Origin of the sequence: Pseudoalteromonas sp. Ld20, assembly GCF_045064175.1 — a bacterium.
GTDB lineage: Bacteria > Pseudomonadota > Gammaproteobacteria > Enterobacterales > Alteromonadaceae > Pseudoalteromonas > Pseudoalteromonas neustonica.
On the sequence record NZ_JBISHB010000032.1, the window covers coordinates 57,672 to 115,342 of the forward strand.

50 protein-coding genes and 1 tRNA gene are annotated in these 57,671 nt (G+C 39.9%); 30 read left to right on the forward strand and 21 right to left on the reverse strand.

The window, feature by feature from the left end; genetic code table 11:
* The first annotated feature begins 150 nt into the window (after positions 1 to 150).
* From epd to ACJJVX_RS08330, 7 genes are all read left to right on the forward strand, one after another.
* On the forward strand, positions 151 to 1,167 hold the full coding sequence (gene epd / locus ACJJVX_RS08300; RefSeq protein WP_405631014.1) for an erythrose-4-phosphate dehydrogenase: 1,017 nt from the start codon (positions 151 to 153) through the stop codon (positions 1,165 to 1,167).
* Positions 1,168 to 1,222: 55 nt separating this feature from the next.
* Positions 1,223 to 2,398 (forward strand): phosphoglycerate kinase, encoded by a 1,176-nt coding sequence (locus ACJJVX_RS08305; RefSeq protein ID WP_054204258.1) that lies wholly within the window; start codon positions 1,223 to 1,225, stop codon positions 2,396 to 2,398.
* Between the two features lie 213 nt (positions 2,399 to 2,611).
* On the forward strand, positions 2,612 to 3,676 hold the full coding sequence (gene fba / locus ACJJVX_RS08310) for a class II fructose-bisphosphate aldolase (RefSeq protein ID WP_054204257.1): 1,065 nt from the start codon (positions 2,612 to 2,614) through the stop codon (positions 3,674 to 3,676).
* A 393-nt stretch (positions 3,677 to 4,069) separates the two neighbouring features.
* Complete coding sequence (locus ACJJVX_RS08315; RefSeq protein WP_405631017.1) at positions 4,070 to 5,002, forward strand: porin; 933 nt, start codon at positions 4,070 to 4,072, stop codon at positions 5,000 to 5,002.
* A 279-nt stretch (positions 5,003 to 5,281) separates the two neighbouring features.
* Positions 5,282 to 5,971: a phosphate regulon transcriptional regulator PhoB gene (phoB, locus tag ACJJVX_RS08320; protein WP_054204255.1), complete on the forward strand. Its 690-nt coding sequence runs from the start codon at positions 5,282 to 5,284 to the stop codon at positions 5,969 to 5,971.
* A 70-nt stretch (positions 5,972 to 6,041) separates the two neighbouring features.
* Complete coding sequence (gene phoR / locus ACJJVX_RS08325; protein ID WP_054204254.1) at positions 6,042 to 7,361, forward strand: phosphate regulon sensor histidine kinase PhoR; 1,320 nt, start codon at positions 6,042 to 6,044, stop codon at positions 7,359 to 7,361.
* A gap of 91 nt (positions 7,362 to 7,452) precedes the next feature.
* Positions 7,453 to 8,421 carry a PstS family phosphate ABC transporter substrate-binding protein gene (locus tag ACJJVX_RS08330; RefSeq protein WP_054204253.1) on the forward strand — a complete coding sequence of 323 codons (969 nt, stop codon included), beginning with the start codon at positions 7,453 to 7,455 and terminating at the stop codon, positions 8,419 to 8,421.
* Positions 8,422 to 8,664: 243 nt separating this feature from the next.
* On the opposite strand, the gene ACJJVX_RS08335 is transcribed toward ACJJVX_RS08330, so the two are convergent.
* The 8 genes from ACJJVX_RS08335 to sfsA all read right to left on the reverse strand — a co-directional run bounded on the left by ACJJVX_RS08335 (position 8,665) and on the right by sfsA (position 15,292).
* Complete coding sequence (locus tag ACJJVX_RS08335; protein WP_054204252.1) at positions 8,665 to 8,904, reverse strand: hypothetical protein; 240 nt, start codon at positions 8,902 to 8,904, stop codon at positions 8,665 to 8,667.
* 18 nt (positions 8,905 to 8,922) lie between these two features.
* Positions 8,923 to 9,774, reverse strand: a complete 852-nt coding sequence (panC, locus tag ACJJVX_RS08340) for a pantoate--beta-alanine ligase (protein WP_054454896.1) — start codon at positions 9,772 to 9,774, stop codon at positions 8,923 to 8,925.
* Positions 9,774 to 10,568 carry a 3-methyl-2-oxobutanoate hydroxymethyltransferase gene (gene panB / locus ACJJVX_RS08345; protein WP_405631020.1) on the reverse strand — a complete coding sequence of 265 codons (795 nt, stop codon included), beginning with the start codon at positions 10,566 to 10,568 and terminating at the stop codon, positions 9,774 to 9,776. The genes panC and panB overlap by 1 nt, the downstream gene beginning before the upstream one ends.
* Before the next feature lie 31 nt (positions 10,569 to 10,599).
* Positions 10,600 to 11,085: a 2-amino-4-hydroxy-6-hydroxymethyldihydropteridine diphosphokinase gene (folK, locus tag ACJJVX_RS08350; RefSeq protein WP_054204249.1), complete on the reverse strand. Its 486-nt coding sequence runs from the start codon at positions 11,083 to 11,085 to the stop codon at positions 10,600 to 10,602.
* Between the two features lie 4 nt (positions 11,086 to 11,089).
* Positions 11,090 to 12,442 (reverse strand): polynucleotide adenylyltransferase PcnB, encoded by a 1,353-nt coding sequence (gene pcnB, locus ACJJVX_RS08355; protein WP_054204248.1) that lies wholly within the window; start codon positions 12,440 to 12,442, stop codon positions 11,090 to 11,092.
* A 507-nt stretch (positions 12,443 to 12,949) separates the two neighbouring features.
* Entirely contained in the window at positions 12,950 to 13,888 is a 939-nt protein-coding gene (gluQRS, locus tag ACJJVX_RS08360; RefSeq protein WP_054204247.1) for a tRNA glutamyl-Q(34) synthetase GluQRS, read from the reverse strand.
* Between the two features lie 18 nt (positions 13,889 to 13,906).
* Positions 13,907 to 14,350 carry an RNA polymerase-binding protein DksA gene (gene dksA, locus ACJJVX_RS08365; RefSeq protein WP_054204246.1) on the reverse strand — a complete coding sequence of 148 codons (444 nt, stop codon included), beginning with the start codon at positions 14,348 to 14,350 and terminating at the stop codon, positions 13,907 to 13,909.
* 225 nt (positions 14,351 to 14,575) lie between these two features.
* On the reverse strand, positions 14,576 to 15,292 hold the full coding sequence (gene sfsA / locus ACJJVX_RS08370; protein ID WP_054454894.1) for a DNA/RNA nuclease SfsA: 717 nt from the start codon (positions 15,290 to 15,292) through the stop codon (positions 14,576 to 14,578).
* 90 nt (positions 15,293 to 15,382) lie between these two features.
* Here sfsA and pepB point away from each other — a divergent pair, with 90 nt between their 5' ends.
* Together pepB and ACJJVX_RS08380 are read left to right on the forward strand one after the other, a co-directional pair.
* Entirely contained in the window at positions 15,383 to 16,678 is a 1,296-nt protein-coding gene (pepB, locus tag ACJJVX_RS08375) for an aminopeptidase PepB (protein ID WP_054204244.1), read from the forward strand.
* 335 nt (positions 16,679 to 17,013) lie between these two features.
* A complete protein-coding gene (locus ACJJVX_RS08380) occupies positions 17,014 to 17,580 on the forward strand; it encodes a phosphoribosyltransferase (protein WP_054204243.1) in 567 nt (188 codons plus the stop codon).
* Positions 17,581 to 17,955: 375 nt separating this feature from the next.
* Here the strand turns inward: ACJJVX_RS08380 and ACJJVX_RS08385 are convergent, their stop codons facing one another.
* The 3 genes from ACJJVX_RS08385 to ACJJVX_RS08395 all read right to left on the reverse strand — a co-directional run bounded on the left by ACJJVX_RS08385 (position 17,956) and on the right by ACJJVX_RS08395 (position 23,018).
* A complete protein-coding gene (locus ACJJVX_RS08385) occupies positions 17,956 to 20,106 on the reverse strand; it encodes a YjbH domain-containing protein (RefSeq protein WP_405631025.1) in 2,151 nt (716 codons plus the stop codon).
* A 162-nt stretch (positions 20,107 to 20,268) separates the two neighbouring features.
* The gene (locus ACJJVX_RS08390; protein ID WP_054204242.1) at positions 20,269 to 21,882 is read right to left on the reverse strand and encodes a hypothetical protein; all 1,614 of its coding nucleotides are present in this window, start codon (positions 21,880 to 21,882) and stop codon (positions 20,269 to 20,271) included.
* Between the two features lie 479 nt (positions 21,883 to 22,361).
* Positions 22,362 to 23,018 carry a Crp/Fnr family transcriptional regulator gene (locus ACJJVX_RS08395; protein WP_054204241.1) on the reverse strand — a complete coding sequence of 219 codons (657 nt, stop codon included), beginning with the start codon at positions 23,016 to 23,018 and terminating at the stop codon, positions 22,362 to 22,364.
* Positions 23,019 to 23,286: 268 nt separating this feature from the next.
* On the opposite strand from ACJJVX_RS08395, the gene ACJJVX_RS08400 reads away from it, so the two are divergent.
* On the forward strand, positions 23,287 to 23,526 hold the full coding sequence (locus ACJJVX_RS08400; protein ID WP_054204240.1) for a YgjV family protein: 240 nt from the start codon (positions 23,287 to 23,289) through the stop codon (positions 23,524 to 23,526).
* A gap of 6 nt (positions 23,527 to 23,532) precedes the next feature.
* On the opposite strand, the gene ACJJVX_RS08405 is transcribed toward ACJJVX_RS08400, so the two are convergent.
* The 5 genes from ACJJVX_RS08405 to ACJJVX_RS08425 form a co-directional block, all read right to left on the reverse strand.
* On the reverse strand, positions 23,533 to 25,191 hold the full coding sequence (locus ACJJVX_RS08405; protein WP_405631029.1) for an amidohydrolase: 1,659 nt from the start codon (positions 25,189 to 25,191) through the stop codon (positions 23,533 to 23,535).
* Between the two features lie 115 nt (positions 25,192 to 25,306).
* Positions 25,307 to 25,543: a calcium-binding protein gene (locus ACJJVX_RS08410; protein WP_054454883.1), complete on the reverse strand. Its 237-nt coding sequence runs from the start codon at positions 25,541 to 25,543 to the stop codon at positions 25,307 to 25,309.
* 9 nt (positions 25,544 to 25,552) lie between these two features.
* A complete protein-coding gene (locus ACJJVX_RS08415) occupies positions 25,553 to 25,789 on the reverse strand; it encodes a calcium dependent protein (RefSeq protein ID WP_064435250.1) in 237 nt (78 codons plus the stop codon).
* 113 nt (positions 25,790 to 25,902) lie between these two features.
* Positions 25,903 to 26,130 (reverse strand): hypothetical protein, encoded by a 228-nt coding sequence (locus ACJJVX_RS08420; protein ID WP_054204236.1) that lies wholly within the window; start codon positions 26,128 to 26,130, stop codon positions 25,903 to 25,905.
* A gap of 20 nt (positions 26,131 to 26,150) precedes the next feature.
* A complete protein-coding gene (locus ACJJVX_RS08425) occupies positions 26,151 to 26,378 on the reverse strand; it encodes a cag pathogenicity island protein Cag25 (protein ID WP_054204235.1) in 228 nt (75 codons plus the stop codon).
* A gap of 327 nt (positions 26,379 to 26,705) precedes the next feature.
* On the opposite strand from ACJJVX_RS08425, the gene ACJJVX_RS08430 reads away from it, so the two are divergent.
* The 4 genes from ACJJVX_RS08430 to ACJJVX_RS08445 are packed head-to-tail and all read left to right on the forward strand — an operon-like array spanning position 26,706 to position 30,551.
* Entirely contained in the window at positions 26,706 to 28,163 is a 1,458-nt protein-coding gene (locus ACJJVX_RS08430; protein ID WP_054204234.1) for a sensor histidine kinase KdpD, read from the forward strand.
* A 1-nt stretch (position 28,164) separates the two neighbouring features.
* Entirely contained in the window at positions 28,165 to 28,677 is a 513-nt protein-coding gene (locus ACJJVX_RS08435) for a hypothetical protein (protein ID WP_405631033.1), read from the forward strand.
* A gap of 2 nt (positions 28,678 to 28,679) precedes the next feature.
* Positions 28,680 to 30,029 carry a sigma 54-interacting transcriptional regulator gene (locus tag ACJJVX_RS08440; protein ID WP_054204232.1) on the forward strand — a complete coding sequence of 450 codons (1,350 nt, stop codon included), beginning with the start codon at positions 28,680 to 28,682 and terminating at the stop codon, positions 30,027 to 30,029.
* Between the two features lie 21 nt (positions 30,030 to 30,050).
* Positions 30,051 to 30,551 carry a DUF1543 domain-containing protein gene (locus tag ACJJVX_RS08445; protein WP_054204231.1) on the forward strand — a complete coding sequence of 167 codons (501 nt, stop codon included), beginning with the start codon at positions 30,051 to 30,053 and terminating at the stop codon, positions 30,549 to 30,551.
* A 30-nt stretch (positions 30,552 to 30,581) separates the two neighbouring features.
* On the opposite strand, the gene ACJJVX_RS08450 is transcribed toward ACJJVX_RS08445, so the two are convergent.
* Together ACJJVX_RS08450 and ACJJVX_RS08455 are read right to left on the reverse strand one after the other, a co-directional pair.
* Entirely contained in the window at positions 30,582 to 30,815 is a 234-nt protein-coding gene (locus tag ACJJVX_RS08450; RefSeq protein ID WP_054454874.1) for a hypothetical protein, read from the reverse strand.
* Positions 30,816 to 31,081: 266 nt separating this feature from the next.
* Positions 31,082 to 32,038 carry a DMT family transporter gene (locus ACJJVX_RS08455; protein ID WP_405631037.1) on the reverse strand — a complete coding sequence of 319 codons (957 nt, stop codon included), beginning with the start codon at positions 32,036 to 32,038 and terminating at the stop codon, positions 31,082 to 31,084.
* Positions 32,039 to 32,286: 248 nt separating this feature from the next.
* Between ACJJVX_RS08455 and proB the strand changes: the two genes are divergently transcribed.
* The 6 genes from proB (at position 32,287) to ACJJVX_RS08485 (ending at position 39,368) form a co-directional block, all read left to right on the forward strand.
* Complete coding sequence (gene proB, locus ACJJVX_RS08460; RefSeq protein WP_054204228.1) at positions 32,287 to 33,390, forward strand: glutamate 5-kinase; 1,104 nt, start codon at positions 32,287 to 32,289, stop codon at positions 33,388 to 33,390.
* A 465-nt stretch (positions 33,391 to 33,855) separates the two neighbouring features.
* Complete coding sequence (locus tag ACJJVX_RS08465) at positions 33,856 to 34,215, forward strand: glutaredoxin family protein (RefSeq protein WP_405631041.1); 360 nt, start codon at positions 33,856 to 33,858, stop codon at positions 34,213 to 34,215.
* An 82-nt stretch (positions 34,216 to 34,297) separates the two neighbouring features.
* The gene (gltX, locus tag ACJJVX_RS08470; protein WP_054204226.1) at positions 34,298 to 35,782 is read left to right on the forward strand and encodes a glutamate--tRNA ligase; all 1,485 of its coding nucleotides are present in this window, start codon (positions 34,298 to 34,300) and stop codon (positions 35,780 to 35,782) included.
* A 322-nt stretch (positions 35,783 to 36,104) separates the two neighbouring features.
* Complete coding sequence (locus ACJJVX_RS08475; RefSeq protein ID WP_054204225.1) at positions 36,105 to 36,806, forward strand: DUF3581 domain-containing protein; 702 nt, start codon at positions 36,105 to 36,107, stop codon at positions 36,804 to 36,806.
* A gap of 109 nt (positions 36,807 to 36,915) precedes the next feature.
* Positions 36,916 to 38,160 carry a DEAD/DEAH box helicase gene (locus ACJJVX_RS08480; RefSeq protein ID WP_054204224.1) on the forward strand — a complete coding sequence of 415 codons (1,245 nt, stop codon included), beginning with the start codon at positions 36,916 to 36,918 and terminating at the stop codon, positions 38,158 to 38,160.
* A gap of 230 nt (positions 38,161 to 38,390) precedes the next feature.
* Complete coding sequence (locus ACJJVX_RS08485; RefSeq protein ID WP_405631044.1) at positions 38,391 to 39,368, forward strand: diguanylate cyclase; 978 nt, start codon at positions 38,391 to 38,393, stop codon at positions 39,366 to 39,368.
* A 10-nt stretch (positions 39,369 to 39,378) separates the two neighbouring features.
* Here ACJJVX_RS08485 and ACJJVX_RS08490 read toward each other — a convergent pair whose 3' ends face one another.
* Positions 39,379 to 40,335, reverse strand: coding sequence for a methylenetetrahydrofolate reductase (locus tag ACJJVX_RS08490; protein ID WP_054204222.1), 957 nt, complete (start codon positions 40,333 to 40,335; stop codon positions 39,379 to 39,381).
* Between the two features lie 247 nt (positions 40,336 to 40,582).
* Between ACJJVX_RS08490 and ACJJVX_RS08495 the strand changes: the two genes are divergently transcribed.
* From ACJJVX_RS08495 to ACJJVX_RS08505, 3 genes are all read left to right on the forward strand, one after another.
* A complete protein-coding gene (locus ACJJVX_RS08495) occupies positions 40,583 to 43,468 on the forward strand; it encodes a M16 family metallopeptidase (protein ID WP_405631047.1) in 2,886 nt (961 codons plus the stop codon).
* A 558-nt stretch (positions 43,469 to 44,026) separates the two neighbouring features.
* The gene (gene cysE / locus ACJJVX_RS08500; protein WP_054204220.1) at positions 44,027 to 44,845 is read left to right on the forward strand and encodes a serine O-acetyltransferase; all 819 of its coding nucleotides are present in this window, start codon (positions 44,027 to 44,029) and stop codon (positions 44,843 to 44,845) included.
* A 110-nt stretch (positions 44,846 to 44,955) separates the two neighbouring features.
* Positions 44,956 to 45,630 (forward strand): hypothetical protein, encoded by a 675-nt coding sequence (locus ACJJVX_RS08505; RefSeq protein ID WP_054204219.1) that lies wholly within the window; start codon positions 44,956 to 44,958, stop codon positions 45,628 to 45,630.
* A 36-nt stretch (positions 45,631 to 45,666) separates the two neighbouring features.
* On the opposite strand, the gene xseA is transcribed toward ACJJVX_RS08505, so the two are convergent.
* Positions 45,667 to 47,001, reverse strand: a complete 1,335-nt coding sequence (xseA, locus tag ACJJVX_RS08510) for an exodeoxyribonuclease VII large subunit (RefSeq protein WP_170173081.1) — start codon at positions 46,999 to 47,001, stop codon at positions 45,667 to 45,669.
* A gap of 135 nt (positions 47,002 to 47,136) precedes the next feature.
* Here xseA and guaB point away from each other — a divergent pair, with 135 nt between their 5' ends.
* The 5 genes from guaB (at position 47,137) to rimI (ending at position 51,339) form a co-directional block, all read left to right on the forward strand.
* On the forward strand, positions 47,137 to 48,606 hold the full coding sequence (guaB, locus tag ACJJVX_RS08515) for an IMP dehydrogenase (protein ID WP_054204217.1): 1,470 nt from the start codon (positions 47,137 to 47,139) through the stop codon (positions 48,604 to 48,606).
* 102 nt (positions 48,607 to 48,708) lie between these two features.
* Positions 48,709 to 50,286: a glutamine-hydrolyzing GMP synthase gene (guaA, locus tag ACJJVX_RS08520; RefSeq protein ID WP_054204216.1), complete on the forward strand. Its 1,578-nt coding sequence runs from the start codon at positions 48,709 to 48,711 to the stop codon at positions 50,284 to 50,286.
* A 154-nt stretch (positions 50,287 to 50,440) separates the two neighbouring features.
* Positions 50,441 to 50,517 (forward strand) — tRNA-Trp (locus ACJJVX_RS08525).
* Between the two features lie 65 nt (positions 50,518 to 50,582).
* On the forward strand, positions 50,583 to 50,891 hold the full coding sequence (locus ACJJVX_RS08530; protein WP_405631052.1) for a hypothetical protein: 309 nt from the start codon (positions 50,583 to 50,585) through the stop codon (positions 50,889 to 50,891).
* Entirely contained in the window at positions 50,878 to 51,339 is a 462-nt protein-coding gene (gene rimI / locus ACJJVX_RS08535; RefSeq protein WP_054204214.1) for a ribosomal protein S18-alanine N-acetyltransferase, read from the forward strand. The genes ACJJVX_RS08530 and rimI overlap by 14 nt, the downstream gene beginning before the upstream one ends.
* On the opposite strand, the gene ACJJVX_RS08540 is transcribed toward rimI, so the two are convergent.
* Complete coding sequence (locus tag ACJJVX_RS08540; protein ID WP_054204213.1) at positions 51,325 to 54,003, reverse strand: ATP-binding protein; 2,679 nt, start codon at positions 54,001 to 54,003, stop codon at positions 51,325 to 51,327. The genes rimI and ACJJVX_RS08540 overlap by 15 nt on opposite strands.
* 262 nt (positions 54,004 to 54,265) lie before the next feature.
* On the opposite strand from ACJJVX_RS08540, the gene prfC reads away from it, so the two are divergent.
* Complete coding sequence (prfC, locus tag ACJJVX_RS08545) at positions 54,266 to 55,849, forward strand: peptide chain release factor 3 (protein ID WP_054204212.1); 1,584 nt, start codon at positions 54,266 to 54,268, stop codon at positions 55,847 to 55,849.
* Positions 55,850 to 55,903: 54 nt separating this feature from the next.
* The gene (gene argS / locus ACJJVX_RS08550; protein ID WP_054204211.1) at positions 55,904 to 57,646 is read left to right on the forward strand and encodes an arginine--tRNA ligase; all 1,743 of its coding nucleotides are present in this window, start codon (positions 55,904 to 55,906) and stop codon (positions 57,644 to 57,646) included.
* Positions 57,647 to 57,671 lie beyond the last annotated feature (25 nt).

Genomic DNA, 57,671 nt, shown 5'->3' on the forward strand with positions numbered 1-57,671 from the left:
CTTTCCTAGAAAATCGGGCTAGCCATAGCAGGTTAATTTTAAATTTCTGCTGTTAGCCTCTTATATTCAAAGTCTAGGTCGATTACAATACCGCCATCAAAAAGGCAGGTTGCCTTTATCTGCACGCAACTAGAGTGGATTTTCTATCTAATGGCAATCAAACTTGCAATAAATGGTTTTGGTCGGATTGGACGAAATATTGTCCGTGCCCTTTATGAATTAGGGCTTAGCGATGAGATCAAAATTGTTGCAATCAATGAGCTCGCAGATCCCCACGGGATTGCTCATCTTCTTAAATATGATACATCGCACGGGCGTTTTACGTTTCCTGTTATTTTAGGGGAAGATTCGCTGACGGTTGCTGGCGATACCATATCGTTATTTGCTGAGCAAAACCCAAGTGAATTACCTTGGCAATTACTTGATGTTGACGTTGTACTTGAATGTACTGGGGTTTATCACTCTCGAGAGCATGCCCAATTGCACTTAAATGCAGGTGCAAAAAAAGTATTATTTTCACAGCCTGCAGACGCAGACGTTGATGCAACTATTGTTTATGGCATTAATGATGATGAACTTAAAACTGAGCATACAATTGTCTCAAATGGTTCATGTACCACAAATTGTATTGTACCCGTTATTAAGGTACTTGATGATGCGTTTGGTATAGAGTCAGGCGCTATCACGACTATTCATGCATCGATGAACGACCAACAAGTGATTGATGCGTACCATCACGATTTACGCCGTACTCGCGCTGCGAGCCAGTCAATTATTCCAGTTGATACTAAACTTGCTCGTGGTATTGAACGCATATTACCTAAATTTCATGGCCGCTTTGAAGCCATTGCAGTGCGCGTTCCTACAATTAATGTAACGGCGATGGATTTAAGTGTAACGGTCAACGCAGATGTCGACTTACAAGCTGTAAATAAAGCATTAAAAGCAGCGGCAAAGGATCGACTCGAGGGGATTTTAAGTTATACCGAAGAGCCATTGGTATCGGTGGATTTTAATCATGATCCGCATTCTTGTATTATAGATGGCACACAGACACGCGTTAGTCATAAACGCCTGATAAAATTATTAGTCTGGTGTGACAATGAGTGGGGGTTTGCCAATCGTATGCTCGACACTGCGCGTACAATGATGGCAATAAGTAACTAATTTATAATTATAAATCGTATTTTTTCAGCCAGTATCGTTAACTAAGGAGAAGTCCATGTCGGTCATAAATATGGCGGATTTAGATTTACACGGCAAACGTGTGTTAATTCGTGAAGATTTAAATGTACCAGTAAAAGCAGGTAAAGTGACCTCAGATGCGCGTATTCGTGCAGCACTACCGAGCATTAAATTAGCCCTTGAAAAAGGCGCTAAAGTGATGGTTATGTCACACCTAGGCCGCCCTACGGAAGGGGAACATGATGAAGCGTTTTCATTAGCACCAGTTGTTGATTATCTTAATGAAGCACTAGAGCAAAACGTGCGTCTTGAAAAAGATTATTTAAACGGTGTTGAAATTGCTGATAACGAAGTCATCGTTTTTGAAAATGTACGCTTTAATAAAGGCGAAGGCAAAAACGACGAAGTACTTTCTAAAAAGTTAGCGGCGTTATGTGATGTATATGTTATGGATGCATTTGGTACGGCTCACCGTGCTCAAGCGTCTACCCATGGCGTTGGTTTATTCGCAGATGTGGCCTGTGCAGGTCCATTATTAGCGGCTGAATTAGATGCATTAGGCAAAGCGCTTGATAATCCAGCTCGTCCACTTGTAGCAATTGTTGGTGGATCTAAAGTATCAACTAAATTAACGGTACTTGATTCACTGTCCACCATTGTTGACCAATTGGTTACTGGTGGTGGTATTGCTAATACTTTTATTGCAGCAGCAGGTTATCCAGTTGGTAAATCATTATATGAAGCTGACTTAATTGACGAAGCGAATAAATTAAGTGCAGCAGCAAAAAGTAATAATGGTGAAATACCGGTACCTACTGATGTCGTTGTTGGTAATGAATTTTCAGAGTCTGCGGTTGCAACATTAAAAGATGTTAGCGAAGTAACTGACACCGATATGATTTTTGATATTGGCCCTGATACGGCTAATAAACTTGCAAAAATTATTGCTAATGCAGGTACCGTGGTGTGGAATGGCCCAGTTGGTGTATTTGAATTTGATCAATTTGGTAACGGTACACGTGCAATTGCTCAAGCGATTGCTAACTCAAATGCATTTTCTATTGCTGGTGGCGGTGATACGTTAGCGGCGATTGATAAATATGGTATTGGCGATAAAATTTCGTATATTTCAACCGGTGGCGGTGCTTTCCTTGAGTTTTTAGAAGGGAAAAAATTACCAGCAGTTGCTATGCTAGAAGAGCGTGCTAAGTAAAATTAGTCACGGGCCAGTGTATTAACTTAGGTTTGTACACTGGCGATGATCAGATATTAAATACCTCTCACCCTAATTTAATAGCTGATTTGTATAACGGTAATTTTGGCTAAGCCTTGCTTATCGTGATGTATTGATTGCATCAAATTAAACTATCCCGTTCGAACTAGGTAGTAGTGTATGCACTGCTATCGACAATTTGGAGAATACCCAATGGCTTTAATCAGTATGCGACAACTTCTTGACCATGCAGCTGAACACGGTTACGGCGTGCCTGCTTTTAACGTTAATAACCAAGAGCAAATCCGCGCAATTATGATGGCGGCTGATAAAACAAACAGCCCTGTAATTGTTCAAGGTTCAGCAGGCGCACGTGCCTATGCTGGGGCACCTTTTATTCGTCATATGATTTTAGCTGCCATTGAAGAGTGGCCACATATCCCAGTCGTCATGCACCAAGATCACGGTACTTCACCAGGCGTTTGCCAACGTTCAATTCAATTAGGTTTTTCATCAGTAATGATGGATGGCTCATTAATGAGTGATGGCAAAACACCATCATCATATGAGTACAATGTTGATGTAACACGTAAAACAGTTGAACTAGCGCATTCATGTGGTGTGTCAGTTGAAGGCGAGCTAGGTGTATTAGGTTCACTTGAAACAGGTGAAGCGGGCGAAGAAGACGGTGTTGGCGCTGAAGGTAAACTGACCACAGAGCAAATGCTAACAGATCCTGAAGAAGCTGCTGACTTTGTAAGTAAAACGCACGTCGATGCACTTGCAATTGCTTGCGGTACATCGCATGGTGCATACAAATTCACTCGCCCACCAACGGATGATATTTTAGCGATTGATCGTATTAAAGCGATCCACGCACGTATCCCTAATACTCACTTGGTTATGCATGGTTCGTCGTCTGTTCCACAAGAATGGCTTGAGATCATCAACCAGTACGGTGGCGAAATCCCTGAAACATATGGTGTGCCAGTTGAGCAAATCATTGAAGGTATTAAGTTTGGTGTTCGTAAAGTGAATATTGATACCGATTTACGTTTAGCATCAACAGGTGCGATTCGTCGCCACCTTGCACTTAATCCAGCCAATTTTGATCCTCGCAAATATTTAGCTGAAGCGACCAAAGCAATGACAGATATTTGTATTGCACGTTATGAGTCGTTTGGCACTGCAGGGCAAGCTGATAAGATCAAACCAATTTCACTTGATGAAATGCACCTTAAGTATTTAACGGGTGAGTTAGATCCACAAATAAAGTAATGTAATTATTAAGTTAAAATTACATTAGCCAGTGAGGGAAGCCTCACTGGCTTTTTTGTGGCTGATCATTGGGGATCGATTTTTTACTAACTAATAAAGTAGGGATCATTCATTTACTAACTTTAGTTGTTTGGGATCAGATCTTTACTAAGGAGTTAAAGAATAATGGGCGTTTTCGCTTATAAAACAATCTAATTGAAGATGTGTAGTACTAATTATCAACAACTTATGAAATGTCATTGGTAAAAATACGATCTCAGATCGTAATGTGTAGGTAAAATAATGATCCCAACCTATTTATTACAGATCTAGTTGGGTGTAAATGATCCATTCATTTGACCAATAAGCATTTATAGACGACTTTTACATAAGTGAATTTAAAGGGATCCAATTATGGCTCTATGCTTTTTACGACTTTTTTGTATTATTACGGTGATATTTTCATCATGTATATTGGCAGAGCCAATTAAAATCTATGGTCGAGCTCATTTAGGTTTATTAAATAGCGATATAGGGCAAGGTAATGAAACCTCTATAGAAAATTATTCATCCCGACTTGGTGTCAAAGGCTATACACAAATAGGCAAAAATTTAGAGGCCGTTTATAAATTTGAGTTTGCTGTAAATATTGATAATAACGCGGATACCCTAACGTCTCGAAATCAATATGTGGGGCTTAAAGGTAACTTTGGACAAGTTGTAATAGGTCGTCATGATACTGCACTAAAAGTATCACAGGGTAAATTAGATGTAATGAATGATTTTAGCGGTGATCTAAAGTCATTCTTTAATGGCGATAACCGCCTAGGTGATGTGATGCATTATAGTTCACCGAAGTTAGGTGAATTGCAGTTGATTGTTACCTATGTTGCAGATAAAAACGAAAAGCAAAATGATGAGACTGGGATATCAATGGCTGCTGTTTATGGCGACAGTAAGCTCAAGAAAACAGCATATTATGTAAGTGTCGCGCATGACAGTAAAGTCGCAGGATATGATATTAGCAGAGTAACAGTGCAGGGAAAAGTAGGCCCATTAGTGCTTGGTGCTATGTATCAAGAGGCTAAAAATATTGATACAGATATTAGTGCAGAAGGTTACCTAGTCAGTGCCTCTTATAAAATAGATAAATATAAATTATTAGCTCAGTATCAAGATAATGACGGTATATTTGGAAAATTAAAAGATTCGGGTACTGGTGCTTCCGTTGGGATCGAACGTAGTGTGTCTAAGAAAATACGTATGTATATGTGGTATACGCAGTTTTCGTTAGATGGCAAAAATAACCAAGATCACTTAGCGCTAACATTAAGGTATGATTTTTAAATTTATAGTTTTGCTGTGATTTAACAATAAAATTAGACCAATAATGGCCGACTAAAAAGCGATTTTACAGTAGTCGGTCCATATAATAAAAATAAGAATATAGTTACGGGCTTTATAATTTTTTAGGAAATATAAGAATATCCAATTAATTTGGACCTAATATAGGGTAAATAGTATTTTTTTTGCCCCCATTTCGATTTACACGTTACACTTTCATAAAAATGTCATACTTAGTCATAATAATGAAAACTAGTTCGATAACGAAAGAGATAAATTGGAATGTCACGTAAAGTACTTGTCGTCGATGACGAAGCACCCATCAGAGAGATGTTGGTTTTTGTATTAGAACAAAATGGTTTTCAAGCAATTGAAGCAGAAGATTATGATTCGGCTATTGCAGCTATGGTTGAACCTTATCCAGATATGGTATTACTGGATTGGATGTTACCAGGCGGAAGTGGAATTCAAATTGCTAAAAAATTCAAACAAAGCGAATATACCCGCCAAATCCCGATCATTATGCTCACAGCGCGCGGTGAAGAAGAAGACAAAGTACGCGGTCTTGAAGTGGGGGCAGATGATTATGTTACCAAACCATTTTCGCCAAAAGAGTTAATGGCACGTATTAAAGCGGTTATTCGTCGTGTATCGCCTACCTCATTAGAAGAGGCCATAGAAGTGCATGGTTTACGTCTAGACCCTATCTCGCATCGTGTAACCTCAGAAGGTAGTGAACTTGACATGGGACCAACCGAGTTCCGTTTACTACATTTTTTTATGACTCATCCAGAGCGTGTCTATAGCCGAGAGCAATTATTAGATAATGTATGGGGGACTAATGTCTATGTTGAAGATAGAACGGTAGACGTGCATATTCGTCGCCTGCGCAAAGCTATCGCACCGCTTGGACATGATCGTTTAGTACAAACTGTACGTGGTGCAGGTTATCGTTTTTCTAGTAAATTGTAAGTGTCACACAGATGACCTAGCGAATGTTAACATTGGCTTAAATTTACTTACTCTAAGGTAAAGTGAGTGTATGTATCGAGTTGTCAATAAACAGGCGTTAGCTAAACGTCTGTTTATCTATTTTCTACCTTTATTATTAATTGGCGTGCTTATTGGTGCGCCATTTTTGCTTTTATTTTTAGGCTCTTTTTCATTACTGATTTGGCATTATCATCAATTATATCGACTGAGTGATTGGCTATTGAATCAACGTAGTTTTAATCCGCCAGAGGGGGAAGGTGCATGGGAGCAAGTATTTGAAGGGATTTACCATCTTCAACATCGTAATCGTAAAAAACGAAATGAGTTGGCTGATTTAATTCGTCGTTTTCGTGATGGTGCAGAAGCAGTCCCCGATGCTGTAATCGTATTACAACGTGACCTAAGCATTGTGTGGTGTAATCAATTAGCACTTAAAGTACTTGGTTTACAGTGGCCGACAGATCATGGTCAGCGATTAGATAACCTTGTTCGCGATCCTAAGTTTGTAAAATATATGCATGCTGAGTCGTTTGATGAAGCGTTGGAATTAGAAAGTGGTCACAGTGTTGAGCAAGTCTTAGAATTTAGGGTGATGCCTTACGCCAGCTCGCAGTTAATGGTTGTTGTGCGTGACGTTACTCGCTTGAAGCAACTTGAGCAAATGCGCAAAGATTTTGTCGCGAATGTATCCCACGAACTGAGAACGCCTTTAACCGTTGTATCTGGTTATTTAGAAATGTTTGATGGCGATATGATGCCGCCGCCGGCAATGTGGTGTAAAGCACAAAATACCATGCTTGAACAATGTAAGCGCATGGATAGTTTAGTCAATCAGCTATTGTCTTTATCACGAATTGAAGGCGCCAGACGCCAAGATAACGATAAGCCAATTAATGTGCCACAGTTACTCACTTATATCCAAACAGAGGCACAGTCACTTAATCAAGACAAAGGGCATGAATTAATTTTTGATATAGACACTAACCTTGATATTAAAGGTTCAGAAGAAGAGCTTCGCAGCGCGTTCTCAAATTTGGTATTTAATGCTATTCATTACACTAAAGCTGGTGGGAAAGTTACAGTTAGTTGGCAGTACACAGAAAACCAAGCCCATTTTTCTGTAATTGATAACGGTGATGGTATTGCCCCAGAGCATATTAACCGTTTAACCGAGCGTTTTTATCGGGTTGATAAAGCACGTAGCCGCACTACCGGAGGATCTGGTTTAGGTTTAGCGATCACTAAACATGTATTAACACGTCATGATAGCCAATTGAAAATTAAGAGTAAATTAGGCGAGGGGTCGTGCTTTTCATTTTCCTTTAATAAGGATAAAACGGTTTTATTAGCCAATTTAGATAAGTCATAAAATTGTCATTTTAGAGTAATCTAACTGTCATGTGATGTCTTTACAGTAGAGCACAGTTAGAAAATGGGACGAACAAATCGGAGTAACCCCTATGAAATTTAAAAATTTAGTTGCCGCAATGGGTGTGGCTGTAACAACTTTTGTATCTGCACAAGCTATGGCTGTAGATTCAAGTATTCCTGAGTATCAAAAAACCAGTGGTATTTCAGGTAACTTTTCATCTGTGGGCTCTGATACACTTGCCAACATGATGACTTTTTGGGCAGAAGAATACAAACGTATCTACCCAAATGTAAACATTCAGATTCAAGCTGCGGGTTCTTCAACTGCGCCACCAGCCTTGACTGAAGGAACCGCAAACTTTGGCCCAATGAGCCGAAAAATGAAGTCAAAAGAAATCGAAGCGTTTGAAAAACGCTACGGTTATAAACCAACAGAAGTACGCGTTGCTATCGACGCATTGGCAGTCTTTGTTCATAAAGATAATCCAATTGAAGGTTTACGTATTGATCAAGTAGATGCAATCTTCTCTTCAACACGTAAATGTGGCGCAAGTTCACAAGTAAATCGTTGGAGTGACGTGGGTCTTGTTGGTGATTGGGCTGCTAAAGATATCCAACTTTACGGACGTAATTCAGTATCGGGTACTTACGGTTACTTTAAAAAGAAAGCATTGTGTAAAGGCGATTTCCGCAACAATGTAAATGAGCAACCAGGTTCTGCATCTGTTGTACAGTCAATTTCGTCATCAGTAAATGCAATTGGTTACTCAGGTATCGGTTATAAAACATCTGGTGTACGTACTGTACCACTGGCGAAGAAAGGCGATAACTTTGTTGATGCAACACTTGAGAATGTAGCAACAGGTAAGTATCCGCTGTCTCGTTTCTTATATGTTTATGTGAACAAGCATCCGAATAAGCCACTTGCTCCTATTGAAGCTGAGTTCTTAAAAATGGTGTTATCACAAGATGGTCAAAAAATTGTAGAGAAAGATGGTTATGTGCCACTTTCTGGAAAAATGGCGATGAGCGAGCTTAAAAAGCTAGGTCTTCTTTAAGCCCTAAAACATAAAAGTTAATAAAAAACCGCGTAATGTACATTGCGCGGTTTTTTTATATTGAAAAATAGATAATACCAATCGTGTTAAGTTACAGACTACTTATAGCGACAGGTAAATACAGTGATAACAAGGCAGAAATTTTGACATGTAGTTGTTACTACTTGAAAAATTACTAACGCTGTTAGCGCTTTATTTAGCCCGCTAGAATGGTTAAATATTTAAGTCGATTGGTATAATTGGTTATCTAACATTTCCTAACGCTTCTGCGTTTGTCTTGCATTGGTTATACGCTTCAATGCATTTTGTGCTGCAGACTTTATGAACTAAGCCTTCGCCTGTACTTTGTTGCTCACAATTGACTTCGCATTGATAGTTTTGCTGGGCACATTGTTGCATTTCGGGATTCTCAATTTGGTTTTGGCAACCAGAAAAAAGAGTAACGAACACAGCAACGCTTGATAACTTTATTAATGAATTCATTCTTATCCCTAATTATTGTTATGTAATATCAACTTGCAGGTTATCGATTAACCTAACGCTACCTAAATAAGCCGCAGTTAAAATCACTAGATTATTATCGTTAAGTGTAGCTTTTATTAAGGTGTCTCGCTGTGCTATTTCAAAGTAATCTGGTTTTAGTCCGCCATCTTGCAATTGTTGCTTTGCTTGCTCACAAACGCTAATAAAATCACGTTCACCATTGGTAAGCTGTTCTGCACACCAGTTAAGTGTTTTAAATAATATGGTCGCAGTTTCTTTTTGTTCAGCAGACAAATAACCGTTACGCGAGCTCATGGCAAGCCCTGATACTTCACGACTTGTTGCGACACCAATTACTTCAACAGGAATTGATAAATCACGAGTCATGGTCTTAATAACTTGCAATTGTTGGAAGTCTTTTTCACCAAAACAGGCAAAGTCAGGCTGCACTAAGTTAAATAGCTTAGTGACAACCGTTGCCACACCGCGAAAGTGACCCGGGCGAGAACCCCCGCAATAACCCATAGATATGTCAGGTACATCAACAAAGCTTTGTGCGCCTAAGCCGTTTGGATAAATTGCCTCAACACTCGGTGTAAATACGATGTCGGTTCCAAGCTCTGCAAGTCCCTGTTTATCTGCTGTAAGTGTGCGAGGGTAATTATCTAAATCTTCATTTACACCAAACTGCATAGGATTAACAAAAATGCTCACGACCACTTTATCGGCCATATTTTTGGCTTTTTCAACGAGTGAAAAATGACCTTGGTGCAAATTGCCCATCGTTGGCACTAATGCAACGCTTAACCCGGCCTGTCGCCATGCTTTAATTTGACTACGTAGTGATTTTATTTCAGTGATTGCCTGCATTATTTAAACTCGTGTTCTGTACTTGGAAATGCACCGTTTTTAACATCGGCACAATACTTTTTAACGGCATCTGGCATATTGCCAGTTTCGAGTAAAAAGTTTTTAGAAAATTTTGGAATGTAACCCGCTGATATGCCTACTAAGTCATGCATAACTAAAATTTGACCGTCAGTTAATTTACCTGCACCAATACCAATCGTCGGGATAGATAGTGCGTCAGTAATCAATTTTGCAAGTTCAGAAGGGATGCACTCAAGTACAACCATTTGCGCACCAGCTGCTTCAAGCGCTTTAGCATCATGAATCATTTTTTGTGCTTGTTCATCGCTACGGCCTTGAATTTTAAAGCCACCAAAAACATGGACTGATTGTGGTGTTAAACCTAAATGCCCACACACAGGAATACCTTGTTGAGTAAGAGCAACAATTGAGTCGTATAACCACTCACCGCCTTCTAGCTTTACCATATTTGCACCAGCACGCATTAACTCAGCTGCATTTTTACAGCTCTGTTCAGGGTTTGAGTAGGTCATAAATGGCATATCAGCAATAACAAATAAATCTCGGCTACCAGCGCGTACACTGCGAGTATGATAAGCAATATCCTGGTTAGTAACACCTAGCGTATCGTCACCGCCTTGCAAAACCATCCCTAATGAATCACCTACTAGAATAACGTCAACGTCGTTATCGTGAAATAACTTAGCAAAGCTGGCGTCATAGGCTGTTAATGCGGTGATTTTTTGTTGCTCTGCTTTCATTTTATTGAGAGTAGAAACGGTTATTTTAGACATAGTATCCTCGTTGGCGACGGCCTGTAATTAATTACAGAGGTAATTGTTGTAATTCGTTTAATGCCAAAGTAGCAGTAATACTTTTTAGTTTAGTACCATCTGGCAAAATAAGATCAGGGGCAACTTCTAATAGTGGGTAAACCACAAACTCGCGCTCGGTTAAACCATAATGAGGTATGGTTAAACGTTCAGAGTTTATGTGTTGATCACCAAATAATAAAATATCAATATCTAAGGTGCGGGCGCCCCAACGCTGTGCTTTACGTACACGCCCGTGCTCAAGCTCTATCTGTTGGGTTAAATCAAGTAACTGCTCTGGCATCAGCGACGTTTTAATTGTCGCAACAGCATTAACATAGTCAGGTTGATCTTGTGGGCCCATAGGTTTACTGGCGTAATAATGCGACACGTTGATAAAGTTACTCTGTGGCAACACTTTAAGTGCTGCCACTGCGTTATCAAGCTGGCTGCGAGGAGCATTTAAATTAGCCCCTAAACCGAGATAAACAATTTCCATTTAGTTACTCAGCAGGTTTTGGGCTACGACGGCGAGTACGACGACGGCCTTTAGGCGCGCCTTGACTACCAAGTGCTTTGACTAGTTCTTTTTGGCCGTTAATATCTTTAGCTAAATACTCCGTCCACCATTGCACAAGCTCAGTATGTTCTTGCTCACCGGCTTCAACACGTAATAATAAAAAGTCGTACGCAGCTTTAAAGCGAGGCTGTTGAGTTAGACGATATGCTCGTTGGCCAGCGCGTTTGTCCAAACGGTGCTGAATATGCCAAATATCTCTGGCGCCTAAAGTAAAGCGTTTAGGTACGGCAACATGTTGTGCGCTTTCGCTTAAGACTTTATTCATGCCTTGTTGAAAAGCATCGTACTCTGATAATTGTTCTTGCTGCTGTAATTGTTTGGTAATTTTTAAAAGTGGGAACCACAGCAAAGCAGCAAATACAAAAGCAGGTGTCACTTTTTTCTCTGCGTTGATACGTTCATCAGTATTACGGAACATTTGCTTAATAAATGCATGTTCAAAGCCATCTGGATTTTGTTCTAAAATACCATCTAAGGCAGGGAATAATGCATTGAATAACCCATATTTACGTAGCATTAAAAAGTTTGCTTCGGCTTTGCCGTTTAAAAATAGCTTTAATGTTTCTTCGTATAAACGCGCAGATGGGATGTTATCCAGTAAGCTGGCTAATTCGGTTAATGGTTTTTCGGTGTCTGGTGCAATACTCATATCAAGTTTTGTGGCAAAACGTACTGCACGTAACATACGCACAGGATCTTCTCGATAACGAGTTTGCGGATCACCAATAAGCTCTATTTGTTTTGCTTTAATAGCCGCAAGGCCATTGGCATAGTCATGAATTGAAAAATCATTAATAGAGTAATATAAAGCGTTGATTGAAAAATCGCGACGCTCAGCATCTTCTTCAATGTTTCCAAAAACGTTATCACGTAGTAACTGACCTTCGCCACTGGATTGACTGGTTTGATTTTTATCAACAGGCGCTTCGTGGTGACCACGCATAGTGGCGACTTCAATAATTTCACGGCCAAAAACAATGTGTGCTAAACGAAAGCGACGACCAATTAAGCGGCAGTTGCGAAATAGCTTTTTCACTTGTTCTGGGGTCGCGTTAGTGACTACGTCGAAGTCTTTAGGTTGTTGCCCTAACAAAATATCACGAATACAACCACCAACGAGGTAAGCGTCAAAGCCACCGTCTTTTAAACGATATAATACCTTGATTGCATTTGGGCTAAATTGTTTGCGGGAAATGCCATGCTCATTGCGTCCAATAATTAAAGGCTGCGCAGAGACTTGGGGCTGTTCGGTGTTTACTGTGGCTGATGGGCCCATAATTTGCCGACAAAATTGAAAAAGCTTGGAAATAATAGTCTGTCTCCTACAGAATTCGGTTGTTTGATGGGGATAACCATCAAAAATCAGATCAAGTATAGCTGTATTTAGTTATTAACTGCACGAGTAATGTGCATACTTGGCGATAAAACGCATTGGGCTTAAGGATGGCTATATACCCAAGCCATCTCAAAATGCGAGTTTCAGTTGGAATTAAAAGCGATTTAGGCAAGGCATTGATTGCAAGTAATGGTCATTCCTTTGCTAAAATCAATAACGCAGTATAAATCGCTTTTAAACCAACCCATTGGGCATTTCACAGGCACTTACTCTCATCGTTGTTACTTCTTAAAAGGGACGGCCATTATTGCAAAGTAACGCCTTGATATTAAGCCCCTGTGAAACGCTGAATTCTGCATCTTGAGGTGGTTTGGGTATAATATACCAGTACAGCTCAAAAATTAAGTTGAAGGTTTTAAAATTAACGCTTAAAAGTGATTTTTATCGCTATAAATGAGTAAACTGGGGCGCTTTACTCTGTAACTGTTGCGAAATTTGAATCTGCTGGACTTTTGGAATGTTTTGCAGGGTGTAATTGTTGATTGCCCAAGTCATCATTTCATCGATATTTAGTGAGAGTAGCTCAGTGCTAGGCGCTAAACCTAAAAACTCGAATGCATTTAATAGCGCCGGTTTTGGATTTTTTTTATCAATTGCTGGCGCATAGTTTTGCTTTGATAATTTAAAGCCTGGTTTGGCGACAGCTAAAGGTAAATGTGCATAACGAGGAGCGGGTTTATCGAGTTGCTTAAACAGGCTTAATTGGCGTGCTGTGGGCTCAAGTAAATCTGCGCCACGCACCACGTTGGTGATCCCTTGCTCAATATCGTCTACAACCACAACTAATTGATAAGCATATAAGCCATCACTGCGCTTTATTAAATAGTCTTCATGCGCGAGGGCGTGATCAACGTTAATGTCACCTTGAATCAAATCATTATAGTGGCAGGTGGCGTGGCGTTGTATTAATCGTAATGCGCTATTTTGTTGTGAGTGCTGTAAACTTTGGCAATGGCCTTGATAAATACCACCTAAGGCTTTAATTTCTTTACGTGAGCAGTGGCATGCATAAACGCCTTGTTGGCTATTTAAATATTCAATGGTGTGAGCATATAAGTGATGGCGCTTTGTTTGATAGGCAACGTCTTCATCCCACTGTAAACCATAGGCCTCCAGTGTGGTGAGAATATCTGTATCTGCACCCTCTATAACGCGAGTCGTGTCGATATCTTCAATACGCACTAACCAAGCACCTTGGTTACTTTTAGCGTCAAGGTAACTGCCCACAGCCGCCACAAGTGAGCCAAAATGAAGTGGCCCAGAAGGTGACGGTGCAAAACGACCGCGATAATTGCGCATTGGCGCAGTAACGGCTGTGGTAGACATTGATTTAATTACAGGTAATTAACCACGTCCAGATTGTTTTTCTTTGATTTCTGCAAGCGTTTTACAGTCTACGCATAAATCAGCAGTAGGACGTGCTTCTAAACGGCGAATACCAATTTCAATCCCGCATGAATCACAATATCCAAAATCATCTTCTTTGATAAGAATTATTGTTTTTTCAATTTTTTTGATCAGTTTACGTTCACGGTCACGAGTACGAAGCTCTAATGAGAACTCTTCTTCTTGTGCTGCGCGATCAACTGGATCAGGAAAGTTAGCTGCTTCATCTTGCATGTGCGATTTAGTACGGTCTACTTCGTTGCGTAAATCGTTGCGCCATGCTTCCAAAATAGTTTTAAAATGAGCGCGTTGTGCGTCATTCATATACTCTTCGCCCGGCTTTTCCTGGTATGGTTCTAATCCGGCCTGAGCCAACAACCCTAATTTTTTTTGGTCTGGCATAACTTTCTCCTAAATCCTTAATATAATACCCAGCTTTAGCCGGCGGCTATAAATAACAGAATCCTATGGCCTAGGCAAATTTATTTTTAAATTAATTGGCTGTACGTAAATCATATCGGTTGATTAAAAAAGGGTACAAAGAGAGTGTAGGCTACTTTTTAACTTCAAACGTGATTTTTAACTTGCCTATTAATATGGGCAAAAGTACAAATTACAAGGCTTGTTTTAAATAAAAGGGATTTTATGTGTAATGTGGATCTCATTAGGCGAAATGCTCGCTTTATAAGCAAGTACTTCAACTCCTTTACTCATTGCTTCAGTTAATAGCTGCGCATATGTTTCATCAACATGCGCAGCAGCGCTTACTTGCTCTATACCTTGGTGTAAAACAGCAAAGAGTAATACAGCGCGATGGCCTTGCTCGACCATTTCAATTAACTCGCGTAAGTGTTTTTGCCCACGCAGCGTTTGTGCATCAGGGAAATAGCCCTGGCCGCTATTAGGTTCAGATTGACTTAGCAACGTGACCGACTTTACTTCTACATAGCACGGTGGCAATTGTTCATTGCGCAGCAAAAAATCAATGCGGCTATTTTCTTGCCCATATTTTACTTCCGCTTGTATGTTTGTGTAGTTGCACAATTCACCAATGAGTTGGGCTTGCAGCGCTTCTTCAACTACTTTATTCGCTATAGCGGTGTTGACGCATATAAAATGGTCGAATTGATTTTTAGTCAGCTCTAAAGAATGTGGATATTTTCGCTTAAGGTTACTACTGGTAGAATAGAAGGCTGTAAAACCAGGTTCAGCACAGCCTGTCATTTTACCTGTATTTGCACAGTGAGCTGTAAACTCTGTACTATCGTGCAGGCGTAAATCAGCTAAAAAGCGTTTATAGCGTTTAATTAATGTGGCGTGTTGCAGTGGCGTTGAATATTTCATTATTTTGGTTATTTAGTCTCAAGCAGTTGGGAAGTTGTTGTGGCTATAGTAAACTCAAAGTCACTATTATAAGGGCAAGAGTATTCTAACATGACTGAAAAATTTGTTGTTCAATTAAGCGAGCAGGGTGCTGCAGTGCATTGGGGCGAAACCGCTACATTATCTTTTAATGAGCAAGGTGCAAGCGTTCACTTAACAGAGCAAGACACATTAAAAAATGTTCAAAAAGCGGCGCGTAGCATTGCTAATCAAGGCATTAAAAATGTTGTTTTAGCTGGCGATACTTGGTGTACTGAGACGCAATGGGCGTTTTACCAAGGGTTTGTGTCACCTAAAACATTACACGGAGTTGAGTTTGCACAAACAACAAAGACCGACAGTAAAGAGTTAGAGTCGCTAAAACGCTCAGCAACATGGGCACGTGAAATGATCAACGGCACTGCTGATGACATCTTCCCAGAAAGCTTAGCTGGAAAAGCGGCTGAATTTATTCAGTCACTAGCACCAGAGCATGTTAGCTATCAAATTATTAAAGGTGATGCATTGCTTGAGCAGCAGTGGATTGGTATTCATGCTGTTGGTCGTGGAAGTGAGCGTCCTCCGGTTTTATTAGCACTAGATTACAATCCAACAGGCGATGAAAACGCACCTGTTGACGCAGCGTTAGTTGGTAAAGGTATTACATTCGACTCAGGTGGTTATTCTATTAAGTCGAGCGAAGGCATGCTAGGCATGAAATGCGATATGGGCGGTGCAGCAACGGTAACAGCTGGTTTAGCATTGGCAATTAGTCGTGGTATTGAAAAGCGCATTAAGTTGTTTTTATGTTGCGCTGAGAACATGATCTCTGGTCATGCTTATAAACTTGGCGATATTCTTACGTATAAAAATGGCACAACAGTGGAAATTGTTAATACTGATGCTGAAGGTCGCTTAGTGTTAGCTGACGGTTTAATGGCCGCAGGTGAAACAGGTGCACCATTGATCATCGATGCTGCTACGCTAACAGGCGCAGCCTTGGTTGCGGTAGGCCAAGAGTACAATGCGCTGTTTGGTCTAGATAAAGAGTTTGTACGTGAAGTAGAAGGCTTTGCAGAGCAAGAAATGGAAGCAGGCTGGCCACTACCACTTGAAAAGTGGCATCAACAAAACTGCCCATCACCTTATGCTGATACTGCAAATAGTCGAGCACAAAAAGGTGGCGGTTATGGTGGTGCATCAAACGCGGCTGGTTTCTTATCACGTTTTGTGCCAAATGATGGTAAAGGCTGGGTGCATATTGATTTAGCTGCAGCATTTAATATGGGCAGCACGAGTCAATGGGCTGCGGGCGCTACAACTGTTGGTATGCGAACAGTTGCACGTACGTTATTAGAAAAAGCGTAAATTATAGATAGTTGATTGAATCAACCGCATTCAGTCCTGTTAATTAATAAATGGCATTCAGCGAAAGTTGAATGCCATTTTTATAAAGCGTTACAAAAACCTTCAGAAACATTGCACTTATTACCCTATTACAAAAGCTGTTGATCAAGTAGCTGTGTTTCATTCTTTTGATAGCGGGCAGCCTGTTTTAGAGTAAAAACGTTAATGTCGAAAGTGAAACAAGCTTTTTCACGTTATTTACGATAAAATTCACCGCTACTAGCAGTTTAAGTACGCCATTATCTTTTTAAGATCGGCTACACTTAAATGATCTACTCACACTGGGAATTCTAATTATGTCAGATAAGTGCTACATCACAGCGCAACAATTACTTGAAGATTCATTTCGCGTAGCAGCGCAAGTTTACCAGGATGGCTTTCGTCCTGATTTTATTATCGGTATTTGGCGTGGTGGTGCACCTATTGGTATCGCAGTGCAAGAATATTACGATTATAAAGGCATAGAGACAGATCATATTGCGGTACGTACTTCGTCATATTACGGTATTAATAAACAATCGAAAGAAATCAAAGTGCATGGTTTACACTACATCATTGAAAACGCTAATGCGGGTGATTCATTGCTAATTGTTGATGATGTATTTGATTCTGGGCGCAGTATTTTTGCTCTTAAAGAAAAGCTATCAGAGCTAATGCGCTTAAACTTACCGAAAGATATTCGTATTGCCTGTCCGTATTACAAGCCAAAAAACTCAAAAGTAGATATGAAACCAGATTACTACATTCATGAATCAGAAGAGTGGTTGGTATTCCCGCATGAACTATCAGGTTTAACACCGGATGAAATTATTGCAGGGAAAACAGATCTGGTGAAAATTCACGATATATTGCTTGAGAAATAGTACGATAAGTTGTTTAAATTAAAAAAGGCCTTTTAAAAGGCCTTTTTGTTCTAGGGCGTGTTGACCTTTGTGGATTGAAATTTGTTCAATCTAGGGGCGATTTAATCGCGGCGCGAGGTTTGTAACCTAGCGGGCTAAGTAAAAACCGAGCAAAGCTTCCGCGTCCTGCTCACGCCCCTTACCTACATCCGTGTAGGCAACAAAGAGTCAATCGCCCCTAGGAAGAACCCTTTGGGCAGTGCATGTTTGGCATTTATACTGCGTTATTGCCTATTTATGGGGAACAACCACACTGCATAGGCGCTGCCTTGCCTAAATACCAAACATACTGCTGAAAAATCAATCACGAAAGGTCAACACGCCCTAGAGCTCAGGTTATTTATACGTTTCAAAAGCTTCTTTTAATCTTGCTAGATGAGCATAAACATAGCTGCTCGATAAGCGATCTTGATTCAAGAAGTTTTTATCTATATCAATGCTTGAGCGAAGCGTCGTCGCACTACCAAAGTCAAGTTGGTTATGTGAGTCGCCAATTCGGGTTTGAACGCTATGGTTCCAGCTATTGGTACCTTTTACTTGCCAGTTACCAGCATCCATATCTTTACGCGATGTTAATGGGATACTAAACCCGATACCCACTTTTTCTATCGTTGTATTACTGTATGTAAGTGCAACATTGGCATCACCAAACCAGAATTTAGTCTCTAGCTTAAAGCCACTATCTTCGTTCCAAAATTGCCCGCCTGAAACATGGAATGACACATCTTTTTCTGCCCAAAAATAACGGTATGAATACACTGAGTAATCACGTTTATCTGTGTTGTAATCTTTATACTCAAAGTAGCCTAGTTTAGCTTTTAACTTATGGCGGCCTTCAGGGCTTTGCCATACTGTTTCATTGGTAATACCCATGTAATCAAAGTAATCTTGGTAAAGACCAAATTGAGTTTGATTATAAATATTAAATGGTAGCGCGAAAGTCTGATACACGATGGCGCGTTTTATGCCAGTTTCTTGGCGAGAGTTTTGAAAGATTTTACCCTTTTCAAAATGGTCAGTGTCATGGACGTTTACCTGACCTGTCACGTTTATACCTGCCCCGTACCAAAGTGGCATATGCAAATCTGCTTGCAGTGCTAATGAGTAATCATATACGCCCAGCTCAGTTGCATACGTTGTTGCCAATGATGGTGTAAATGAAAGCCTTGGGACAAAATAAGGGCTTGTGCTTGGCGCATTGCCAGCCCATTTTACTGTAGGTAAATCTTGATCAGTAAACTCATTACTAATCAATAAATCTGGTGTGATGTTATCGTTTACAAAACGGCGATAATTATCTAATCGGCCTTTTATTTGTAGTTGAGGGATATCTTGTTTTGATAAACGCACTACAAATTCATTATCACTGTGATTAAAATGCTCTGTAATACGTCCTAGTACTAAACCTAGTGCGTCAATTTCATTGCGGTTAAACACAGAGTTTTCAAATTCGACAATGAGAAGTTGCGCGCTAGAAAGACCAACCCGAATATTTTCAAACCCATCATTTACGAGAGCGCTTTTTAAACTGTGTAATTGCTGATTTGTCGCTGACTCAGTTTGAATGCTCTCTGTCGTTGAGCTGACTGTTGCTGGCTGTTTATTAATATTAGGTTGATTGTCAGAGTAAGCCGTCACACTAGCAGGTTGTGGCTCCTGCGCTTTGTTTCTTAGTGTTTCTGTCGGTTGTACCCTTACTGGCGCTGGTTGTACTGGCGCTGGTTGCACAGGCGTATAGTTCGCTTGCGCTTCATCACTAAGAGGCATGCTAATGTTAACCCCCCAGTAAACATCATCATCGGCCAGTTCAGTGTTTGAATATAAACGGGTGTTAAATGAAACCGTCGCTAAATCGTATAACCATTCTTTTGGAACTGTTACACGTGCACCTACATTAAATGCCTCAGCATCATGCTCAGCAAGTACCGACAACCAAGTGAAAGGTTGATATTCAATGCCGGCAAATGCACCATCAAGCTGACCTGTTAGTGTATCAGAGGTGCCAACACCGGCACTAAAACGAAAATCCCACCACTGTTTAGAAGCAACAGCATAAAATGCTTCATAATTATTTGCTGCACCACCAAAATCTTTAGCGCCTACTGCAAGGCTAAACCAGTCTTTAGGGATAAAAGGAATTTGGTATTTAGCATTAAATGATAAATCGCGAATTTGCCCACGGCTACTCGAGCTAAATAAATTATCATGCATGCTTGATGAGGCGATACGACCACTGACTTCTAGTCCATCAAATAACCCTGCAGAAAAAGTGAAATTGTGGCCATCAGTGTATTTACCACGAATTTCTAGTTGGTTACTGTAACCTATATCAACAACTCCCTTATCCATAACGGACGCGGATGGTGTATGAAAAATACCAGTAAAACCGTTATATGCAATACCGTGATTGATAGGTTGTTCGGCAAAAGCTGAAGTACTTGCACTGAGTGCACAAAATGCTGCGAGGGCTGTTTTATTATAAGTCACGTGATTAACCAAAGTTGATTAAAATTAGGTTTTAAATCCTTAAAACCAGTTTATTCTAGTACTTTAACAATAAATGCTCTAAACAAAAAGTAACTAATTGAGCAGATAAACAAAAGCCGCGCTAATGCGCGGCTTTAAAAAGTTTACTTAAGACTTTAGCTATTAGCTTCCGCCAGTAGTACCAGTACCAGTACCAGTAACTACACGGTCTTCAAGAGTACAGTTATCACGAGCGATATTGAATGCAGAATCAGTACCGTTAGCTGTCACTGTAGTGCTTTGTAAGCCAACATTGATGCCAGTAGGAATTACTTTAACATCGTAAGTAACACCACTTTCAAGGCCTGTTAACGCGTAAGAGCCAGCTGTTTCAACAGCTGTAGAAATAGTTCTCTTAGTTTGAGAATATAAAACTACCGCACCAGTAAGTGGGAATGTTTTATCTTTATCAACTTCAGCGTTAGAACAGGTATATGTAACGTTTAAGTTCTGAGCCACGATAGTAACAGGGCTATCTAAAGCAACTGTAATTGCGCCACATAGGTTTGCATTAGCTACAGTGCCCCATACGTTACCATTTTTATCTTTAACAGATACGTTAGCAACAGCATTATCAGCTACAACACCTGCACCATAAAGGTTGCCTTGAGCTTTCTTAACTAGTTTCTTTTTAGAAACAGTTGAAGAATTAAGGTGTACATACAAGCCAGAAGCTGGAACAGCATCGCCTGTGAAGGTATAAGAAATAGGAGTGCTACATGCTGTTTGAGCTTCGCTTAGTGCAAAACCAGTTAAGTGGTCAGTAGCAAATTTAGCAGGTAAAGTTAATGCACCTGCAGCGCCTACAGTTGCCTGCTCTGCTTCATTAGCCCAAACGCCAGTTTCTTCATTGTATGAAGATACGTCAAATTTGTCACCCGCTTCAACCATTGAACCATCAATAGTTTTAAATGTAGCTGGTAAGTTAGCTGTCAAAGAAATGTTTTCTGAGAAACTTTTAATCTTAGTATCGCCAGCAAGCATTTCAACGCTCATATAAGCAGCTGGAACAACTACTTTAGTTGCGTCTGCATTAGTTAAGCCTTCAGGGATTAAGTCAACAGCAGCAGTTTTACCTGCAGCAGCGTTAATATCAGCAGTTACAACGTTAAGTGTAACTTCAGTACCCGTTACAGCATTACCTTCAGCGTCTTGAAGTTCTACGTCTGTGCCGATTTCAATTGTAGCAGCGCCAGCTGTTTCAGCTAAAGGAGCAGCAAGTTTACCGTCAGCAGCAGTAACTTTCTTATCTTTGATAAGTGTTACTTTATTTTCATCTAATTTAACTAGAGATACAATCGTATCAACTACTTCAGATTTGTCGCTTAAATCAACAACAACACTGTTTGAAGCATAACCTTCAGCTGTCACTAGTGCAGTTAGTTGAGTTAACTCTGCGCCTTCAACAAGGTTGAAAGTGAAAGAACCGTCAGTTGTAGCAACTTCAGTAATTGCGTCGCCATTAAGGGCAACAACATTAGCTGAAGCTACGCCTGCTTCTAAAAACTTTACAGTAGAAGCAACTACTTCACCAGTTTCAGAATCAACAACGTTACCAGCAACATAAAATGTAAGAGCAGCAGGTGTATCAGCAACAGGCGCTTTTACCGTTGGTACCGGTGGCTCTGGTGGTTTAACGTAATCATTATCGTCATTATCGCTAAAACAACCACTTAGAGTAGCTGTAAGACCAATTGCTAGAGCTAGCTTGGTGAGTTTAAATGTATTATTTCCCATAATAGTTACCTTTCTTTCCTTTCTCTTTGTAAAGTAAACAGACTTAATTGCAGTGCTATACATGTAGTAAAGTATCTGTCAATTATGACCTATAGCTCTAATACAATAATAAGTTAGTGAAGGATAAGCGCACATTATATATACGTCAAGTGAACGTTATATATACTTTTACTCATCACAAGAGAAAATCATTACCGCTTATATAGGTGAGTAAATCTTTTTTCTTATAATTGATATTTTGCGTCGATCCTTTAATTGGTGTACATGCTAAGGCAGAGCTGTGCATTTGTAAATGAAAAGCATCTATTTCATGATGACTATTTTACATTCTACAAGATAAATAATCAGTATAGGTACAAATTGCTTTCGCCTTAGCAGGCAATATTGTTTGGTCGTATTCTACATTAATAGATATGACGCTAAAATGAACGTTTGGTACTCATAAGTTCATCTTAGCTATATTTTTTATCCCCGTGTTACTACAATTGTGAAAAGCTATCTACGTAGTCGCTTAACTTTTCTAAATCCACCGCTTTTAGACCATCGCTAGAGCGTTCCACTAACCCTTTTTCTACTAACTCTGAAACAACTCTGCGATAAGCGCGCTCTGTAGTGGCAAACCGCTCAGCTTCAGCATTTACAGTGGGGTAAGCGCGTAGTAGGGTAGGGTTGTTGTTTTTGGCACGTAATAAACAATCTTTCGCTATGTTGTAGCCCAGTGGTAATAGCAGCTTATCTAGATTAATTTTTTGATTTTCTTGGAATTTAGCCGCAATGGTCTGCGCTGTATATAAACTTAACTCAGGTTTATCTAATAGTAATGCGCGCCAATGTTTTAGTTCAATTAAGTTATAACTAACGTCACTAAAACAGGTAACAGTATAAATGCAGGGATTGTTATTCAGTGCTTCTATTTCACCTATCAAAGTATTATTGCAATCGAGCTGCCCTAACAGCAGGCGACGACCATTACCAACATCGTAACTAAACGAAATTGTGCCGCTTCTTACTAACACTAATTTAGTAAGTGGTTGATCTTGGTGGATCAGCACTTCTTTTTTAGACTGCTGGTAGCGACTACCTGCAAAGGTGAGTAACTGGTCGACCAAATAACTAGAAAAATGATATTGAAACATCGATTGTGCTCTTCGGACAATTGTCCTATTTATTACACCTTAATGACGTTAGCATTAAGATTCTAAGAATTTACGCTAACTTACTAGCTGAGTTAACTACGGTTAATTGAGTTGAAACCTGATATCCCGTGTAATGATTATTAAAAGTATGCCCTAGAGCAACTTTTGGTTTTATGTAAGTTAGCTTTTTTATACTGTTGTGGCAATGTGTGGCCACTATAAAAACCACACAGCCTGCAATGCTAACCTAAACGAGTGGAGAGAACAAATGAGTTGGGAATATTTAGGCTATATAGCTTCCGCTTTACTTGTTGCCTCTTTGATGATGAGTGACGTAACCAAATTACGGTGGCTTAATCTAGTCGGTTGCATTGCTTTTACACTTTATGGTGTTGCTATTACTGCATGGCCTGTGGCTATAACAAATGGTTTACTCGCATTTGTAAATATTTATCACCTCATTAAGTTATCTCGCGAGCCAAAAAGCAGTATTACTGTAAAAGACTAATCGATTTTATTCTTCTTTTTGAAGCGGTGTTCTTTGAAAGCGTAGCTTACCGGCAATCCACGTTTGCTCGACATTAATAGTAAAAATTTCTTGCACTGGCACTGTGAAGTAATCTTTATCAATTAAAATAAAATCAGCCCATTTACCTTGCTCTAAACTTCCCAATTTAAACTCTTGATGCGCAGCATAAGCACCGCCAAGCGTAAACGCGTGAAGCGCGTCTTCTCTGTTGAGCGCTTCGTTTACTCGCCAGCCTTGTGCGGGTAATTGATTGTGATCTTGGCGTGTTATGGCTGAATAAAGGCCATCAAAAGGGTTGGCAAGCTCGACCGGATAATCAGAACCAGCTGCAACTACAGATCCTTGTTTTAAAAACGTTTGCCATGCGTATGCGCCTATTAATTGCTGCTCAGATAGGCGTTGCTGCGCCATAGGCATGTCAGAGGTAGCATGAACAGGTTGCATCGACGGAATTATTTTTAATGTTTTAAATCGAGCAATATCCTCTGGGGCAACAATTTGAGCATGCTCTATGCGGTTACGCAGTAAAATCCCCCCCGTTTTTTTAAATACATTTTGATATGCATCTAATACTATCCGGTTTGCCTTATCACCAATTGCATGTGTATTGGCACTAAAGCCACTACGAAAGCTTAATGTTAGTAGTTCTTCTAATCGCTGTTGAGTTTCGAGCATTAACCCTTGATGGTCAGTTCGATCAGCGTAATCAGCTAATAAAGCAGCACCGCGGCTACCTAAAGCGCCATCTGCGTATATTTTAACACTACGAATTGACATAAAATCATTTAGATCTTTGTAGCGGCCAGCTTTGAGCATCGTTTTAAAGTCAGGATCTGCTGCGCTGAGCATAGCAACAATTCGCAGAGGCAAAGTGCCAGCAGCAGCTCTGCTTTTATAAATTAGCCATGTTTGCTTATCAATCCCTGCATCATGGGTTGAGGTGATCCCTAAACTTAATAAATGTTGGCCTGCTTGATCTAAAGCCAAATTAACACTGTGATCTGATGGGGCAGGAATATGTGAAGTGATCAAGCTTTGTGCTTTATCAATAAAAATACCGCTTGGTTGAGCACTATGATCGCGAATTATCTCACCTCCATCGGGAGTGGGGGTTTTAATCGTGATATTAGCAAGTTCAATCGCCTTACTGTTAGCCCAAATGGCATGCCCATCAACCCGAGATAGTACAACTGGGGTATCTTTAATTATTTTATCTAAGTCGCCAGCGGTGGGAAATTGCTTATCGGGCCATAATTCTTGATCCCAACCTCGGCCAATGATCCAACTTTCTTTATTGCTTTTTGCAAATTCAGCAAGCGTGGTTTGTACTTGAACTATTGATTGACTACCTCGTAAATCTAATTGCGTTAAATTATTGCCTAAACCTATGACATGGCCGTGTGCATCAATGAGTCCAGGTAGTAAGGTTTGCTTTTTTGCATCAATACTTTGTGAGCCAGGGAAATTATTTTTGAGTTCATCGTCTCCAATTTTAACTACTTTGCCATCTTTTATTACTAACGTTGAAAACTGCTTTAATTCACCTTTATAAGTAGGAGTGTAACCATTGGCGTTGTATATCACAGTGGTTGATGCGAGGCTGGGAAAGGTAAGTGTTAAAAATAAAGGCAGTAAGCGTTTCATAGATTGTTCTTATTATTGTGTTTATTCAACATTAACAGAGAATCTCATCGCCGCAAGTTATTTTCAAAACACAGAATGCAATTTGGATAAGAAAAAAGGAGCAGAATTTGATCCTTTATTTACTAGCATATAGGGTAAATTCGCTTAGCGATAACTTATTATCTTTATCGGTATCATAACTTTTAAAACGTGACCAAAGAGCGGGATCTTTGGCTGATTCCGATCGCGTAAGCAGACCATCTTTATTTCGGTCTAAATTGTTGAAGATATCTTTGATTTTATCAGTTGTTGCAAAACTGCCACAACTAATGGTCAGTAGGGCTATTAACCCTAATTGTGTCTTGTACTTCATAGGCACTCACTAATAGAGATTGTTAGTTAAAAAATCTTTAAATTCCACAAGTGAAATCCTATTATCCTGATCTTTATCCCAGCGTTGGTAGTTACTAAGTAATTGTGGCTGAGGCTCTAATTCGTCTTGGGTTAAATAACCATCTTTGTTGTAATCTAGGTGATTAAAACGCTGCTTTACATCAAGTGCAGCAACGCCAAAGCTGCTTATTAATAACACCGAGCATATCAATGTTACACTTTTCATTTTTAATATCCTTTAAAAGAAGAAAGAGTAAAGTATTTGCCATAATTTAAATCCCAACAATAAATCCGTTTACACACTCCCTCCGGGATTATGGCAAATACTTTAACGTCTTTTTAAATTTTAAATTTAGAGAATTCTTGCTCAGATAAGTGTTCGTCTTGATTATCATCAAGATCACTAAATTGTTTAAACAGCGCCATGTTTTTTTTCGCTTCAAGCAGTGATATTTGCCCGTCAGAGTCAATATCTAATTTTGCAAATTTAACATTCAGTTGCGCTGCTAAAACGGTGGCGCTTATCATTAAAAAAAGCAGTGAAAATGCGGCGATAAGTTGTTTCATATCAGTTTTCCTCGTTAAAGTTATTGGAGAAATAGTTTAAATTCAGCAAGGGAAATTTGACCATCTTGGTCTTTATCAATTTGCTCAAAGCTTCCATGTAATAAGGCATCCTCAGATGCTTCGGCTGAACTTAAGCTGCCATTACCGTCTTTGTCTAATTCAGAAAACGTAATTTTCGCATCCATTGCAAAAGCGGCGCTACTGAGTAAGGTACTTATGCATACGCACAATACAGTTAATTGTTTCATGTGATGTCCTTATAATCTGAATCCAAACTTCATAATTACAAGTAGTAATACAAAAACGATGCCAACTATTTTTACTGTTTATTATCAGTGGTTTAAGGTTTTTCATTGGTGTGAAACTGAAATAATTACCCAGAACTGTGTCTTTTTTGCAACATAGCGCGAGGGAGAATAATAAATACTATTAAAAACATGCCATTAGCTTGTCTCAATTTTGCGTCAAGAAGCTAAGTGAGAAGAATTGATTTACCTCATTCATTATTTTTATTGATTCAGCTCGTGTATAAGTAGCAGATCAGATAATAAAGCATTTAAATGAAGGGAATAGCTATGCTGGTGCCGTTTGGTAAAAAGTACTCTGCAATACTTGCTTGGCGACCTAACTTAATCGGACAATTTTTATTTAGTACATTGCTATCTTTACTACCATTGTCATTAGTTGTGATTGTATTTTTAAACGCTTTAAATAAACAACTGGCTGTAACTCAGCAAATCGTAAGTGATAACTACCAAGTTACTAAATCGTTTAATAACCTAAAGCAAGAGCTTAACAGTCTTGAGCGTGCAACGCGGCAAAATTGGGTGTTAAAAAGTGACTCGTTAGATAAGTTGATAATAGATAAATGGCAATCATCTTTGGGCAATATCGATGAGCTTATGTTTATAAGTCCCGCATCTGAATATATTAATCAGTGGCAGCAATTGTCGCAGGCATTGCAGCTGGCACATGAGCAGTTAGTTATTCAGCAACGACAAGATGCCCAGTTATTTATTCCAATGAGTGAATTAATTACCAGCCAAGCCTTATGGCTAAAAGATCAAAATGAATTACAAATTACAAAAAACCAATTAGAACTAAAAGCATTACAAAACTCTTTTATTAACTGGCTAATAGCGTTAATTCCTTTGACGCTATTAGTTGGCGGTGGTTTTTTATGGCGTATTAGCGGAAGGTTAAAAGGGCTAACGTCAGTAATTGATAAGCTAGGGCAAGGACATTGGCAACAACAAATATCTGTACAAGGCTCAGCTGAACTAGTTGAGCTGGGAAACAAGTTGCAATGGGTGCAAGAACAGCTACATATTTTAGAGCAACAAAAAGATACTTTTTTACGTCACGTTACTCATGAGTTAAAAACACCGCTGGCATCTATGGTTGAGGGCACTGATTTATTGGCGGATGAAATTGTTGGTCCTATGAATACAGAGCAACAAGCGGTGCTTGAACTAATTACCCAAAGCACAGTGCGTTTGCGAGCAATGATTGACAGCTTGCTTAGCTACAATGCAATCAGAACAAGCAAAGAAAGTATTAATGAGATTGACTTTAAGCATCTCATTAATAAAATAAACAGTCATTTTGAGCATCGTTTATTAGCGCGAAATCAAACGATTAGTTGGCAATCGAGTTTACCTGAGCAGCCCATAGCAGTGGCTGCTGAACTCATTGAAATGATGTTGATTCAACTCATTTCAAATGGCTTGAAGTTCTCACCTACAGGCAGTGTTGTTAATATTACTCTTGGGTTGTCACAAAGTAACTTAACAATGGTTGTGAGCGACACCGGCTGTGGCATTAAAGACCAAGATAAAACACATATATTTAGCGCTTTTTATCAAGGTAAGCACGCTAAAGATATTAGTGCACAAGGCAGTGGTTTGGGACTTACCATAGTGAAAGAGTCCGTTGAGCAGTTAATGGGCAGATTAGAACTTGAAAGCAATGAGCCACACGGTTGTCGTTTTGTGATCCACATACCAATTAATGAAAAGCAGGGAGTTAAGTAGCATGGGCGTGCGCTTTAAAACCATTTTAATGGTTTATATTACAGTCTTAGGGCTTGCAGGATGCGAGTTGATTAAACCATCAGTTAATGACAACGAGCAAGCGATTAAAGTTGTAGAACCCAACCCTAAGCCGCGACCAAAAAGTGAGCCCATGTATCCGCCTGCTGAGGTTGTAATTGGCTGGCATGCAAAAGCGTGTGGTGGTTTTAAGGCCACAGATACTAAGGCTGTTTATATTGGTGCGGCTGCAATTGAGCGTTACTTTGATTTTAGCTGTAAGAATAATTCGTTGGAGCCCACTAAAGTTTTAGCTAAGTTACTGCAGTTGGATCAGGCTTTTTACTGGCCTGATGATATTAAACAGTACCTTTGGCTGCAAAAACAACAAATTAAGCAACAGATCAGTGCTCAAAAAGCACAACAAGCACTGAATGATAAAATGCAAAAAACCATGTCATCACTGGCAACCATTGAGCAACAACTATTACTACGCGAAGAGACAAAGGAGCACTAATTATGTCAACAGAGCAAAACCAAGGTGCGCGCATATTATTGGTTGATGATGATACAAGCTTATTAAAGTTATTAGCTATTCGTATTGAATCCAAAGGCTACCAAGTAACGACCTGTGAAAGTGGCATGGCAGCGTTACAATTATTAAAAAACAACGTGTTTGATGCTGTTGTCACCGATTTAAGAATGGACGAAATGGATGGCATGGCACTTCACCGCCAATTGCAAAGTCGTTATCCCGCATTGCCAGTAATAATGATGACAGCTCACGGCTCGATACCCGATGCAGTGGAAGCAACTAAACAAGGGATTTTTGCTTTTCTTACAAAACCAGTCGATAAGGATGAGTTATTTGATAGCTTAGCAAAAGCTATTGAAATTCATGGTTTAGGTGCAGACGAAAACTCTAAAAGCAGCAATATAGTGACTCGTAGTGGTGCGATGCTACATTTGCTTGAGCAAGTTAAATTACTAGGCCCCACCCATGTAAATGTGCTGATTTCCGGTGCCAGTGGAACAGGTAAAGAGTTACTTGCCAACGCCATTCATCAATATAGCCACGCAAGTGAAGGCCCATTTGTAGCAATTAACTGTGGTGCTGTGCCTGGTGAATTGCTTGAGTCTGAATTATTTGGTCACAAAAAAGGGGCTTTTACGGGAGCTGTTAAAGATCATCAGGGACTGTTTCAGCAGGCGCAAGGTGGCACATTATTTTTAGATGAAATTGGCGACATGCCATTAAACTTACAAGTTAAGCTGCTACGTGTATTACAAGAAAAAACGATTCGCCCCGTGGGCTTTCAAGAAGAAATACCAATTGATGTACGTATTGTCTCTGCAACACATAAAAACCTACCCGATGCCATTGCCAATCAACAGTTTCGCGAGGATTTGTACTACCGCTTAAACGTTGTGAATCTTAAGTTGCCCCCGTTACGCGAGCGCCGAGAAGATGTTAGTTTACTTGCTCAATATTTTAGTGCCTCAATTGCAAAGCGAATGAACCAAAAAGAAAAGCGTTTTACAAACGATGCCATGCATGCCTTAGTGCGCCATGACTGGCCTGGCAATATTCGCCAATTACAAAACGTGGTTGAGCAAGTTGTTGCACTGACTCCCGGTGAGGTAATATCAGTTCAATTAGTTGAAAGTGCGCTCAATAGTAATGAAAGTAATATTGAACCACTATCGCTTAATGATGCTAAAAAAGAGTTTGAGCGCGATTACGTGATCAATACTTTAAAAATGGCGGGTGGTAATGTGGCAGAGGGCGCAAAGCTTGCAAAGCGTAACCGATCAGATTTTTATAAATTAATAAAAAAACACAACATTGATGTTGATAACATTATCTAACATTGAGGTTTAGGGGTGAAAATGCAGTTATTTATGGTGTACTTAGGTGGGCGAATTCAGGGTTGTCATATTGAAATGCACGATGTGCGTTTTGTTGTGGGTGAGTCAATTGAACACACTTATACAAAGCTAAAAAGCCAATGGGTGGGTGACAAAAACAGCGTGCATATGGATAGTTTTATGGCTATAAAACACATTGATGGCTTTGAGGTTAAAGTTGTTGATCATCCCGTAAAGCAAGCACAGCAACTGTATTTTGTTAATTTAGGTGCCTACCGGGCTGATAGCCTTGCTGAACAGCATGATTTTGCGCTGTATGTAGCCACTGACGCTGAGCAGGCTAAGCAACGCGCCAAAACGGATTTACTAGCAGGGCTAAGTCATATTCATAAAGATGATTTACACGATGTGGATGATTGCTTTGCTATTGATTTACTTGATAGCCAATTACATATTCAACTAACCCCTAGCGGCGAATCGCAAGCAATCAAACCTGATTGGTTTGGTTACCATATACTGTAATTTCGTTACAAAATGGGCAAAGTAGGTAATTTAGTCTTTATCGCTTTGCTCTTCACGCTCTTTGTCTTCGCTGTTGCTGGCAATTTTAAACGCTAAAATAACAAATCCAAACATCAGAAATGGTAACGCGGCAAGCATATACTCTATGATATTGCTATCTTGAAAACTCGCCTGTAACAAAAAGTGCCCAGCAATACACATTATGATCACGACCAGTAAAATTGGCAGTAAAATAAGTTCTTTTTTTGACGAGTGATTTTTCATTAGACAGCATAACAATTTAAGATGCGCCATTGTAGTGAGCGAACAGCCCCTTGGTCAAATAACTGCGTGGTAAATTCTCATTATATTGTGCTGTATCAAGGTTTTTGTATTCAATAGTAAGAATTTATCAGCTTTGTCGCTTTTGCCTAGTTGGTAATTAGGTGTTCCTATAAATTAATTCTTAGACAATGGTAGATTAGGTCGTATTTTACAGTGGTTGGCCGCATAACACTTTTTAGCACAAAGCGGCCTTACTTATTAATCTGTTATTCGTTGAACTCATTAGCGGTTGGGGCTGAATTGCGTTTGTGGTTGCTGACAGGAGGATTAGCGGTATCATCTTGCGTGATCGTAACGGCTAACTCCTGATGGCGTTGACTTATCATTACGCCAATAAAAACCACCGCAATACTAAGCCATTGTCCTAGGGTGAGTATTTCACCGAGAATAATTGCTGAAAGAATCAAAGTGAAAATAGGAATTAAATTTGAATATGCAGCAGCGGTTAATACAGAGACTTTACTAATCGCATAGTTATACAAACCATAGCCGCCGAGTGTTACGCATGACCCTAAGTATAAAATACTCAATAAGGCAGTCAGGTCATGTTGATTTTCACTCGGTAAATCAATAAAGAGTAGAAAGGGCGCAAAAAATAAACTGCCACTCACGCCTTGCAATGCAATAAGAGTTAATGGTGAGTAGCGTGCCACCAAATGCTTAACGCTGACGGTATAAAACGCTGCGCAGACCATCGCCAATAGCTCTAAAAAATTACCAAGCATTGGGTTGGGGGCTTGTTCTGATTCGGGTGACAGTAAAGTCAGTAAAATGCTGCCGCCAATACAAAATGTAAAACCAATTATAATCGCTTTGCTGATGTATTCTTTAAGCATGAAACAGGCTAAAAACGCCACTATGATCGGCAGGCATGAGACAATAACGCCGGCTTGTGATGCTGACGTATACTCCATTGCATGTCCTTCAAACAAAAAGTATAAGCACGGCTCTGCCAGCGACATACCTACTAAATACTTCCAATCACCGATGCGATATTCAAAACGGATAACATACCGCCACAAACATAAAGACATAATTAATGTGGTTAGCATACGTAAAAAAATCACTAGGGCGGGGTCATAGATAGCAATTGCGTACTTTAGCGCGATAAACGAGCTTCCCCATAAAAAAGTGGCGATAATTAAACATAAACTGGCTGGCATGACACTCGCTTGCTCTTAAATTAAAACAGGATCCTAGCATGTTAATAGCGCATGTTTGGCATTTATACTGCGTTATCGCCCATTTGTGGGGAGCAACCACACACCATAGGCGCTGCCTTGCCTAAATACCAAACAGACTGCTGAAAAATTAATCACGAAAGACTAGTGATATTGAATATTTTTAACTTGTTCAAAAAATGATAGCTGGTATAAATTAATTCATCATTATTTCATTCGTAGTAAAAAGCATGCAAAGGGCGCAGGTCATAGTTGTTAAGCTGGGAACTAGTGTACTCACCGGCGGTACAGATAAACTCGATAAAGCACACATGGTAGAACTTGTTCGCCAATGTTGTGAGTTAAAAAAACAAGGCCATCAGGTGGTATTAGTGTCAAGCGGTGCTGTGGCTGCGGGACGAGAGCAATTGATTGCTCCATGTGGGCGAGGAGTTATTGATAAACAAATGCTAGCGGCGATTGGTCAAGGTCAGCTTATTCATATTTGGCAAAGCTTGTTTGCTTTATATGGTGTGAATGTAGGGCAAATGTTGCTAACTCGTGCGGATGTAGATGATCGAGAACGCTACCTAAATGCCCGTGATACATTAACTGCGCTGTTACGTTATGACGTAGTGCCAATTATTAATGAAAATGATGCCGTTGCCACGACGGAAATAAAAGTGGGTGACAACGATAACCTATCAGCGCTGGTGGCTATTTTAGCCAATGCTGACAAACTCTTATTATTGACTGATCAAGAAGGCTTGTTTACCGGTGATCCACGCACCGATGCGAATGCCCAATTAATTGATGAAGTGCGTCATATTGATGATGAATTACGCCAGCTTGCAGGGGGAAGTGGCTCAAGCTTAGGCACTGGCGGTATGGCGACCAAACTACAAGCTGCTGATATTGCACGGCGAGCCGGTGTAGAGGTCATTATAGCAAGAGGCGCAGGTCAAAACGTTATTCTCAATTGCATGAGTGAACAGCTGCCCGGTACACGTTTTCTAAAATTAGTAGCGCCGCGAGATGGGCGTAAAAAATGGCTATTAGCAGGTCCTAAAAGTAACGGTCAAATAGTGATAGACGACGGAGCTGTCAGTGCTTTGCAACAACAAGGTGCGAGTTTATTGGCCAAAGGCGTTCGAGGTGCAAATGGCCAGTTTGAACGAGGTGCTTTAATTGATTTAGTTACCAGTGAGCAGCAGCTAGTAGCGAGAGGTTTAGTGCGTTTTAATAAACTTGAAATAGATAAAATAAAAGGCCGACATTCAAATGAAATAGCCGCTTTACTTGATTTTGATTGCGGTAATGAAGTTATTCATCGTGATGATCTGGTACTTTTTTAGAACATTTATTTATTTTTAACAAATTGAAAAAGCTGACCCTAATTTTATGTAAGTTTTAGGGCAGCTTGAAATATGGTTAACCCTTACGGGTATGTGTGGATAGTTTAAATAACACTGCAAGGTGGTTAACTTGAGCTAGATAATGCACTTATGTCTTCGCTTATAAAGGTTTGAAAAAAACGTTTTGCGGTTTATGTCAATAATCACTTTAACCGTGACACTGTTTCCACATTTATTAATCCCCACACAAAGTTAAATAAAGTTAAATGTGGGTGATATGCTTTACTTCAGCGCTAATGCTTGTACGTTTTTTAATATAATCAATACATCAAGTGCAATTTAAATATACGCGAATAGGTAAATATTCCTATATTTACATCAAATAGAATTACTTATTTCCAAGTGACTTGGTAATTATGTGTGTTAAAATCGCGCCCTAAATTGTTGGTTACAAGGGCGAAGTAAATGAAGTTAGTTCGGTTAGTCTTAGGTAGTTTAATCTTGTTTTTTGATTTTGTTTTTACGCCACGTAGTAAAAAACGTCCCGCGCCAGAGCAAGCTCAATTAGATGAGCGCACCGCACAATTTAAATTGTATCAATTCAAAGCCTGTCCATTTTGTGTAAAAGTACGTCGCGCTATTAAGCGTGAAGGTTTAAAGGTAGACACATGTGACGCTAAAAATAATGAGCAGTATCGTCAAGAGCTACTAGAACAAGGCGGAAAAATAAAAGTACCGTGCTTACGTATAGAAGAAAATAATCAAGTTACTTGGTTATACGAATCAAACGATATTATTGCTTACTTAAATAAAGTAGCCGCATAATACCCCTGTATTCATTTTTATAGCGCATTTGCTATGTTGGCATTTAGCGCAATTTTATTGCCCATAGAAAGAGAACTTAACCATGACAATTCGCACACGTGTTGCACCATCACCAACGGGTGACCCGCATCTTGGCACCGCTTATATCGCCTTATTCAATTACTGTTTTGCCAAACAACAAGGTGGCGAGTTTGTACTTCGTATTGAAGATACCGACCAAGTACGTAGTACATCAGAATCAGAACAAGCTATTATGGATAGCCTTCGTTGGTTAGGCCTTCAATGGGATCATGGTCCTGATGTGGGCGGCGAATTTGGTCCTTATCGCCAATCAGAACGAAGTGATTTATATAAAAAATATGCGCATCAATTAGTTGACGATGGCAAAGCATTTTATTGTTTTGCAACCAGCGAAGAACTTGATCAAATGCGTGAAGAGCAAATGGCAGAAGGCCTACGCCCTAAATACGACGGTCGTGGTTTAAATCACACAGATGAAGAAATTAAAGCAAACTTAGCTGCGGGCAAACCTTACGTTATACGTATGAAAATCCCAAGCGAAGGTACCTTTAAGTTTAACGATTACTTACGTGATGAAATTGAGATCCCGTGGGAAAATGTTGATATGCAGGTTCTGCTTAAAGCAGATGGTTTCCCTACTTACTTTTTAGCGAATGTTGTTGATGACCATCACATGGAAATTAGTCATATTTTCCGTGGTGAAGAGTGGATCAACTCAGCACCTAAGTTATTAAAACTGTATGAAGATTTTGGTTGGCAAGCGCCAGTACTTGGCCATTTACCATTATTACGCAACCCAGATAAATCAAAGCTGTCTAAGCGTAAAAACCCAACGTCTATTAACTACTATAAAGAAATGGGCTACCTGCCAGAAGCGGTACTGAACTACTTAGGCCGTATGGGCTGGTCAATGCCTGATGAGCGTGAAAAGTTCACACTTGCTGAAATGATTGAAAACTTTGACATGAAGCGTGTATCGCTTGGTGGCCCTGTATTTGACGTAGACAAATTAAGCTGGTTAAACGGCATGTGGATCCGCGAAAATCTAACTGACGAAGAACTTGTACAGCGCTTTGTTGATTGGAAATTTAACGCTAAAATGCTCGCTAAAGTATTACCTGAAGCGAAAACGCGTATTAATACTTTGTCGGATATGGTTGATTTAGCTGGTCATTTTGTAGGTGGTATTCCAATTTACGATCCGGCTTTATTAACGGCAGGTAAAGCGGATGAGAATGTAATTCGCCAAGCTTTACAATTTTTTGTATGGCAGCTTGAAGGTTTACGTAGTTTTGATAAACCAGCTATTTTTGCTATCGCAAAAGAAGTGGCAACATTCCACGAGCTTAAAATTAAAGACTTTTTAGAGCCGATATTTGTAGCAATCACAGGCAAAACATCATCTACATCAGTGCTTGATGCGATGGAGATTTTAGGGTCTGACCTATCACGAGCTCGTTTACGTGTGGCACTTGCTCATTTAGGTATTTCTAAAAAGCAGGCTAAGAATATCGAGCGTGCGTATCGTGAATACCCTGCGAGCTAAAGATATGATCAAATAGCTGATAATACCCAAGCCACCTCAAAATGCAGAATTCAGCGTTTCACAGGGGCTTAATACCAAGGCGTTACTTTGCAGCAACGGCAATCCCTTTTAATAAGTAACAACGATGGGAGTAAATTCCAACTAAAACTCGTATCTTGAGGTAATTTGGGTATAAATATCAAAGCATTTTATAAATTTAAAAACCGAGGTTCTACATCTCGGTTTTTTATATTTGAAACAAAACTTTAACAGATTCGACCTCTATTTAATTTTTATCTGGTAGAATAACTCGGTTATAAGCAGTTTAAGCAGTGAAAAAACTATGTTAAGTCCTTTTTATCAGCAACATGCTGATTATGTTTCTATTTCTCGTGAGCAAGGTTGTCGTTTCGCCAAATGTATTGCTGATGATTACAATCCTCTTCATGATAAAGATGCAAAGAAATTTTGCGCACCAGGAGACTTACTTTTTTCATTAGTGCTAGACCGCTATGGTCTGAGTGAGCGAATGGAATTTACGTTTTCGGGTATGGTGGATGAAAATACTAAACTACACTTTCCAGAAGGTGCCGATGAGTTTGAAATAACCAGTGGTGATAAGGTTATTTTAAAGGTCAAGCGTGAAGGTAAAACCAGTCAATGCCCAACACTAACGAATAGTTTAATAAAAAATTATGTTGAGTTCTCTGGTACTACTTTCCCCCATGTGATTATTCCACTAATGGGTAAGCAAGAGGTAATGATTAACCCCGCACGACCAATGGTTATTTACGAATCAATGCTTATTAATCTTGATAATATTGATATTACAGCGCCTACACTTGAATTTGCAGAGCCAAGTTTTGAATACACAGGCAAGCGCGGTAAAATCACATTACGTTTTAACCTATTAGAAAATGGCGTTAAAGTAGGTTGTGGTGAAAAGCATATGGTGGTCTCAGGTATTCGTGAGTATTGCCAAACAACGGTTGATGATTTAATTGCGTTTTACAATGAACGTAAAGCAACTTTAAAACCAGCATAAAGCAACCATTTATATTAAGGCGCTAAATTAGCGCCTTTTTTATTGGTTAATTTACGAGGTGGCTGAATATGCGTACAATAGCGCTCTTTGTCATTTTAAAGCCAAGCCTATGTCTGCTACTACATTCTCATCACTTAATCTCGATCCGGTGTTATTAAACGCAATTGAGCAAAACAATTATACTCAACCTACCGCAATTCAACTCAAAACTATCCCCCTTATCTTAGCGGGTAGTGATGTAATGGGCAGTGCGCAAACAGGCACAGGCAAAACAGCCGCATTTGTATTACCGCTATTGCATAAGTTGCTAAACACGCCTAAAAAAGATGAGCAAGGCTTGGCTCGTGTTCTTATTTTAACGCCAACGCGTGAGCTGGCTCAGCAAGTGTTTGCCAGTTTTGAAAAGTACGCACAGGGCAGTGATATAAAAGGCGCTTTAGCTTATGGTGGTGCCAGTATTGGCCCGCAAATTAAAGCGATGAAAGATGCGCAAGTCGTAGTCGCCACACCAGGGCGTTTACTTGATCACATCATTAAAGGCAGCATTAAACTTTCAAGTGTTGATTCATTAGTCTTTGATGAAGCGGACCGTATGCTCGATATGGGCTTTATTGATGAGATAAAACGTATACTGCGCCATGTGCCGAGTGATCGCCAAACATTATTATTCTCAGCCACATTTGATGACAGTGTTTTTGAGCTTAGTAAAAAATTACTTAGAAACCCAGAACTCGTGGAAGTTGATAAGCGAAACTCTGCGGCTGTTGAAGTTGAACAGGTTATTTACGCGGTAGATGAAGACCGTAAGCGTGAGCTTGTATCACACATGATTGGCATGAAAAACTGGCGCCAAGTATTAATTTTTACGCGCACTAAGCAAATGGCCGATCAGCTCGCTAAAGAAATGTGTAAAGACGGTTTAAAAACACAGTCAATCCATGGCGATAAATCGCAAGGCGCACGCGATAGAGCTTTGTTAGATTTTAAAGAAGGTTCAACACGCGTTTTAGTGGCTACGGATGTAGCTGCACGAGGCCTTGATATTCCAGCGTTAAAATACGTTATTAATTTTGAATTACCTTATATTGCTGAAGATTATGTACACCGCATCGGTCGTACAGGGCGCGCTGGTGAACAAGGGCTCGCCATGTCTTTAGTAAGCCTTGATGAGCAATGGTTACTGGAAGAGATTGAAGTGTTACTTGATACGCGTTTAACACCACAGTGGCTAACAGGTTATGAGCCTGATCCAAACAAAAAGCCGAAAGATAATCGTAAAAATAGTAATAAATCCCGTAAAGAACGCGACAAAAAGCGTGTTTTGGGCAAAAAAACTCCAAACCGTCGTCGTTAGTAGTTTATATACCCAAATCACCTCAAGATGCAGGATTCAGCGTTTCACAGGGGTTTAATTGAATCACAACAAATATCAAGGCGTTACTTTGCAAGAATGGCAGTCCCTTTTAGAAGTAACAACGATGAGAGTAAGCGCCTGCGAAACGCCCAATTTTAACTCCAACTGAAACTCGCATCTTGAGGTGGTTTGGGTATACTCATATAAGGTTAATTGTGTGAGTATGTGCTATGTTTCAAAGCAACCAGTGGATTTTTACAGACAAAGATAATCAAATATCACTGCAGAAGTGGCAAAAAACAGTCGATTTAATGTCTGACCTATTTGCTGCGCCTGCGGGTTTTATTGTGCAAGCGATGCAAAGTGGTTATCGTGTTGTCATTGCCAGTGAACAGCAAGACAATCCTTACACTGCGGGTACTATGATCCCGCTAGAAACCAACATATTTTGTAAAAAAGTCGTACAAGATAATCATTCCCTCTATGTTAATAATGCCAGTAATGATGAATATTGGCTCGACAACCCTGAAGTAAGCAAAGATGGATTTGAATCTTATTTAGGCTTGCCTATCCATTGGCCCAATGGGGATGTTTTTGGCACTTTGTGTGTGATGGATTTTGAGCAGACAGATTATCAGCGAAATTACTTAGAGTTGATAAAACAATTACGGGATATGATTGAAGATGATTTATTCATGGTTAATAGTTTTGTGCAAATGCGCGAAATAGCCATGCTTGATCCCCTTACTCATATTTATAATCGGCGTGCAGTAAGTATTCTTTCTCAGCAAAAGCTAAATTTAGCGCAAAGGTTAGGTTTTGAGGTCTGTTGTCTATTTATCGATGTAAATGATTTTAAGTTACTAAACGATACGCATGGCCATGAGATAGGTGATAAAGCATTGGTTGCATTAGCCGCAACGCTTAAAGAGTGCTTAAGAGAGGCTGATATAATTGGCCGCTTGGGGGGAGATGAATTTGTGGTTGTATTACAAACAAATGATACCAATGAACCACTTCAAATAAAGGCTAAGATAGTTCAAGGGTATAATGCTCAATTAGCTAAGCTGTCTTTACCACCGTTGAGTATTAGTATTGGTTATGGATTTGCTGAGCACACCAAAGAAACGTTTGAAATACTACTCAATAAAGCCGATAAAGACATGTATAAAAATAAATTGGCGTTTAAAGCTGGGCAATTACTTTAAACGTAAGTTGTTAGGCTATTTGTTTTTCAGCTAAATTAAGTTCCATAGTCGCTTTTAATAAACGGTATAGGTTTATTGATGCGTCGATTTCTTCTTTGCGGTTAGTTAAGCTTTCAATATTTAAACCTAACGGCACCTCTAAATGTGCACAGCTTTTTAAGATCAAGTCTAAATTTTCGCGGCAAATACGCACAGACTCACTTAATGGGTTGTGCGAATCTAGCATGCGCCACTTTGTCGCTTCAGGCACTGATATACCTAACCACTCCATAAAGTCTAAGGTTTTTTCACTACCACACGGTGTAAACGTTAGGATAATGCGTTTTGGCTCAATATCTTGTGCTTTACAGCTACGTACATAACTGGTAATTAAATCAATGGTTGCTTGCGCGTCGTATACGGCTTGTGAGATAAAAAATTGACACCCTTGCGCCGTTTTCTCAAGCAGACGTTCATGTTCATTTCGCTTACTTGCATGACGCTCTGCAATCGTAACACCGCCTAAAAAGAAATCTTGCTGCTGTTCACTTAGGGTTTTATAAGCGTTAGGTAAGCTTAATTTAATATCGCCAGCAGACGATGGGCTACCTACTAGCACTAAGTTTTTTAAATCAAATTTTTCCTTCGTTTCGCTTAACCAATCTTTAAATTCAGCCACCCCGCGTTGTGCCACACTTTTATAAGTGATGACATCTTGGTGTGATAATTTACGTAACAAGTGACTGTACTCACGCGGGTCGACCGTTTGTTTAAAAGGGAATGGCCGTGGTTTTTCTGTGCGACTGCTTTCATCTTGAATGTCGTATATGATGACACCATCGTATTCAATTTCATGTAAACGAGCTAAAAGCTTTTGTGCAATGGTTTCAAGCTGAGTTTCATCAGTTCCAATACGTGGCGGAGTTGTACCAATTAAATACACGCCTTGATTGGTATCTTCGATTTTCTCTTGCAGTGATAAAGCCATAACTCTCATTCCAGCTGTTTAGATGTCTATGCCAAACAATATAACAGCCATTTAGACGTCTAGATAGATTTTTTTAATGAAAGTTATTCAATTAATATGAAATTTATTCATGTTTGGCATGTAACTGAGTTTGTATATACACAACTGTTTACATAAATAGCTGCGCTAGGGCTCTCATATCTGCTCGCTTTATTGCATAATAAAATGACTAAAAACAAGAAATTTATTCAACTAACAAGGGATAGCAATGAAATTTAAATTATTAGCAACAAGCCTCGCGGTGACACTTGCACTAAGTGGTTGTGCGAGTAACTCAGGTTCAACTATGGTGAAAGAGGTTGAAATAACACAAACGGCTGCTAAAGCTGCAAATGATCGTGTGTTTTCACAAGACTACTTACTTGAAGAGTTAGAGAATGGTTTACGCGTCATGGTTGTTAAAACTGACTACCCTGATGTTGTTTCATTACAAATACCTGTCTCTGTCGGTTCACGTAATGAAGTTGAAGCAGGAAAAACCGGTTTTGCACACTTTTTTGAGCACATGATGTTCAAAGGATCTGAAAAATTTCCGCAAGATGTATATTCAGATATTTTAAAAAACTCAGGCGTAGATAACCGCGCGTATACAACAAATGATTATACTAACTACCATTTAAATTTCTCTAAGCAGCATCTTGATAAAGTGCTTGAGATCGAAGCTGATATTTTTCAAAACTTAAAGTATTCAGAAGAGCAGTTCCGTACCGAAGCATTAACTGTTAAAGGTGAGTACCTTAAAAATAATGCCAGCCCAGTACGCAAGTTACTTTCAGCTGTTCGTAATGAAGCATTCGAAAAACACACTTATAAACATACCACAATGGGCTTTTTTGAAGACATTGAAGCGATGCCTGATCAAATGGCCTATGGTAAAGAGTTTTTTGAGAAGTTTTATAAGCCTGAATATGTATCGTTAGTGATTGTGGGGGATGTCGATCCGCAAGAGACTATGGCAATGGTTAAAAAACATTGGGGTCAGTGGCAAAAGGGCGACTATGTTGCCGATATACCAACCGAGTCAAAGCAACAAGCTGCTAAATATGTACATGAGCAAAATGAAGGCTTACCAGGGCATTGGTTGTTAGTGTCTTATAAAGGGGCAGCTTGGGAACCTAAGAAAAAAGACAGAGCTGCACTTGATCTTCTCTCTCAGCTTTATTTTTCAAGCAACTCAGAGCTATATCAAGAGTTAGTTGTTAACAAACAAATTGCTAGCCAAATGTTTAGCTACAACCCAGACACTAAAGATCCGGGTTTACTCCATGTGTTTGTAAAAGTTGAAAATGAAGAAGATTTAGCGAAAGCCCGCGAAGCAATTAATAATACTTATGCAAAAGCTCGTACAGAATTAGTTGATAGTCAAAAGTTAGCTGATTTAAAATCGAATCTTAAGTACAGCTTTATTAATGGTTTAGATTCATCTCAATCAATCGCATCAACACTTGCAAGTTATATGCATTTTGAGCGAGACCCTGAAGTTGTTAATCAGCTATATGCAACCGCTGACAGTATCAGTGCGCAAGATATTCAAAGCATTGCTAATAAATATTTTATAGATAGCAGCCGTACAACAGTAACTATGTCTGCACTTGATAAAATTGCAGGGTTTGATCAAGAGGTTGATTTAAATACCTTAGTTGCTAGTCAGCAAACGGTTAAAGAACGCCATTTTAATGTGCTTGATAAAACCAATAGCTCACCACTGATTGATGTAAATTGGTTATTTCATACTGGCGCTGCGGCAGACCCTAAAGGTCAAAAAGGCGTAGCAGCACTAACAGCAGCAATGCTTGCACAAGGTGGCTCAGAATCTAAGAGCTATAACGATATCAAACAAGCGCTTTATCCACTGGCTGGCAGCTTTGGTTATCAATTAGATAAAGAAATGATTTCATTGCAAGGGCGTGTTCATAAAGATAATGCAGCAAAATGGTATGCGCTTGTAAGTGAGCAGTTACTTAACCCCGGTTTTAGAGAAGATGACTTTAAACGTTTAAAGAAAGAACTGATTGACGGCATTAAATCGGGCTTAAAAGCGTCTAACGATGAAGAGCTAGGTAAAGAAGTGCTTTATCACAAACTATATCAAGGCCACCCTTATGAAAGTTATAACTATGGTGACTTATCAGATCTAGAAGCGTTAACATTAAATGATGTAAAGGCGTTTTATGCTAAAGAATTTACTCAAGCCAAGCTTACAGTTGGTTTGATTGGTGCAGTGCCTGATTCGCTTAAAAACACCATGTTTGCGGATTTAAGCGCATTACCTAAAGGTGAGCAAAGCCGTTTATCAATTCCAGATGCACCAGAGTTAAAAGGTCACCATGCAACTATTGTTGAAAAGTCAGCACAGTCAACGGCGGTATCGTTTGGCTTTCCTATAGATACTATTCGTAGTAGCGAAGATTGGACTGCGCTTTGGCTTGTGCGTTCTTACTTTGGCGAACACCGCAGCTCTAACTCATATTTATATGAGCGCATTCGTCAAACACGTGGCATGAACTACGGTGATTACGCGTATATCGAGTATTTCCCTCGTGGTATGTATCAAACTAAACCTGATGCAAACCTAGGTCGTTCAGAGCAAATATTTCAAGTCTGGTTACGCCCACTTCGTTCAAATAACGATGCGCACTTTGCAACACGTACAGCGTTATTTGAACTTGATAAGCTGATCAAAAATGGCATGACAGAAAAAGACTTTGACGCAACGCGTAACTTCTTAATTAACTTTGTGCCACAAATGGTCGCAAGTCAAAATCGTCAATTGGGTTATGCGCTTGACAGTGAATTTTATAATACAGATACCTTCGTAAAATATGTAACCAGTAAGCTTGAAAAGCTCACTGTAGCTGACGTAAACCGCGTTATTAAAGCTAACTTACAAACGGATAATATTCAGTATGTATTTATCACAGGTGATGGCAAAGACATGCAAAAACGCCTAGCGTCAGAGCAAACATCGCCAATGGTGTATAACGCTGAAAAACCAGCTGAGTTAGTTGCCGAAGATAAAGTCATTGCTGATTATAAACTGGCAATACCAGCGAAAAATATTGAAGTACTTGCTGTAGATAAAGTATTTGAATAATCAATATTCAAATACCTAAGAAAGCTCAGCTTAACTAAAATGCCCCAATAATTGGGGCATTTTTATTTTGCCTATAACAAAGTAAGCCAATATACCCAAACCAACCCTTCGGGCATTTCACCGGTACTCACTCTTATCGTTGCTACTTCTAAAAGGGACGACTATTGTTGCAAAGTAACGCCTTGATATTATACCAATCGACTTAAATATTTAACCATTCTAGCGGACTAAATAAAGCGCTAACTGCGTTAGTAATTTTTCATATATGACTGCATGGATGCAGGAGGTAGAGCAATGCAGGAGCAATTGCCGAGAACAACACCATGTCAAAATTTCTGCCTTGTTATCACTGTATTTATCTTTCGCTATAAATGGTCATTAACTTAACACGATTGGTATTAAGCCCCTGTGAAACGCTGAATTGTGCATCTTGAGGTGGCTTGGGTATAGATTAGTTATATATAATAACCAGAACAAATAACGGCTGTATTAACACATCAAGGTAGAAATCCGTTAGACTGAGGAAAAGCCCATCTAGGTATTAAATAAGGCAAACCTATGCGTCATGAAATTTGGCAACAGCTTCGCACTGAAGCAAAAGAAGTCGTTACCCGTGAACCTCTGTTAGCAAGTCATGTGTATTCATGCATTTTAAATCATGAGTGTTTAGGGTCTGCGCTGAGCTTTATTGTTGCTAATAAATTGTCGGACGCAGTGGTATCAGCATTTACCATTCGAGAATTATTTGATCAGGCCTTTGTTGATTGTGACCGAATGCTCACGCATGTTGCTCATGATATAAAAGCCGTTAAAGATCGTGACCCAGCTGCCGATACCTATTTAACAGTGATATTAAACTTAAAGGGTTTTCATGCAATTCAAGCACATAGACTTGCCCATTGCTTATGGCGCCAAAATCGTAAAGAGCTCGCGCGATTTATTCAAAGTCGTACCTCAGAAGTATTTGGCGTTGATATCCATCCTGCTTGTAAAGTCGGCCATGGTATTATGTTTGACCATGCAACTGGTATAGTTATTGGTGAAACAGCCATAATAGAAGATAACGTGTCTATCTTGCAGTCTGTGACGCTAGGCGGTACGGGTAATGAAAAAGGTGACCGACATCCAAAAATTCGTGCCGGTGTTTTGATTGGTGCAGGTGCAAAAGTATTAGGTAACATTGAAGTAGGCGAAGGGGCACGCATTGGTGCAGGTTCGGTTGTTCTGAGTGCAGTACCTGCACATACGACTGTTGTTGGCGTTCCAGCTAAAATAGTGGGTAAACCAAACTGTCCCTGTCCGGCGAAAAGCATGAACCAAAACTTTTTAGATGCGGATGAGCCACAGAACGAATCACATACCAGTGCAATGTTATAAACCATACTTATTCAGGCTATCCCAAGGTGTGATCATCTTGGGAAATACAGTGATTTAGTAAAACCTCGATTACAAACCGTGGTTAAGGGTAGTAAAGGAATTACCGCACAATGATAAAAAATATTTATCTTTCTTTATTATTGGCTTTTTTAGCTGGTGTAACTCTTACTTCTGTTTTTTTTGGATTTATCGCCTCCTCTCAATTAGCATTTTTTGAAGATGATGTTCAATCAGAGCAAGCGTTTCAAACTTTTCTTAATGAGTCAGACTCAATTAAGCTTCCTCCTGCGCCTGTTAGTGCAACGCAAAGCCAAACAGATATTGCTGGAGTAAATATTTCAGCAATATCTGAATTAGTAAACCCTGCACCACTTGAAGCTCAGTTAGAAGAGTTGAGAGTTGAATTAGAAACACAGCGTAAGCTTGTAAAAGTATATGAAAAACGCCTCAATGCTCCCACCGATCTTGAACAGGCGTTACTAACCCAATTTGACGAACAAACACGTAACGAAGAGTGGGCTTATCGAACAGAGACCGCAATGAAAGACTTTTTGCAAACGGCCGATCTAAGCATCACCCCAGACATGGTAAATGCTCAGTGTAAAAGTTCGGTATGTAAATTTGACCTTTCAGCACCAAAAGATATGGATGATTTTAACCATATTCACTGGCGTGAGTTAAATGATAAGTTGGTAAAACAAGAATTTTGGCAACAGTTTACCGTTAGTACATCCAAATCCAGCGATCGAGACTTTTCTTTACTGCTTGCTACAGAGTCAAAATAACCAATTGTGCAGCAAGCAAAGAGTCGTTTACTAAAGTTAACTAACGATAGATTGAATTACTCCATCAGCTAATTCTGTCACAAGTGAATCGCCTTTATTCACTTGTGACGTTGATTTTATTACACTTCCTTGCTTATTTTTAGTGATGCTATAACCACGGGCGAGCACATTTAATGGGCTAACTGACTCTAGTTTCCCTGCTTGCATTGATAATTGGTTATTAGCATCATTTAGTTGCTGTTGCATACTTTGCTGAAGTCTTGCTTGTAATTGCTGCAATTGATGACTTGCTTGAGTAAGTTTACGATCAGGTGATTGCTGCATTAATCGTGGGGCTAAATTATTTAAACGACGCTCGTGTAAATAAATATGCTGTTGCATAGCTTGTTGTAGCGCCAAACTTAGCTCATCTAAGCGTTGTGATTGTTGATTTAACTGATTGCGCGGGTGACATAGTGTTAAGCGGTGTTCAAGTGCGGTTGCAATGCTTTGCTTTGCAGATAATTGGTGTTTAAAGGCATTTGCTAAACGGTTTAACTGCTGTTGAATTTGGTTTGCAAGCTCGCTGCTGTTTGGACTTACAAGCTCCGCAGCTGCACTAGGTGTTGCTGCACGTACATCAGCTACATAATCACTTATCGTGGTATCAATTTCATGACCTACAGCGCTAATAATTGGCAGCTCACTGGCAAAAATAGCACGGGCAAGCAGCTCATGATTAAAACACCATAAGTCTTCCAGTGAGCCACCACCCCGGCCTAAAATAAGTACGTCGACTTCATTACGGGCATTGGCTATGTTTATTTTATCAATCAGTTGCAGGTGCGCCTCTTTCCCTTGCACCATCGCAGGGTAGATCACGACTTCAAGTTGTGGGGCGCGGCGTTTTAGAACCGTCAAAATATCTTTAATTGCTGCCCCTGTAGCGGATGTAATAATGCCCACACGATGCACAACAGATGGAATTGGCAGCTTATGTGCTGAGCTAAATAAGCCTTCAGCGGCAAGACGCATTTTTAAATCATCAAACTCTTGCTTTAATTGACCTTCGCCCGCGGCTTCCATATGTTCAACAATCAGTTGGTAGTCGCCGCGTGGCTCATATAAAGAAACACGCGCACGTACAGTTACTTGTGCGCCATTTATAGGGCGGTATTGTTGATTACGGTTGTTACCGCGCCACATGGCTGCTTTTACTTGGGCACGATCATCTTTGAGTGTGAAATACCAATGGCCAGAGGCAGGTGTAATGAAATTTGATATTTCACCCGTTAAATTTAACGATGCAAACCCTTGTTCGAGTACGGTTCTGATCTCTCTATTTAATCTAGAAACGGTATAAATCGTTTGCTGCTGGGATGTTACGGCCATAAAGCGACTCTAAAAAGCGATGATGACGGTATTTTATCATAAATATTTGTGAAATCTTATTTACTCGTGCCCATAACGCTGATAAAATTTGGCCGCAATTCCTTATACAAGATCCACATGTGAGAAGTTGCCAAAATGCTTAGAATTGCTAAAGAAGCTCTTACCTTTGATGACGTACTTTTAGTACCAGGTCATTCTACTGTTTTGCCACATACGGCAAATATTTCAACTCGCTTAACGCGTGGTATCAAACTTAACTTGCCGCTAGTTTCAGCATCTATGGATACTGTTACAGAAGCCCGCTTAGCGATTGCGCTGGCACAAGAAGGCGGTTTAGGTTTTATCCACAAAAACATGACTATTGAAGAACAAGCTAAAAACGTACGTAAAGTTAAAACGTATGAAGCCGGCATTGTTTCTTTTCCAGTTACAGTTACAGCGGATTTAACCATTGCAGATGCGATTGTACTTGCTGAAGAAAAGGGCTTTTCAGGCTTTCCGGTAACGGATGCTGAAAATGGCCTTGTGGGTATTGTTACCAGCCGCGACATGCGTTTTGAAACAAAACTTGAACAGCCAGTTTCAACGGTAATGACTAAAAAAGAAAAATTAGTCACCGTTAAAGAAGGTGCTGCACGTGATGAAATCTTAGGGTTAATGCACGAGCACCGTATCGAAAAAATCCTTGTTGTTGATGATGCGTTTAAATTAAAAGGCATGATCACAGTAAAAGATTATCAAAAAGCACAAGACAAACCTGATGCGTGTAAAGATGAGCAAGGTCGTCTTCGTGTAGGCGCTGCTGTAGGTGTCGGTCCTGGTACAGATGAACGTATTGCCGCATTAGTTGAAGCGGGTGTTGATGTATTACTAATAGATACTTCACATGGTCACTCTCAAGGTGTTATTGACCGCGTAGCTGCAACACGTCAAGCTTACCCAGACTTGCAAATAGTCGCGGGTAATGTGGCAACAGCTGAAGGCGCTATAGCGCTTGCTGATGCCGGTGTTGATGCCGTTAAAGTAGGTATCGGCCCAGGTTCAATCTGTACTACGCGTATCGTTACTGGTTGTGGTGTACCACAGATCACGGCTATTTCTGATGCAGTTGAAGGCCTAAAAGGTCGCGATATTCCAGTGATAGCTGATGGCGGTATCCGTTTCTCTGGCGATATCGTAAAAGCATTGGTTGCTGGTGCATCATGTGTAATGGTTGGTTCTATGCTAGCGGGCACTGAAGAAGCGCCGGGTGAAGTTGAACTTTATCAAGGTCGTTACTACAAATCATACCGTGGTATGGGCTCGCTTGGCGCGATGAACCAAAAAGAAGGTTCATCTGATCGTTACTTCCAAAAGTCAAACCAAGCGGACAAGCTAGTTCCTGAAGGAATTGAAGGTCGAGTGGCTTATAAAGGCCCAATCGCAACCATCATTCACCAACAAGTTGGCGGCCTGCGCAGTGCAATGGGTTTAACCGGTTGTGCAACTATTGATGAATTAAACACTAAACCTCAGTTTGTACGCGTTACTTCAGCAGGTATGGGTGAGTCACACGTTCATGATGTGCAAATCACTAAAGAAGCACCTAACTACCGCTTAGGTTAATCAATATATTATTGATATTACTGGGCTAGCTTTTGCTGGCCCTTATTTATTTTTAGTCATTCAGATACCCTGAGTGCCAGTTCTTGACTAACGAGACCCTCAATGAGCAAAGACATTCACGATTCACGAATTCTTATTTTAGACTTTGGTTCGCAATACACGCAATTGATCGCCCGCCGTGTGCGAGAAATTGGTGTTTACTGTGAACTGTGGGCATGGGACGTAACGGAAGAGCAAATCCGTGAGTTCAATCCACAAGGTATCATCTTATCTGGTGGCCCTGAGTCAACAACGTTAGAAAACAGCCCGCGTGCCCCTGAATATGTATTTAATGCCGGTGTACCCGTACTTGGTATTTGTTACGGCATGCAAACAATGGCGACTCAACTTGGCGGCAACGTTCATAGCTCTGATAAGAAAGAGTTTGGTTATGCGCAAGTTGAAAAAGTAGGCAATTGTGCATTATTTGATGCCATTGAAGACAGCATTACTGACGGCGGCGAAGGCATTCTAGATGTATGGATGAGCCACGGCGACAAAGTAATGGAAATCCCTGATACTTTCAAAACCACAGCTAAAACATCTACTTGCCCACATGCGGCAATGTCTAACGAAGAAAAGCGTTTCTACGGCGTGCAGTTCCACCCTGAAGTAACACACACTCATCAAGGTCAGCGTTTATTAGAGCGCTTTGCTGTTGATATTTGTGGTTGTGAAAAATTATGGACTGCTGAAAAAATCATTGATGACGCAATCGCGCGAATTAAAGAGACTGTTGGTGAAGATGAAGTCATATTAGGTTTATCAGGCGGTGTTGATTCATCGGTTGTAGCTATGCTTATCCATCGCGCCATTGGCGACCGTTTAACCTGTGTATTTGTTGATAATGGTTTACTTCGTTTAAACGAAGGCCAACAAGTAATGGATATGTTCGGTAATAAATTTGGCTTGAACATCATTAAAGTAGAAGCTGAAGAGTTATTTTTAGCGGACCTTGCTGGTAAATCTGATCCTGAAGATAAGCGTAAAGCCATTGGTCATACGTTTATTAAGGTATTTGATAGCGAATCTAAAAAGCTTAAAAATGCTAAATGGTTAGGCCAAGGTACTATCTACCCAGATGTCATCGAATCAGCAGCATCAGCGACAGGTAAAGCACATGTGATCAAGTCTCACCACAATGTGGGGGGCTTACCGGATGATATGGAAATGGGCTTAGTGGAGCCATTACGTGAATTGTTTAAAGACGAAGTGCGTAAAATTGGTTTAGAGCTAGGTTTACCATACGACATGCTTTACCGTCATCCGTTCCCTGGGCCTGGTTTAGGTGTGCGCGTACTTGGTGAAATCAAAAAAGAATACTGTGATTTACTACGTCGTGCTGATGCTATCTTCATTGAAGAGCTACACAAAGCTGAGCTTTACCATAAAGTGAGCCAAGCGTTCACGGTATTCTTACCAGTTAAGTCGGTAGGGGTAATGGGTGATGCACGTAAGTACGATTGGGTTGTGTCGCTTCGTTGTGTAGAAACTATCGACTTTATGACAGCGCGTTGGTCACATTTACCTTATGAGTTCTTAGGTCTGGTTTCAAACCGCATCATTAATGAAATCGACGGTATCTCACGTGTTGTTTACGATATTTCAGGTAAACCACCTGCAACAATCGAATGGGAATAATTAAAACTTAGTAGCAAACTAGTTTGATAATTGATTGTAAAACGGCGAATTAGCATGCTAATTCGCCGTTTTGTTTATTTAAAAAGCAGTTGAACTAAAAGTGTAATTTTTTTCTTTACCTTTAGCGAAACTTCTCTATAATTCGTCGCATTGCAGGGGCGTAGTTCCAATTGGTAGAACAGCGGTCTCCAAAACCGATGGTTGGGAGTTCGAGTCTCTCCGCCCCTGCCATTTCTTCTTTACATCGTTTTTATTACTTCTTATATTGTTCTTGTTTTTAAATCTACTGAGTTGTTATGCATCCACGATACGCAGCTATTTTTGGTATAGAAAACCTTGAACTAAATCAACATTTTCGTCCACAGTCTATTGTTGAGCAATTTCCTGATCAAACAATGACGGCACCACAGGTAACTCTAGAGTTAAATCAAAAGCTGTTAGCAGATCTAAATCGTGCTATTGCACCAGAGCAAATTAAGCACGTAGTGCAAAGTGATACGCTAGCATGGCATGAAGGCCAACTGAGTTTACCAAATAAACAGCTTAGTGCTGATAATAAACGCGCGCTATGGGCGCTGATGAGCATACACCTTGATAACCTTTGAATCTGTTACTGAATCATCTATTGACGCGCTAATGCGTGTTGAGAGTGCATGTCACAGCCATCCGTGGACTGTTAACACAATGAAATCATGTTTAGCTGGGCGCTACTTTAATTTAGCCGCGTTTAGTGAACAACAAATGATTGGTTTTTACATTGGTGAAAAAGCAGGACCTGACTTTACCTTAATGGATATTTGCGTAGCACCTGATTTTCAGGGGAAAGGCATAGCAAAGCAGTTACTTACAGCATTTATTGAATATGGCGAAAAGCACAACGCTGAAAACTTATTCTTAGAAGTACGCGAAACCAACACCCGTGCAATTAACTTGTATGAACGGGCAGGCTTTAGTGAGATGTCAGTACGTAAAAATTACTACCCAAGTGATGACCCAGCAAAAAATGGTCATGAAGATGCAATACTAATGGGGCTCACTTTACTCTTTGGGTGATTTAGCTTGTTGTATCGTATATTTAATTGCTTCAATTAAACTCAATGCCAAATAGTCACGACGACTATGATCGCGCCCTCGCAAGTTATCCTCAAGAGTCGCAGCACCATGATGAATATTACTAAACCCAAAGCACCCAGCACTGCCTTTTAAGTTGTGTGCTAGTGCCCTGAGTTGATCCCATTCACCTGAATTATATAAATCCGTCACTTCAACTAGGTAATCAGGTAGTTTAGAGCGATAGTTTTCATTTATCTGTTGAAACTTATCGCTGTTGAGCAAGCTATCCCATTTGCTTTGACTGTCTTTTTCTATGTGTAAATAACTAACGAGTACGCTTTCAAGCGCATCTTTGTCGATAGGTTTTGCTAGTGCTTCATCGCAACCTGCTTTGAGGTAGGTGTCAACATCATGCTTCATTACATTCGCAGTAAGCGCAATAATAGGACCATCGTAAGCGGCGTGACGTAGCATTTGTGTGGCTTCTAAACCACCCATCACAGGCATTTGCATGTCCATAATAATGAGCTGATAGTCATTCACTAACGCCATTTCGACAGCTTCAGCTCCATTTTTTGCGATATCAGGCTCAAGCCCCCATGTTTGTAGTAATAACTTAATTAGCACTTGGTTATCAGGGTTATCTTCAGCAACAAGGATATTGGCATCAAAGCTATTAGCTGCAAAGGAAAGCTGCTGGTCTTTAGTGGGGGTTAGTTGCTCTATTGCTGTTAGCATTGCATGGGCATGCTCTGCATTTTCATCAAGGTGGCAGGCTATTTGAATGCAAAATCGACTGCCTTTACCCGGTTCACTTTCTAAATGAACATCACCGCCAAGTAATTGTGCTAAATTTTTGGAAATACATAACCCGAGACCAGTACCGCCAAAACGCCGCGTAGTCGTTGCATCGGCTTGTTCAAATGGTTTAAAGACTCGTTCAACTTCATGCTCTGACATGCCAATGCCGGTATCTTCAATTGCAAATTCAATAAATTGTTTATCTTCGAGGTATTTAATATCGAGGGTTATTTGTCCTTGCTCAGTAAATTTTACGGCATTACTGGCAATATTAATCAGAATTTGCTTTAAGCGAGTCGCATCGCTATAGATTGTTTGCGGTAAAGGTAATGTGTAATTTATTTCAAAAGTGAGCTGTTTCTCTTGCGCTAACGGGCGAATAATCGAATCTATATCATGGACTAATTCAACAACAGACAGCGGCTCACGTTCAACGGCTAGTTTTTCAGCTTCAATTTTTGATAAATCTAAAATATTATTAATTAGCTCAAGTAAGTGCTTTGAGTTACGTAAAATCGTGCTTAAATGCAATTCATCATTAACTGCTTTTTTTGTATGTAGCAGTTGCTCTGTAAAACCCATAATCGCAGTTAGTGGTGTGCGAATTTCATGACTCATATTCGCTAAAAAACGGCTCTTTAATTGGTTGGCTTGTTCCGCTTGTGCAATAGCCCCTTCAAGCTGGCTATTCATTGTTTCAAGCGCTTTAGTACGGCTCTCAACTTTATCTTCAAGGTGGTGCTTGTATTCTTTTAATTCATCTTGATAATGACGGATTTGGTTGATCATATGATTAAAATCATTAAATAAAACACCAACTTCATCATTGTTGTGTGCTGGTAAGTAAACTGATAAATCACCATCGCCAACGCGATGGCTCGCCGCACCTAGTTGCTCAATGGGATTGAGTAATAAGTTACGCACTACAATAAAAATAAGCAGTGGTAGCGTAACCACCGAAATAATTACAATTAAAGCTGTGATCAGGCTAATGGCTCTACCCGACTGATAAAGCAGTGCTTTTGGGATAGTCGATACGTAATAATAACCGCCACTCATTTGCACGGCATAAATCATTCGTTCAACCTTATCGATACTGGAGAGCTCTATGGTGGAGAGTTTACCTAAATCAGCTAATTCATGAATTTGTTTTAACTCATACTCACTGATGTAATTACCCCGTTTGTCATAATCTGAACTAAATAAAATTTTACCGTCGTTAGTTAATAATAAATTAAGTGTGTTGTTATAGGGGGCTTCTAAAATACTGGTATTTAAAATTGACGGCTCAACATGAACAATAATAAAACCTAATTGCTGAGGACGCTTTAAGTAATAATCAGCACTAAAAATGCGTTGGATGAAATACAAGCTGGTGGTGCCATCTTTTTTTTGCACCATAAACTGTTGTTGGCCTAAATTACTTTGTAATACTTGATCGAAAAAAGGGTAGCTGTCAGGAGCTATATTTAAACTACTAGAGTAATACGCGTCACTTTTACCATTTGGGGAAACTAAATTTACACTAATAATGTCTGGGTACGCTTCAGAATAACTGGCAAATACGTCCATTAATGCGCCCAAACGACGTGTGTAATTACCATTATAGCGAAGGTCGTCAGCGAGAAAGTCGCTTAAAACAGGGGAGGTTGACAGTAATTTTGTGGTGGAATGAAAGGAGTCAATGTAGTTGAACATTTTTTGCTGTTGTTGTTCTACAAAACGGCTCACGATAAGTTCAGCTTGTTTTTGTGTTGAACTAGTGACGTTAGTGAGCGTAAAGCCCCCTAAAAACAGTAACGGTAAGATCACCAACGGCGTGATATACCATAATAATCGTATGCTTAGCTTACTGGTTTTCATGCCCAAACAAAATATCCTCCATGTAATCCATCAATAGTATGCGCTAGTGTAAAATTACACAAGTTTAGCGCGTTGACTGCACCTACGTGCTTGGTGCAATTTGAAACAAAGTTATCAGCTAATTACTTACAATCGTTGCTTTTTTGGCTAAGGTAAACAAGGTATAATGCGGGTAATTCTATTTTATATTTACAGTGCGCAAAAAAGACCTTTGCTTAGGTTTGTTTTTAGTTGCGCCTTGTTCTGACTTAAAGCGGCTTACATGTCTAATTTATTAAACGAAATCAATACGCGACGTACGTTCGCAATCATCTCGCATCCAGATGCGGGTAAAACGACCATCACTGAAAAAGTGTTGTTGTTCGGACAAGCAATTCAAAAAGCCGGTACGGTAAAGGGTCGCGGTTCAAATCAACATGCTAAATCTGACTGGATGGAGATGGAAAAAGAGCGTGGTATCTCTGTAACCACTTCTGTAATGCAATTTCCGTTTAATAAAGCACTTGTTAATTTACTTGATACCCCAGGGCACGAAGACTTCTCTGAAGATACTTATCGTACCTTAACGGCTGTGGATTCATGTTTAATGGTTATCGATGCAGCTAAAGGTGTTGAAGCCCGAACTCGTAAATTAATGGAAGTAACACGCCTTCGTACCACGCCAATTGTTACCTTTATGAATAAATGTGACCGCGACATCCGTGATCCTATGGAGTTACTTGATGAAGTTGAAACAGAGCTAAATATTGCGTGTGCACCTATTACATGGCCGATTGGCTGCGGTAAAGAGTTTAAAGGTGTTTATCATATTCATCGTGGCGAAACCTTGTTATATAAAACAGGGCAAGGTCATATGATTCAAGAAGTGCGCAGTATTAAAGGGCTAGATAACCCTGAACTTGATGATGCAATTGGTGAAGAGTTAGCTGCGCAATTGCGCGATGAACTTGAGCTTGTGATTGGTGCATCAAATGAGTTTGATTTAGATCTTTTCTTAGCCGGTGAATTATCACCTGTGTATTTTGGTACAGCACTTGGTAACTTTGGTGTTGATCATGTTTTGACAGGTCTGACTGAATGGGCACCAACGCCATTGCCGCGCGAAACGGAAGACCGCACAGTTGTTGCAAGTGAAGAAAACTTCACAGGTTTTGTATTTAAAATTCAAGCAAACATGGATCCAAAACACCGCGACCGTATTGCATTCATGCGTATTGTATCGGGTAAATACAGCCAAGGCATGAAAATGAATCATGTGCGTATAGGTAAGCAGGTAAGCATTTCAGATGCCGTAACTTTTATGGCAGGTGACCGTGAGCGTGCAGCTGACGCCTACGCTGGTGACATCATTGGCCTACATAACCACGGTACGATTCAAATTGGTGATACTTTCACACAAGGTGAAAAACTTAAATTTACTGGTATACCAAACTTTGCACCTGAGTTATTCCGTCGTATTCGTCTGCGCGATCCATTAAAGCAAAAGCAATTATTAAAAGGCTTAGTGCAGCTATCTGAAGAAGGTGCAGTACAAGTATTTAGACCTCTCATTAATAACGATTTAATTGTTGGTGCTGTAGGTATATTGCAGTTTGATGTAGTAGTAGCGCGTTTAAAAGCCGAATACAACGTTGATGCTATTTACGAAAGTGTTAATGTAAATACGGCTCGTTGGGTGAGTTGTGATGATGTTAAAAAGTTTGAAGACTTTAAGCGTAAATGTGAAAGCAACCTAGCGCTAGATGGTGGCGATAATTTAACTTACATTGCCCCAAGTCGTGTAAATCTTAACTTATCGACTGAACGCTACCCAGAAGTGACGTTTAACCACACGCGTGAAAACTAAACAAAAATTCAATTTAAAGCCTGCAATAGCGGGCTGGTAAAGGTAATAAATTACATGAACATTCGTACGCTATTGATTGAAAAAGCCATCGCGGCAATGACGGGGGCAGGCTTACCTGCAGATACCAACCCTGCAGTCACACAAAGCACCCGCCCACAATTTGGTGATTACCAAATCAATGGTGCAATGGGCGCAGCTAAAAAAATGAAAAGCAACCCGCGCGAGCTTGCACAAAAAATAATAGATCATTTAGATGTAAGTGATATTGCAGAAAAAACGGAGATCGCGGGTCCTGGTTTTATTAATATTCACTTAAAGCCTGAGTTTTTAGCGCAAAGTTTAAAAGCGGCAAATCAAGATGAAAAACTGGCTGTTGCAGAGCATGCACAGCCACAAAAAGTTGTGGTTGATTACTCATCTCCTAACTTAGCTAAAGAAATGCACGTAGGGCATTTACGTTCAACGATCATTGGTGATGCAGTAGTACGTGCGCTTGAGTTTCGTGGTGACACTGTTATTCGCCAAAATCACATGGGCGATTGGGGTACGCAGTTTGGTATGTTGATTGCGCATTTAGAAGATCAAATAAGCCAAGGTGTTGATCTTGATACCGTTGCGTTAGCTGATTTAGAAACTTTCTATCGCGATGCTAAAAAGCGTTTTGACGACGAAGAAGGTTTTGCCGATAAAGCCCGTGACTACGTAGTAAAACTACAAGGCGGTGACGCTCATTGTGAAAAACTGTGGAAGCTGTTTATCGCAACATCTGTAAAGCATTCTGAAGAAGTTTATAAACGCTTAAATGTAACGCTTACGCCAGACGATATAATGGCTGAAAGCGCTTATAACAGTGAGCTTAATAACATTATTGCGTTATTAAAAGATAAAAATATTGCGGTTGAGTCACAAGGCGCACAGGTAGTTTTTTTAGATGAGCTGGCAAATAAAGATGGTGAGCCATCTGTATTTATCGTACAAAAATCAGGTGGCGGTTTCTTATACGCAACCACCGATTTAGCAGCTTGTGATTACCGTTCAAACAAGTTGGGTGCAGCACGTATCCTAATTTTTGTTGATGCACGCCAAAGCTTACACTTTAATCAAGTAGAGCTTACAGCACGCAAAGCCGGTTTACTTCGTGATGAGACTAGCTACGAATTTTGCCCTTTCGGCACCATGATGGGTGAAGATGGCAAACCATTTAAAACCCGTACTGGTGGCACAGTAAAATTAGCCGATTTACTTGAAGAATCAATTGTTCGTGCAACAGCAAAACTTGCTGAGCGTGAATCAGATTTAAGCGACGCTGAGCGCAGTGAAATAGCCCGTAAAGTTGGTATTGGCGCAGTTAAATACGCTGATTTATCTAAAAATCGTACCAGTGATTATATTTTCAACTGGGATACCATGCTCAGCTTTGAAGGCGCAACTGCACCTTACTTACAATACGCTTATACTCGCGTACGTAGCATTTTCCGTAAATCAGGTGTAGATGCTGCAAACCTAAATGCTGAAATAGCCATTGTTGAGCAGCAAGAAAAAGCCCTAGCACTTAAATTGCTACAATTAGAAGAAGTGCTTGATCAAATGATCAATGAGGCAACACCGCACGTATTGTGTAGTTACTTATACGAGCTTGCTAGCCTATACATGACATTCTATGAAGCCTGCCCAGTACTTAAAGAAGGTGTAGAGCCAAGTGTACGCGACAGCCGTTTAGTGTTGTGTAATTTAGTGGCAGATACACTGCGTACAGGGTTGGATCTGTTAGGCATTGAAGTCATGGAGCAAATGTAACCACCGTCGTATTTTAACCTAATAC

Excerpts from the sequence above, each read along its gene's own strand:
- epd (WP_405631014.1), top strand. The coding sequence starts at position 151 with ATGGCAATCAAACTTGCAATAAATGGTTTTGGTCGGATTGGACGAAAT.
- ACJJVX_RS08305 (WP_054204258.1), top strand. The coding sequence starts at position 1,223 with ATGTCGGTCATAAATATGGCGGATTTAGATTTACACGGCAAACGTGTG.
- fba (WP_054204257.1), top strand. The coding sequence starts at position 2,612 with ATGGCTTTAATCAGTATGCGACAACTTCTTGACCATGCAGCTGAACAC.
- ACJJVX_RS08315 (WP_405631017.1), top strand. The coding sequence starts at position 4,070 with ATGGCTCTATGCTTTTTACGACTTTTTTGTATTATTACGGTGATATTT.
- phoB (WP_054204255.1), top strand. The coding sequence starts at position 5,282 with ATGTCACGTAAAGTACTTGTCGTCGATGACGAAGCACCCATCAGAGAG.
- phoR (WP_054204254.1), top strand. The coding sequence starts at position 6,042 with ATGTATCGAGTTGTCAATAAACAGGCGTTAGCTAAACGTCTGTTTATC.
- ACJJVX_RS08330 (WP_054204253.1), top strand. The coding sequence starts at position 7,453 with ATGAAATTTAAAAATTTAGTTGCCGCAATGGGTGTGGCTGTAACAACT.
- ACJJVX_RS08335 (WP_054204252.1), bottom strand. The coding sequence starts at position 8,904 with ATGAATTCATTAATAAAGTTATCAAGCGTTGCTGTGTTCGTTACTCTT.
- panC (WP_054454896.1), bottom strand. The coding sequence starts at position 9,774 with ATGCAGGCAATCACTGAAATAAAATCACTACGTAGTCAAATTAAAGCA.
- panB (WP_405631020.1), bottom strand. The coding sequence starts at position 10,568 with ATGTCTAAAATAACCGTTTCTACTCTCAATAAAATGAAAGCAGAGCAA.
- folK (WP_054204249.1), bottom strand. The coding sequence starts at position 11,085 with ATGGAAATTGTTTATCTCGGTTTAGGGGCTAATTTAAATGCTCCTCGC.
- pcnB (WP_054204248.1), bottom strand. The coding sequence starts at position 12,442 with ATGGGCCCATCAGCCACAGTAAACACCGAACAGCCCCAAGTCTCTGCG.
- gluQRS (WP_054204247.1), bottom strand. The coding sequence starts at position 13,888 with ATGTCTACCACAGCCGTTACTGCGCCAATGCGCAATTATCGCGGTCGT.
- dksA (WP_054204246.1), bottom strand. The coding sequence starts at position 14,350 with ATGCCAGACCAAAAAAAATTAGGGTTGTTGGCTCAGGCCGGATTAGAA.
- sfsA (WP_054454894.1), bottom strand. The coding sequence starts at position 15,292 with ATGAAATATTCAACGCCACTGCAACACGCCACATTAATTAAACGCTAT.
- pepB (WP_054204244.1), top strand. The coding sequence starts at position 15,383 with ATGACTGAAAAATTTGTTGTTCAATTAAGCGAGCAGGGTGCTGCAGTG.
- ACJJVX_RS08380 (WP_054204243.1), top strand. The coding sequence starts at position 17,014 with ATGTCAGATAAGTGCTACATCACAGCGCAACAATTACTTGAAGATTCA.
- ACJJVX_RS08390 (WP_054204242.1), bottom strand. The coding sequence starts at position 21,882 with ATGGGAAATAATACATTTAAACTCACCAAGCTAGCTCTAGCAATTGGT.
- ACJJVX_RS08395 (WP_054204241.1), bottom strand. The coding sequence starts at position 23,018 with ATGTTTCAATATCATTTTTCTAGTTATTTGGTCGACCAGTTACTCACC.
- ACJJVX_RS08400 (WP_054204240.1), top strand. The coding sequence starts at position 23,287 with ATGAGTTGGGAATATTTAGGCTATATAGCTTCCGCTTTACTTGTTGCC.
- ACJJVX_RS08405 (WP_405631029.1), bottom strand. The coding sequence starts at position 25,191 with ATGAAACGCTTACTGCCTTTATTTTTAACACTTACCTTTCCCAGCCTC.
- ACJJVX_RS08410 (WP_054454883.1), bottom strand. The coding sequence starts at position 25,543 with ATGAAGTACAAGACACAATTAGGGTTAATAGCCCTACTGACCATTAGT.
- ACJJVX_RS08415 (WP_064435250.1), bottom strand. The coding sequence starts at position 25,789 with ATGAAAAGTGTAACATTGATATGCTCGGTGTTATTAATAAGCAGCTTT.
- ACJJVX_RS08420 (WP_054204236.1), bottom strand. The coding sequence starts at position 26,130 with ATGAAACAACTTATCGCCGCATTTTCACTGCTTTTTTTAATGATAAGC.
- ACJJVX_RS08425 (WP_054204235.1), bottom strand. The coding sequence starts at position 26,378 with ATGAAACAATTAACTGTATTGTGCGTATGCATAAGTACCTTACTCAGT.
- ACJJVX_RS08430 (WP_054204234.1), top strand. The coding sequence starts at position 26,706 with ATGCTGGTGCCGTTTGGTAAAAAGTACTCTGCAATACTTGCTTGGCGA.
- ACJJVX_RS08435 (WP_405631033.1), top strand. The coding sequence starts at position 28,165 with ATGGGCGTGCGCTTTAAAACCATTTTAATGGTTTATATTACAGTCTTA.
- ACJJVX_RS08440 (WP_054204232.1), top strand. The coding sequence starts at position 28,680 with ATGTCAACAGAGCAAAACCAAGGTGCGCGCATATTATTGGTTGATGAT.
- ACJJVX_RS08445 (WP_054204231.1), top strand. The coding sequence starts at position 30,051 with ATGCAGTTATTTATGGTGTACTTAGGTGGGCGAATTCAGGGTTGTCAT.
- ACJJVX_RS08450 (WP_054454874.1), bottom strand. The coding sequence starts at position 30,815 with ATGAAAAATCACTCGTCAAAAAAAGAACTTATTTTACTGCCAATTTTA.
- ACJJVX_RS08455 (WP_405631037.1), bottom strand. The coding sequence starts at position 32,038 with ATGCCAGCCAGTTTATGTTTAATTATCGCCACTTTTTTATGGGGAAGC.
- proB (WP_054204228.1), top strand. The coding sequence starts at position 32,287 with ATGCAAAGGGCGCAGGTCATAGTTGTTAAGCTGGGAACTAGTGTACTC.
- ACJJVX_RS08465 (WP_405631041.1), top strand. The coding sequence starts at position 33,856 with ATGAAGTTAGTTCGGTTAGTCTTAGGTAGTTTAATCTTGTTTTTTGAT.
- gltX (WP_054204226.1), top strand. The coding sequence starts at position 34,298 with ATGACAATTCGCACACGTGTTGCACCATCACCAACGGGTGACCCGCAT.
- ACJJVX_RS08475 (WP_054204225.1), top strand. The coding sequence starts at position 36,105 with ATGTTAAGTCCTTTTTATCAGCAACATGCTGATTATGTTTCTATTTCT.
- ACJJVX_RS08480 (WP_054204224.1), top strand. The coding sequence starts at position 36,916 with ATGTCTGCTACTACATTCTCATCACTTAATCTCGATCCGGTGTTATTA.
- ACJJVX_RS08485 (WP_405631044.1), top strand. The coding sequence starts at position 38,391 with ATGTTTCAAAGCAACCAGTGGATTTTTACAGACAAAGATAATCAAATA.
- ACJJVX_RS08490 (WP_054204222.1), bottom strand. The coding sequence starts at position 40,335 with ATGGCTTTATCACTGCAAGAGAAAATCGAAGATACCAATCAAGGCGTG.
- ACJJVX_RS08495 (WP_405631047.1), top strand. The coding sequence starts at position 40,583 with ATGAAATTTAAATTATTAGCAACAAGCCTCGCGGTGACACTTGCACTA.
- cysE (WP_054204220.1), top strand. The coding sequence starts at position 44,027 with ATGCGTCATGAAATTTGGCAACAGCTTCGCACTGAAGCAAAAGAAGTC.
- ACJJVX_RS08505 (WP_054204219.1), top strand. The coding sequence starts at position 44,956 with ATGATAAAAAATATTTATCTTTCTTTATTATTGGCTTTTTTAGCTGGT.
- xseA (WP_170173081.1), bottom strand. The coding sequence starts at position 47,001 with ATGGCCGTAACATCCCAGCAGCAAACGATTTATACCGTTTCTAGATTA.
- guaB (WP_054204217.1), top strand. The coding sequence starts at position 47,137 with ATGCTTAGAATTGCTAAAGAAGCTCTTACCTTTGATGACGTACTTTTA.
- guaA (WP_054204216.1), top strand. The coding sequence starts at position 48,709 with ATGAGCAAAGACATTCACGATTCACGAATTCTTATTTTAGACTTTGGT.
- ACJJVX_RS08530 (WP_405631052.1), top strand. The coding sequence starts at position 50,583 with ATGCATCCACGATACGCAGCTATTTTTGGTATAGAAAACCTTGAACTA.
- ACJJVX_RS08540 (WP_054204213.1), bottom strand. The coding sequence starts at position 54,003 with ATGAAAACCAGTAAGCTAAGCATACGATTATTATGGTATATCACGCCG.
- prfC (WP_054204212.1), top strand. The coding sequence starts at position 54,266 with ATGTCTAATTTATTAAACGAAATCAATACGCGACGTACGTTCGCAATC.
- argS (WP_054204211.1), top strand. The coding sequence starts at position 55,904 with ATGAACATTCGTACGCTATTGATTGAAAAAGCCATCGCGGCAATGACG.